General features: G+C 71.3%; 42 protein-coding genes, 3 tRNA genes, 1 pseudogene and 2 CRISPR repeat arrays (1 of these 48 running past the window's edge). Of the genes and pseudogenes, 26 read left to right on the top strand and 20 right to left on the bottom strand.

The features are described 5' to 3' along the window. Positions 1-1,879: a CRISPR direct-repeat array (repeat unit 29 nt; unit sequence CGGTTCACCTCCGCTCGCGCGGAGAGCAC) (it extends 102 nt beyond the left edge of the window). 193 nt (positions 1,880-2,072) lie between these two features. The 8 genes from cas3 to cas2e all read left to right on the top strand — a co-directional run bounded on the left by cas3 (position 2,073) and on the right by cas2e (position 11,673). Then, complete coding sequence (gene cas3 / locus ACZ6AA_RS36560; protein ID WP_468480872.1) at positions 2,073-4,949, top strand: CRISPR-associated helicase Cas3'; 2,877 nt, start codon at positions 2,073-2,075, stop codon at positions 4,947-4,949. A gap of 234 nt (positions 4,950-5,183) precedes the next feature. Continuing rightward, entirely contained in the window at positions 5,184-6,779 is a 1,596-nt protein-coding gene (gene casA, locus ACZ6AA_RS36555) for a type I-E CRISPR-associated protein Cse1/CasA (protein ID WP_468480871.1), read from the top strand. A 41-nt stretch (positions 6,780-6,820) separates the two neighbouring features. Continuing rightward, complete coding sequence (gene casB / locus ACZ6AA_RS36550) at positions 6,821-7,576, top strand: type I-E CRISPR-associated protein Cse2/CasB (protein WP_468480870.1); 756 nt, start codon at positions 6,821-6,823, stop codon at positions 7,574-7,576. Positions 7,577-7,641: 65 nt separating this feature from the next. Next, positions 7,642-8,814, top strand: coding sequence for a type I-E CRISPR-associated protein Cas7/Cse4/CasC (gene cas7e, locus ACZ6AA_RS36545; protein ID WP_471462793.1), 1,173 nt, complete (start codon positions 7,642-7,644; stop codon positions 8,812-8,814). Next, positions 8,811-9,671, top strand: coding sequence for a type I-E CRISPR-associated protein Cas5/CasD (gene cas5e / locus ACZ6AA_RS36540; protein WP_471462792.1), 861 nt, complete (start codon positions 8,811-8,813; stop codon positions 9,669-9,671). Before cas7e ends, cas5e begins: the two co-directional genes overlap by 4 nt. Continuing rightward, positions 9,668-10,342, top strand: coding sequence for a type I-E CRISPR-associated protein Cas6/Cse3/CasE (gene cas6e / locus ACZ6AA_RS36535; RefSeq protein WP_471462791.1), 675 nt, complete (start codon positions 9,668-9,670; stop codon positions 10,340-10,342). Before cas5e ends, cas6e begins: the two co-directional genes overlap by 4 nt. 74 nt (positions 10,343-10,416) lie before the next feature. Next, entirely contained in the window at positions 10,417-11,334 is a 918-nt protein-coding gene (cas1e, locus tag ACZ6AA_RS36530; protein WP_471462789.1) for a type I-E CRISPR-associated endonuclease Cas1e, read from the top strand. 27 nt (positions 11,335-11,361) lie between these two features. Then, positions 11,362-11,673 (top strand): type I-E CRISPR-associated endoribonuclease Cas2e, encoded by a 312-nt coding sequence (cas2e, locus tag ACZ6AA_RS36525; RefSeq protein ID WP_471462788.1) that lies wholly within the window; start codon positions 11,362-11,364, stop codon positions 11,671-11,673. A gap of 18 nt (positions 11,674-11,691) precedes the next feature. After that, positions 11,692-13,727: direct repeats of the CRISPR family, unit length 29 nt; unit sequence GTGCTCTCCGCGCGAGCGGAGGTGGTCCG. 244 nt (positions 13,728-13,971) lie between these two features. Here the strand turns inward: cas2e and ACZ6AA_RS36520 are convergent. The 10 genes from ACZ6AA_RS36520 to ACZ6AA_RS36475 form a co-directional block, all read right to left on the bottom strand. Next, positions 13,972-14,583, bottom strand: coding sequence for a hypothetical protein (locus ACZ6AA_RS36520; RefSeq protein WP_471462787.1), 612 nt, complete (start codon positions 14,581-14,583; stop codon positions 13,972-13,974). Then, positions 14,580-15,842: a DUF6545 domain-containing protein gene (locus ACZ6AA_RS36515; protein ID WP_471462786.1), complete on the bottom strand. Its 1,263-nt coding sequence runs from the start codon at positions 15,840-15,842 to the stop codon at positions 14,580-14,582. Before ACZ6AA_RS36515 ends, ACZ6AA_RS36520 begins: the two co-directional genes overlap by 4 nt. A 35-nt stretch (positions 15,843-15,877) precedes the next feature. Further along, positions 15,878-16,000, bottom strand: coding sequence for a hypothetical protein (locus tag ACZ6AA_RS36510; protein ID WP_471462784.1), 123 nt, complete (start codon positions 15,998-16,000; stop codon positions 15,878-15,880). 249 nt (positions 16,001-16,249) lie between these two features. After that, on the bottom strand, positions 16,250-16,690 hold the full coding sequence (locus tag ACZ6AA_RS36505) for a hypothetical protein (RefSeq protein ID WP_471462782.1): 441 nt from the start codon (positions 16,688-16,690) through the stop codon (positions 16,250-16,252). 146 nt (positions 16,691-16,836) lie between these two features. Beyond that, positions 16,837-17,037 carry a hypothetical protein gene (locus ACZ6AA_RS36500; RefSeq protein WP_471462780.1) on the bottom strand — a complete coding sequence of 67 codons (201 nt, stop codon included), beginning with the start codon at positions 17,035-17,037 and terminating at the stop codon, positions 16,837-16,839. A 314-nt stretch (positions 17,038-17,351) separates the two neighbouring features. Beyond that, positions 17,352-17,621, bottom strand: a complete 270-nt coding sequence (locus ACZ6AA_RS36495; RefSeq protein WP_468449592.1) for a hypothetical protein — start codon at positions 17,619-17,621, stop codon at positions 17,352-17,354. Next, the gene (locus tag ACZ6AA_RS36490; protein ID WP_471462778.1) at positions 17,618-23,026 is read right to left on the bottom strand and encodes a DUF6531 domain-containing protein; all 5,409 of its coding nucleotides are present in this window, start codon (positions 23,024-23,026) and stop codon (positions 17,618-17,620) included. The genes ACZ6AA_RS36495 and ACZ6AA_RS36490 overlap by 4 nt, the downstream gene beginning before the upstream one ends. 443 nt (positions 23,027-23,469) lie before the next feature. Next, a tRNA-Ile gene (locus tag ACZ6AA_RS36485) sits at positions 23,470-23,543 on the bottom strand. 242 nt (positions 23,544-23,785) lie between these two features. Beyond that, positions 23,786-23,858, bottom strand: a tRNA-Asn gene (locus tag ACZ6AA_RS36480). Between the two features lie 5 nt (positions 23,859-23,863). Continuing rightward, a tRNA-Asn gene (locus ACZ6AA_RS36475) sits at positions 23,864-23,936 on the bottom strand. 168 nt (positions 23,937-24,104) lie between these two features. Between ACZ6AA_RS36475 and ACZ6AA_RS36470 the strand changes: the two genes are divergently transcribed. The 4 genes from ACZ6AA_RS36470 to ACZ6AA_RS36455 all read left to right on the top strand — a co-directional run bounded on the left by ACZ6AA_RS36470 (position 24,105) and on the right by ACZ6AA_RS36455 (position 29,999). Beyond that, on the top strand, positions 24,105-24,404 hold the full coding sequence (locus ACZ6AA_RS36470) for a YtxH domain-containing protein (RefSeq protein ID WP_380857274.1): 300 nt from the start codon (positions 24,105-24,107) through the stop codon (positions 24,402-24,404). Positions 24,405-24,515: 111 nt separating this feature from the next. After that, positions 24,516-25,958 carry a xylulokinase gene (locus ACZ6AA_RS36465; protein ID WP_468449594.1) on the top strand — a complete coding sequence of 481 codons (1,443 nt, stop codon included), beginning with the start codon at positions 24,516-24,518 and terminating at the stop codon, positions 25,956-25,958. Between the two features lie 382 nt (positions 25,959-26,340). Beyond that, a complete protein-coding gene (locus ACZ6AA_RS36460) occupies positions 26,341-28,074 on the top strand; it encodes an ABC transporter ATP-binding protein (protein ID WP_468480852.1) in 1,734 nt (577 codons plus the stop codon). A gap of 26 nt (positions 28,075-28,100) precedes the next feature. Further along, entirely contained in the window at positions 28,101-29,999 is a 1,899-nt protein-coding gene (locus tag ACZ6AA_RS36455) for an ABC transporter ATP-binding protein (RefSeq protein ID WP_468449596.1), read from the top strand. Between the two features lie 19 nt (positions 30,000-30,018). Here the strand turns inward: ACZ6AA_RS36455 and ACZ6AA_RS36450 are convergent, their stop codons facing one another. The 5 genes from ACZ6AA_RS36450 to ACZ6AA_RS36430 all read right to left on the bottom strand — a co-directional run bounded on the left by ACZ6AA_RS36450 (position 30,019) and on the right by ACZ6AA_RS36430 (position 37,552). After that, a complete protein-coding gene (locus ACZ6AA_RS36450) occupies positions 30,019-31,305 on the bottom strand; it encodes an RNA polymerase sigma factor (protein ID WP_468449597.1) in 1,287 nt (428 codons plus the stop codon). Positions 31,306-31,558: 253 nt separating this feature from the next. Then, positions 31,559-33,463, bottom strand: coding sequence for a DNA primase (gene dnaG / locus ACZ6AA_RS36445; protein ID WP_468449598.1), 1,905 nt, complete (start codon positions 33,461-33,463; stop codon positions 31,559-31,561). Between the two features lie 167 nt (positions 33,464-33,630). Further along, positions 33,631-34,893 (bottom strand): NAD(P)/FAD-dependent oxidoreductase, encoded by a 1,263-nt coding sequence (locus ACZ6AA_RS36440; RefSeq protein ID WP_468449599.1) that lies wholly within the window; start codon positions 34,891-34,893, stop codon positions 33,631-33,633. 231 nt (positions 34,894-35,124) lie between these two features. Further along, on the bottom strand, positions 35,125-36,450 hold the full coding sequence (locus tag ACZ6AA_RS36435) for a deoxyguanosinetriphosphate triphosphohydrolase (protein WP_471462774.1): 1,326 nt from the start codon (positions 36,448-36,450) through the stop codon (positions 35,125-35,127). Positions 36,451-36,550: 100 nt separating this feature from the next. Next, entirely contained in the window at positions 36,551-37,552 is a 1,002-nt protein-coding gene (locus ACZ6AA_RS36430) for a sirohydrochlorin chelatase (protein WP_471462772.1), read from the bottom strand. A gap of 144 nt (positions 37,553-37,696) precedes the next feature. On the opposite strand from ACZ6AA_RS36430, the gene ACZ6AA_RS36425 reads away from it, so the two are divergent. After that, positions 37,697-37,999 carry a hypothetical protein gene (locus ACZ6AA_RS36425; RefSeq protein ID WP_468449602.1) on the top strand — a complete coding sequence of 101 codons (303 nt, stop codon included), beginning with the start codon at positions 37,697-37,699 and terminating at the stop codon, positions 37,997-37,999. 147 nt (positions 38,000-38,146) lie between these two features. After that, positions 38,147-40,294, top strand: a complete 2,148-nt coding sequence (locus ACZ6AA_RS36420; RefSeq protein WP_471462769.1) for a molybdopterin oxidoreductase family protein — start codon at positions 38,147-38,149, stop codon at positions 40,292-40,294. 51 nt (positions 40,295-40,345) lie between these two features. Here ACZ6AA_RS36420 and ACZ6AA_RS36415 read toward each other — a convergent pair whose 3' ends face one another. Together ACZ6AA_RS36415 and cutA are read right to left on the bottom strand one after the other, a co-directional pair. Beyond that, positions 40,346-40,822: a gamma-glutamylcyclotransferase family protein gene (locus ACZ6AA_RS36415; RefSeq protein WP_468480848.1), complete on the bottom strand. Its 477-nt coding sequence runs from the start codon at positions 40,820-40,822 to the stop codon at positions 40,346-40,348. Further along, on the bottom strand, positions 40,819-41,139 hold the full coding sequence (gene cutA, locus ACZ6AA_RS36410; RefSeq protein WP_468450170.1) for a divalent-cation tolerance protein CutA: 321 nt from the start codon (positions 41,137-41,139) through the stop codon (positions 40,819-40,821). The genes ACZ6AA_RS36415 and cutA overlap by 4 nt, the downstream gene beginning before the upstream one ends. Positions 41,140-41,464: 325 nt before the next feature. Here cutA and ACZ6AA_RS36405 point away from each other — a divergent pair, with 325 nt between their 5' ends. Continuing rightward, positions 41,465-42,157, top strand: a complete 693-nt coding sequence (locus tag ACZ6AA_RS36405) for a hypothetical protein (RefSeq protein ID WP_471462767.1) — start codon at positions 41,465-41,467, stop codon at positions 42,155-42,157. Further along, a complete protein-coding gene (locus ACZ6AA_RS36400) occupies positions 42,154-43,482 on the top strand; it encodes an ATP-binding protein (RefSeq protein ID WP_471462765.1) in 1,329 nt (442 codons plus the stop codon). The genes ACZ6AA_RS36405 and ACZ6AA_RS36400 overlap by 4 nt, the downstream gene beginning before the upstream one ends. Before the next feature lie 104 nt (positions 43,483-43,586). Here ACZ6AA_RS36400 and ACZ6AA_RS36395 read toward each other — a convergent pair whose 3' ends face one another. Further along, entirely contained in the window at positions 43,587-44,264 is a 678-nt protein-coding gene (locus ACZ6AA_RS36395; RefSeq protein WP_468449607.1) for an NADPH-dependent FMN reductase, read from the bottom strand. A 63-nt stretch (positions 44,265-44,327) separates the two neighbouring features. Between ACZ6AA_RS36395 and soxR the strand changes: the two genes are divergently transcribed. The 4 genes from soxR (at position 44,328) to ACZ6AA_RS36375 (ending at position 47,396) form a co-directional block, all read left to right on the top strand. After that, on the top strand, positions 44,328-44,786 hold the full coding sequence (gene soxR, locus ACZ6AA_RS36390; RefSeq protein ID WP_468449608.1) for a redox-sensitive transcriptional activator SoxR: 459 nt from the start codon (positions 44,328-44,330) through the stop codon (positions 44,784-44,786). 136 nt (positions 44,787-44,922) lie between these two features. Further along, positions 44,923-45,810: an aminotransferase class IV gene (locus ACZ6AA_RS36385; RefSeq protein WP_471462762.1), complete on the top strand. Its 888-nt coding sequence runs from the start codon at positions 44,923-44,925 to the stop codon at positions 45,808-45,810. Between the two features lie 229 nt (positions 45,811-46,039). Next, complete coding sequence (locus tag ACZ6AA_RS36380) at positions 46,040-46,591, top strand: hypothetical protein (protein WP_471462760.1); 552 nt, start codon at positions 46,040-46,042, stop codon at positions 46,589-46,591. A 163-nt stretch (positions 46,592-46,754) separates the two neighbouring features. Continuing rightward, positions 46,755-47,396 carry a class F sortase gene (locus tag ACZ6AA_RS36375; protein ID WP_471462758.1) on the top strand — a complete coding sequence of 214 codons (642 nt, stop codon included), beginning with the start codon at positions 46,755-46,757 and terminating at the stop codon, positions 47,394-47,396. A gap of 31 nt (positions 47,397-47,427) precedes the next feature. On the opposite strand, the gene ACZ6AA_RS36370 is transcribed toward ACZ6AA_RS36375, so the two are convergent. After that, on the bottom strand, positions 47,428-48,210 hold the full coding sequence (locus tag ACZ6AA_RS36370) for a sulfite exporter TauE/SafE family protein (protein WP_468449612.1): 783 nt from the start codon (positions 48,208-48,210) through the stop codon (positions 47,428-47,430). A gap of 380 nt (positions 48,211-48,590) precedes the next feature. Here ACZ6AA_RS36370 and ACZ6AA_RS36365 point away from each other — a divergent pair, with 380 nt between their 5' ends. The 5 genes and pseudogenes from ACZ6AA_RS36365 (at position 48,591) to ACZ6AA_RS36345 (ending at position 54,741) form a co-directional block, all read left to right on the top strand. Continuing rightward, positions 48,591-49,820: an NAD(P)/FAD-dependent oxidoreductase gene (locus ACZ6AA_RS36365; protein ID WP_471462757.1), complete on the top strand. Its 1,230-nt coding sequence runs from the start codon at positions 48,591-48,593 to the stop codon at positions 49,818-49,820. Between the two features lie 3 nt (positions 49,821-49,823). After that, positions 49,824-52,403 carry a nitrite reductase large subunit NirB gene (nirB, locus tag ACZ6AA_RS36360; protein ID WP_471462755.1) on the top strand — a complete coding sequence of 860 codons (2,580 nt, stop codon included), beginning with the start codon at positions 49,824-49,826 and terminating at the stop codon, positions 52,401-52,403. Between the two features lie 71 nt (positions 52,404-52,474). Continuing rightward, the gene (nirD, locus tag ACZ6AA_RS36355; protein ID WP_468480913.1) at positions 52,475-52,846 is read left to right on the top strand and encodes a nitrite reductase small subunit NirD; all 372 of its coding nucleotides are present in this window, start codon (positions 52,475-52,477) and stop codon (positions 52,844-52,846) included. A 90-nt stretch (positions 52,847-52,936) separates the two neighbouring features. Then, complete coding sequence (locus ACZ6AA_RS36350) at positions 52,937-53,710, top strand: SDR family NAD(P)-dependent oxidoreductase (RefSeq protein ID WP_471462753.1); 774 nt, start codon at positions 52,937-52,939, stop codon at positions 53,708-53,710. A 78-nt stretch (positions 53,711-53,788) separates the two neighbouring features. Continuing rightward, positions 53,789-54,741 (top strand): annotated as a pseudogene (locus ACZ6AA_RS36345) (oxidoreductase). Between the two features lie 120 nt (positions 54,742-54,861). Here ACZ6AA_RS36345 and ACZ6AA_RS36340 read toward each other — a convergent pair. Continuing rightward, a complete protein-coding gene (locus tag ACZ6AA_RS36340; RefSeq protein WP_471462751.1) occupies positions 54,862-55,434 on the bottom strand; it encodes a hypothetical protein in 573 nt (190 codons plus the stop codon). 231 nt (positions 55,435-55,665) lie between these two features. Here ACZ6AA_RS36340 and ACZ6AA_RS36335 point away from each other — a divergent pair, with 231 nt between their 5' ends. Beyond that, positions 55,666-57,519: an APC family permease gene (locus tag ACZ6AA_RS36335; protein WP_471462750.1), complete on the top strand. Its 1,854-nt coding sequence runs from the start codon at positions 55,666-55,668 to the stop codon at positions 57,517-57,519. Positions 57,520-57,671: the final 152 nt, after the last annotated feature.

Below are 57,671 nucleotides of genomic sequence, written 5' to 3'. Positions count from 1 at the left end.
GACGGCACCGTTCTCCACGACGGTTCACCTCCGCTCGCGCGGAGAGCACTCGACCAGCGGCACGCCGTACCTGACGCTGTACGGTTCACCTCCGCTCGCGCGGAGAACACGTCTGATCCGGCGCGGGAGGGCGAGCCCGCCTCGGTTCACCTCCGCTCGCGCGGAGAGCACGGAGGTCGAGGTCCGGAGGAAGGCAGGTCTCGCGGTTCACCTCCGCTCGCGTGGAGAGCACATCACCGTCGCCCGGGCCGCGGTCTGCGACGACGGTTCACCTCCGCTCGCGCGGAGAGCACTCGACCAGCGGCACGCCGTACCTGACGCTGTACGGTTCACCTCCGCTCGCGCGGAGAGCACCCCGCGGACATCGAGGCCCTGCCCACGCCGGACGGTTCACCTCCGCTCGCGCGGAGAGCACACCGGCCCGATCCGCGTCCGCCGCGAGGGCGTCGGTTCACCTCCACTCGCGCGGAGAGCACTCCTTCTGCCCGTGCCGCTTCAGATACTGCCGCGGTTCACCTCCGCTCGCGCGGAGAGCACGCCTCGGCGGAGTCCGTCGTCCACAGCGTCGACGGTTCACCTCCGCTCGCGCGGAGAGCACCGCCTCCGTCTCCCACTCCACTCCCAGTGGATCGGTTCACCTCCGCTCGCGCGGAGAGCACGGGGTAGTTGGTGTCCGCTCTGCAAGCCGAGATGGTTCACCTCCGCTCGCGCGGAGAGCACCTAACCCTGACAGCATGCCGTGTCAGGCGAACCGGTTCACCTCCGCTCGCGCGGAGAGCACGGCCATCAGCACGATGAAGGCCAGGATCTCGGCGGTTCACCTCCGCTCGCGCGGAGAGCACTCGAGTGCGTCGTGCTGCCGCTCGGTGTTCTGCGGTTCACCTCCGCTCGCGCGGAGAGCACATCTGCGTGCCGCCCGCGACGCCCCGACCCAACGGTTCACCTCCGCTCGCGCGGAGAGCACTGCGACACTGAAGTCGCCAGGCATGTCGGTCACGGTTCACCTCCGCTCGCGCGGAGAGCACGATGACGCTCACGCCGTCGCCCCCGCCCGCATCGGTTCACCTCCGCTCGCGCGGAGAGCACCAGCACACCGTCACCCTGGCTCAGGGCTGACACGGTTCACCTCCGCTCGCGCGGAGAGCACGTTCTTGCACTCCAGCGGGGCGACGACCCGGCCGGTTCACCTCCGCTCGCGCGGAGAGCACATCTCGATCTGCGTCGACTTCTTGTCCGGGATCGGTTCACCTCCGCTCGCGCGGAGAGCACTCGTGGCACATCAGCCCGCGAGACGCCGACCTCGGTTCACCTCCGCTCGCGCGGAGAGCACACCGACGCTCATCGAGCCGTTCGTGGGCGCTGCGGTTCACCTCCGCTCGCGCGGAGAGCACTCGATCTTGTCGCCGGAGTTCGCCTTGTCCGGCGGTTCACCTCCGCTCGCGCGGAGAGCACGAGCCCGTGGACACAGCCGAAGCCCCCTCCCCCGGTTCACCTCCGCTCGCGCGGAGAGCACGCAGCCGCTGAGCAAGGCCCGTCTCGGAACCTCGGTTCACCTCCGCTCGCGCGGAGAGCACATATCTGCGACGGTCATGTCGCCCCAGTGTGGCGGTTCACCTCCGCTCGCGCGGAGAGCACAAATCCGACGCCTTGCCGCTCTTCGCGTACGCCGGTTCACCTCCGCTCGCGCGGAGAGCACGACCGCAACGCGGGCCTGGTCGACGAGCAGGCCGGTTCACCTCCGCTCGCGCGGAGAGCACCGGCGGATGCCTCGCAGCGTCAGGCCGACACGCGGTTCACCTCCGCTCGCGCGGAGAGCACTACCAGACCAGGCGTTTCGCCGCGAAGTCCGGCGGTTCACCTCCGCTCGCGCGGAGAGCACCCTTCCCGACCAGGCCCGTTATGGCGACTTTGCAGTTTCTTGAACCTTGTGACATAGCGCAGCCCACGTGTCGTGTTGAGCCATCCATGGCTGAGGCATAGGGGCAGTCTATGGTCCCAGCCGAAGCAGGTACCGGTCACGAGTTTCGCCTGCTCGGGGCATGTTGTCAGTGACGGCTGCTATCCCTGACGCCATGACGAAGCGAGACGGTCACTCGCGCCAGGGCAGGAACATCGACGCTCGGATGTGGGGTAAGGAATGGGGACTGCCGAGCCCCTATCCCGTGATCTGCCATCTCCTGGACACGGCGGCTGTGTTCGGAGTCCTGTGGGATGTCCTGCTGAGCGATTGCGTGCGTGAGCGAATAGCTCGCGCGCTCGGCCTGCCGGTGAGCGATACCCGTGCGGTGCTCTCGTTCTGGGCGGGATTGCACGACCTGGGCAAGATCACTCCGCCGTTCCAGGCTCAGGTGCCGGACGCCTTTTCATCCGTGCGGGACGATCCCGAGTACGCGTTCGCTCCTGGCGCGCCACACGAGCGGGCGTTCCGCCATGAGATGGCGACGCACTGGGCGGTCACGCGGCTTCTGGAGGAGGCCGGTTACCCAGGTGGCCAGCGGCAGATGCGCCGGGCGGTATGGCAGCAGGTCGCCCAGATGCTGGGTGGGCACCATGGATGCTTCGGCCGAGTGCTGCTGGCCAAGGAACTGGCCGCTGCGAGTGGCTACCAGCCAGGTCTCGGCGAAGAAGGCTGGGCGGCTCAACGCAAGGCGCATTTCGCGGAGTTGCGGCGCATCACGTATGCCGATGCCGTGCCGGCGCAGGGGCTGCCAGCCGAGCTGAGCGTGGTTGTCTCCGGTCTGGTAGTTGTCGCGGACTGGCTGGCCAGCCAGAAGGACGCCATCATTCCGAGGCTGCCTCCTGAGGGTTGGCGGGCGACTCCTAAAGAACTGGATGCCCACTGGGACCACGCCCGTAAGGCCGCGCCGGAATGGGTGTCCCGAGCCCAACTGGGCCGAGCTCGGTTCGACGCCGAGTACTTCGGTGAGATGTTTCCCTTTCCCCCGAACGCCCTCCAAGCCGATCTTGCAGCTCGGCTACCGGAGCTCACGGCGATCAGGGGTACGGGGCTGCTGCTCGTCACGGCTCCGACAGGCGATGGCAAGACGGAGGCCGCTCTGTACGCGGCGTCGGTGCTGGGGCGGGCAGCCGGAGCGCGGGGGCTCTATTTCGCGCTGCCCACGATGGCCACCGCGGACGCGATGTTCCCTCGCGTGAGGAAGTTCGCGCAGGCCGCCATGGGCGGAGAGCGGGCCTTGACGCTGCTGCATTCCATGGCCTGGCTCAGCCCGCTGTACGCCGGGGCAGACGCGCCCGGTGAGGGCGAGGAAGTGCCGGACGGCGAGATCAGTGCGGACAAGGAGACCGCGACGGCGGCGGGCGCGTGGCTGCGCGGTCACAAGCGTGGGCTGCTCGCCCCGCTCGGCGCGGGCACTATCGATCAGGTGCTCAGCGGCGTTCTCCCTCTCAAGTACAACGCCCTGCGACTGTTCGGTCTGTCCGACAAGGTCCTGGTTGTCGACGAGGCCCACGCCTACGGCCCGTGGATGCACCAGTTGCTCGTCCGTCTGCTGGAGTGGCTGGGCGCGTTCCGCGCGCCGGTGGTTCTGCTGTCGGCCACGCTGACGGGGCGTACGGCGTCGTCATTGGTGGACGCCTATCGGCGGGGCGCCGGCTTCCCGGAGCCCTCTGCCGTCGAGCCGTACTATCCGGGCTGGCTGTTCACGGATGCCTCGACCGGTTCCGTCTCGCCTCCGCGAGCGGTGAGGAGCGAGCGGGCCCGCCGTATTGACCTCGATATCCGGCCGGTCATGTGGGACACGGAGGCGGACCTGGCGTGGGATCCGCGTCCAGGTGGCCGCCGTGAGGCGCTGCGGGAGGTGCTGCGCCCCGTGGCATCGGACGGGGGTACCGCGCTGGTGTGCTGCACGACGGTTGCCGAGGCCCAGCAGACGTACCGGGACCTGCGCAACGCGTTTCCCGAACTCGCTGAGCGGAAGGGCGGGTTGCGTCTGCTGCATTCACGCTATCCGGCTGGCGTGCGGCAGAGCATCACCGCCGCGTGTGAGACCGCATTCGGCAAGCCGCGCGGTGCGGAGGACATCGCCCGGCCCCGTCCGGCGTCCATCCTCGTCGCCACCCAGGTCGTCGAGCAGTCGCTTGATTTCGACTTCGATCTGATCGTCAGCGATCTCGCCCCGCTGGCCCAGATCCTCCAGCGTGCTGGACGGGGCCGTCGTCACGAACGCGGCGAGACCGGTCGCCCGCTCTGGGCGATCCCGGAAGAGTCGCCACGTCTGACCGTCTTGGCACCCGTCGACTCCCAAGGGGCCATTGCCGTGCCTCGGAGCTGGGGATTGGTCTATGACGCCGGGCTGTTGCGCCGTACCGCCCTCGTCCTGGGCGAGGCGGAAGCGGCAGGCATCGACGTCCCCGGCGATGTCCAGAACCTGATCGACACCGTGTACGCGGAGGACTTCGTGGACCGGCTGGCTGAGACCTCAGAGCAGGAGCAGCTGCGCATCCTGGATGCCGAGCGTCAGGCCGAGGAGATGGCCCAGACACATCTGGCCACCATGGTGGGCATCTGCGCCCCGGCGGACGTCGCCGGTGATCTCCACCGGCTCAGTGAACGGAAGGCAGGCGTCACGGAAGAGCTGCTGACATCACGTCTAGGAGCAGACACTGGACGGGTGTTGTGCCTGTTCGAGCAGGGCAATGGCTCGCTGACGCTCGACAAGGCGGGGATCCATTCGCTGCCTGACGGCATCCGTGGACTCCCCCGCAGCCGACTGGCGCAGATCATTTCCCTTACCGCCCCGGTGCCAGGCAAGTGGCTAAGAGGCGAAGGGGGTTGCGAGGCGCCCAAGGGCTGGGACGAGCAGCCGCTGCTCCGCGATGTCGTACTGCTACGGATGCGGCCAGAACCCGATACGCAAGGCATCGCATGGTCCTGCCGCCACGGAGGCCGCACGATCCGGACATCGGATGTCGGCTTGGAGGTCGTGTAACCGCGATTTCGAGCCTCCTCCGCAGAAGTGTGCTCCGCACGCAGCACACTTCCACTAACGTCTTCAACAGCCGCCCTGGCGCGTGGTGTTGCTCTCCGGTTGACCGGCGCCAGGGCGGCGCCGCCCGCCTGCGCGGGCCAAGGGAATGACACGTGATCGCTCCTCACGCGGCACACGGTCCACCTCCGCGCACGCGGAGATCCCTCTCCATAGTGTCTCTTCACCTGGAGCCCTATGCCACCGCCTGCCTGCAACCTTCTCAACGAGCCGTGGATCCCCATCCGCTGGTCACCGAGCGCCCCTCCCCCTTCAGCTGGCGAACCTCCTGATCGCCTCGGACTACACGAACTGCTCCTGCGCAGCCACGACATCGCGGGCCTGGCCGTCACGTCCCCTCCGGCACACTCCGCCCTCCTGCGGATCCTGTACGCCCTCACGGCCCGCGTCACCGGCCTGGATGAGGCCGGCACCCGAGACTGGGGCACGCGTCTCCAAGACGTGTGGGACGAGGGAGAGTTGCCGCGGGATGGCCTTGCCGCGTACTTCTCCAGGTACGAGAGCCGATTCTTCCTTTTCGACCCGGAGGGCGGGCGCCCGTGGATGCAGGACGCGCGTCTGGCTGAGCAGTGCGACGCGGACAAGACCGCCGGCGTGAACAAGCTGATCGTCACGCGCGCCTCAGGCAACAACCACGCCTGGTTCCGTCCTGACAGGGACGCCCGCCCCACGCTGCCCACCGCATCGGAAGCAGTGCTGAATCTTCTGGTGTGGCACTACTACGGCCCATCCGGCCGCTGCTCGGCCCGAGAAGTCAACGGCACGAAGAGCGCCAGCATGACAGCCGGTCCACTGCGCACCGCGCTCTCGTACCACCCTGAGGGAGAGACCCTCTTCGAGACGCTGCTGGCCGGACTGGTCAGGCCAGAATCCACCGTGAGGGCGGCGCGGGATCAGTGCCCCTGGGAGCGGGACGAGTTGCCGGACCCCGGCAAAGCACCCCCCGCACCAACCGGGCCCTGCTCCCGTCTCACCGCGTGCTCCCAGCACGCGCTCCTTCTCGTACCGGAAGGCCAGGACGGGCAGTTGGTGCGGGACGCCTACATCACCTGGGCCTATCGCTCCGGCCGGATCCCTCGGAGTGATCCCTTCTTGATCTGGCAGGTGAGCCAGCAGGGCAATCCCTACCCGCGTCCGGCCGACTCCCGGCGGGCCCTGTGGCGGGACCTGGATGCCCTGCTGCTCAAGGAGCCTCCCGGGACCGCCCAGCCGAAGCGGCCCGAAGTCTTCGAGTACGCCTTCGAGGTCTCGGAGGACCTGCGGGTGCGGGCCCTCGGCTTCGAGCAGGAAGCACAGGCCAAGGACATCCAGTTCGTGTCCGGCACGACACCGCCGGTGCTGGGTTTCGCCGAGCGGGACACTCCGCGGACCGCCTTGCCGGTGGCGCGGCTTCGGCAGTTCGGCGAACTGTACGGGCGGCGCCTGGACAGAGCGGTGAAGCAGGCCTGGTCCGCCTACGTTCGCGACCCGAAGGCCAAGGGTGACACCTGGGCCGCCGAGGCCGGCGCACGTTACTGGCCCCGCGCCGAAAACGAGTTCTGGGACCGCTTCCGCCGCCTGGACCGCTCGGGCACGGCGCTGGACGCAGGCTTCGACCGGGCCGGATCACGGGCTGCGTTCCTGGCCTTGGCCGTGGAGGCGTACGACACCGTGACCGCCTCCGTCACCCGCACACAACGCGGCGCCAAGGCCGTCTCCGACGCCCGGATCGGGCTGTACGGCGGGACCCGCAAGAAGACCAACGGAGCCGTGAAGGCGCCGCAGGGCGCGTGAGCGCACAGCGTGGACGAGAACTAGAGGGGGCGAGGAACAGAATGACCACTCAGGCCGCTACCACCGACCCGGCCTCGGCACGGCGTCAGCGCCTGCTGGCCTACACCCAGTGGACGGAGCAGCTCTGCCGACAGGACCCCGGAGCCCGAAGTGCGCTGCGCGGCGGACTGCGGCGCGGGATCAACGACCGTCTGACGCAACGCATGCACCGGTTCATCGCGCCCTGGCTGCCAGAGAACAGCCTCAGTTCGGACGCCGATCAGCGGGCCTACTACGCGGTGGCCGCGATGATCGCGGCGCAGCCCCGAAGTGGATCTGCCGCCACGGATCTGCCCGCCGAGCTGGAGGAGAGCGAGGGCGGAGGTGCCGCCGATGCCGGACCCGCAGTCGAGAAGGCCGCTGAGGCAGCGGCGGTGCTGACAGGGCGGCAGCGCTACGGCACGAGCCTGGGCGCCGCCTTCGCCGCCGCCGTCACCGACAGTCCCGGCCGGGACAAGGCGATGCGGGAGTCGGGGGCTGAAGCGCGACTGAACCTTCTCACACGTCAGAGCATTGACGGCCTGCACCGTCATCTGCCCGCAGCTGTCGGCTACTTGCGGGGCCTGGGCGTGCCGGTTGACTGGGCGCGGCTGTTGAGCGATCTGCTCGCCTGGCCCGACCACTCCGGGCGGATCTCCCGTCGTTGGCTGCAGGACTACTACCGGCAACGCTCCGCGGATGCCGCCGATCGGGCCAATCGCGCCGACGCCGAAGAGACTCTCAGTGACGAGTCCGACCAGCCTGCGGACGGGGATTGACCGGCGCCGCTCACCCATCCGCTCCTGCCCACAACCTCTGCGCCAAGCCTCTCAGGGAGACCTCCGTGTCCGTTGCCGCCCGTTTCATCGACATCCACATCCTGCAGTCGGTCCCGTTCTCCAACTTGAACCGGGACGACACGAATTCCGTGAAGACCGTCCAGTACGGCAACACGCTGCGCACCCGCGTCAGCAGCCAGTCCTGGAAGCGCGCCATCCGCGCCGTCTTCGAGGACAAGGTCGGCCAGGCCGCACTGCGCACCCGCCGTATCGGTGAGCGCGTCACCCAGGAGCTGCTGACCCGCGGCTGGGCCGAGGCCGATGCTCAGCGCGCGGGCGCCCACATCGCGGCCGCCAGCAGCATCAAGTTCGAGCTCGCCAAGGACCCGGCCGACCCCAAGCAGATCGTGCCCAACAAGGTGCTCACCAACGCGATGGTGTACGTGCCCGAGGTGGCGGTCACCGAGCTGGCCGACCTCGCCCAGGCCCATCGCGACGCGGTGGAGAAGGCCAAGGACATCAAGAAGCCCGCCGACAAGAGCGTGCTGCCCAAGGACGACGTCGAGGCGATCCTGCGCTCACGCAACGGCGTCATCAACCTCTTCGGCCGGATGCTCGCCGAAGTCGACAACGCCGGGGTGGACGGCGCCGTCCAGGTCGCCCACGCGCTGACCACCCACCAGACCGACGTGGAGCTGGACTACTTCTCCGCCGTCGACGACATCACCGCGGCCTGGGGCGACGCCACGGGCAGCGGGCACATGGGCCACGCCGAGTTCAGTGCCGGAACCTTCTACCGCTACGCCACGGTCGACCTGCGCGACCTCGCCGCCAACATCGGCGATGAACCGCAGGCTGTCCGCGAGTTGACCAGCGCGTTCCTCGGTGCGTTCATCGAGTCGCTCCCCCAGGCCAAAAAGAACTCCACTGCCCCGCACACCATCCCCGACCTGGTCCACCTCTCCGTGCGCACGGACCGTCCGCTGTCGTACGCGGCCGCCTTCGAAGAGCCGGTGCAGGCCCGGAACGGTTTCGCGCAGGACTCGCGCACACGACTGGCTGAGTACGCTCAGGCGGCGAACAAGCTGCTCGGCACCGGCCGCGTCCTCACGTCGGGCTGGGCCGGTCTGGACGCCAAGGACCTGGCCGGCCTCGGCCGACGGCACGACACCTTCGACGACCTGATCACCATGGCCCTCGACGCCGCTCTCATCGAGGCCAACGGCGAGGCCGCGTGAACTCCCCCCGCACCCCGGATCCTCAAGCGGAGACAGGCCTGCTCCTCCGGCTGACCGGCCCCCTGCAGTCCTGGGGCGAGCGCAGCCCCTTCAACGAGCGGGACACCGCCCTGTTCCCGACCCGCTCCGGCGTCATCGGGCTGCTGGCGTCCGCGCTCGGCCGAAGCCAGGACCAGCCGCCGGACGACCTCGCCCGGCTGTCCCTGACGATTCGCGTCGACCGGCCCGGCGTGCTCCTCCGCGACCTGCACACCGTCGGCGGCGGCCTGCCGGCCAAGGCCACCGTCACCACCGCCGAGGGCAAGAAGCGGTCCGGCGACACCGGCACCCTTCTCACCCACCGCATGTACCTCGCCGACGCGGCCTTCACCCTCGCCGTCACCGGCGGCCCGGACGACACAGAACTACTCAGCCAAGCCGAAGTTGCTCTCCTCGCACCGCGATGGCCGCTCTTTCTGGGGCGTCGCTCCTGCCCGCCCGAGGGCCCGCTCCTCCTGGGCGCCACCACCGATCCGTTGCACCACCTCGTGCACCTGCCGCTCGCCGCACCCCGCCCACGCAACGGCTTCCAAGCCATCGACTTCTTCGCCGACCGGCCCTTGAACCGGCTCCTGACGTCCGAGGATCCAGGCACACACGACGGGCAGGACGGGGCACAGCCCACGAGCGAAATCAACGACCAGCCGCTCTCCTTCCGCCCCGGTCACCGCGCCCACCACACCCGTGACCTCTATCAACGCAGCCTCCGCCTTCCGGCCGACCAACACACCGGGCTCGGCATCAGCCACCTGACCGCTCTCGCCGCGTACGCCCACGAACACCTCGACCGCCCAGCCCTGGAAGGACACCGTCGTTGACCACCTGGCTGACCCGCATCGTCCCCGACCAGCGCTCCCGCGACGCCCGCCGCGACCTCAACGGCACTGAAACGGCCGTCGGTCTGCACCAGCGCCTCATGACCCTGTTCCCCTCGCACGCGGGCCCCGACCCACGCGCCCGCTTCGGCGTCCTCTTCCGTATCGAGGACACCCCCACCGGAGCACAGATCCTCCTCCAGAGCAGCCACGAACCCGACCTCAGCCAACTCCCCCCCGGCTACGGAAAGGGGGACACTCGCTCACTCGACGCACTCCTGAACGCCCTGCGCCCCGGCCTCACGGTGCACTACCGCTGTGTGGCCAGCGCCGTACGCAAACCCGGCGCCACCACCCGACGCCTCTACAAGCTGCCCGCCGTCGTGCCCCTGCACGGCGCCGACGCCGACGAATGGTGGCTCCGCCAAGCAGCCACCGCCGGGCTCAAACCGCTCACCCACCAGCCCCACCCCCTCGAGGCCGCCCGCGGCCCGCACGGCCCCCGCAACTCCCCCCAGCAGCGGCACATCCATCACGCCCGCACACGCTTCGACGGCACCGCGGCCATCACTGATCCCGAACCCCTCCGCAAGAAGATCATCGACGGCATCGGCCGCGGCAAGGCCTACGGCTGCGGCCTGCTCAGCATCGCCCCCGCCCGGGACACCTCATGACCAAGGCGGCCGCACCTCGCTCTGCCCGCTCCCCTGCCGACTCCCGGCGCCAACTCGCCGCTCCCACCGTCGCAATGCTGCCGCGCATCGCCGACTCCCTGTCGTTCCTGTACCTGGACATCGTCCGCATCCACCAGGACGACACCGGCGTCTGCGCCGAAGTGACCAGCGACCGCCGGGGCACCGAGACCGTCTACCTCCCCACCGCCGCCCTCAGCTGCGTCCTCCTCGGCCCCGGCACCTCGATCACCGCCCGCGCCCTGGCCACACTCGCCCGCCACGGCACCACCGTCCTGATCACCGGCTCAGGCGGCGTCCGCTGCTACGCCGCCACGCTCCCCGACTCCCTCACCACCACCTGGCTCGAACGCCAGACCCGCGCCTGGGCCGACGACACACAACGCCTCGCCATTGCCACCGCCATGTACAACAAACGCTTCGGCCACGGCACCGCCCCGGCCGACCCCACCCTCGACCAACTCCGAGGCCTCGAAGGCCGACGCGTCAAAGCCCACTACCGGCTGCTCGCACAGCAGTACAAGATCGGCCGCTTCCGCCGCTCCTACGACCCCGCCTCATGGGACACGCAGGACCCCGTCAACCTGGCGCTCTCCTCAGCCAACACCTGCCTGTACGGCATCGTCCACGCCGCCATCCTCGCCCTGGGCTGCTCACCGGCCCTCGGCTTCGTCCACAACGGCAACCAGCAGGCGTTCGTCTACGACATCGCCGACCTCTACAAGGCCGAGCTCACCATCCCCCTCGCCTTCTCCCTCCACTCCGCCACCAACCCGGAAGCCTCAGCCCGCCGTTCATTCCGCGACGGCCTGCGCCTCTTCAAGCTTCTCCCCCGCATCGTCACCGACATCCAGCAACTCCTCGACCCCGACACCCCCTCTGACGCCCCCGACCCCGAAGAACACCTCGTCGACCTCTGGGACCCCATCAGCGGCACCATCCCCGGCGGAAAGAACCACGGAGCCGACACCTGACACTCCAGCCAAAGGACCACGCCACACATGGCCTCGATGATCGTGCTCTCCGTCACCGCCATCCCCGACCACCTCCGCGGCGCCCTCACCCGCTGGCTCCTCGAAGTCACCCCCCACCTGTACGTGGGAACCGTCTCCGCCCGCGTGCGTGACGAACTCTGGACCGCCGTCTCCGCCTGCACCGGCGACGGCATATCCGTCCTCGCTTACCCCAGCGACAACGAACAAGGCTTCGCCCTGCGCACCGCAGGCACCCGACGACGCCACCCAATCGACTTCGACGGCCTCACCCTCGTGGCCTTTCAACACGAGGGTAAAGAAACTGCAAACCCATCGTAGGCCTGCAGGTCGGGAAGGGTGCTCTCCGCGCGAGCGGAGGTGGTCCGGCCTGGCCGCCGTACCGGCCGGGGACGTGGTGGTGCTCTCCGCGCGAGCGGAGGTGGTCCGTCGCCGGGGTGTGGGAGCACGTAGGCGATTGGGTGCTCTCCGCGCGAGCGGAGGTGGTCCGTTGACGCGACCCGGCCGGGCCCCCGTCCCCCAGTGCTCTCCGCGCGAGCGGAGGTGGTCCGATCGTGCTCCTGCTGTCCAGGAGCGCGGAGCGGTGCTCTCCGCGCGAGCGGAGGTGGTCCGCCCCCCAGCAGCCACCGGCCCCAGCCCCGGGCGTGCTCTCCGCGCGAGCGGAGGTGGTCCGGTTGCGCAGGGCCTCGGTGGCGTCGACCAGGTGTGCTCTCCGCGCGAGCGGAGGTGGTCCGCATCTCGGCTGTCCTCGGAGTGACCGGCGAAAGTGCTCTCCGCGCGAGCGGAGGTGGTCCGCGGGGCGGAGCTACATCTCCCGGTGCTCCGTCGTGCTCTCCGCGCGAGCGGAGGTGGTCCGCAGTGGAAGCCGCCCCCGAACAGGCGCCGGTGGTGCTCTCCGCGCGAGCGGAGGTGGTCCGCTTTTCCTCACCGACGGCAGCGTGGTCACGCTGTGCTCTCCGCGCGAGCGGAGGTGGTCCGTACACCCAGCGGGACATGCAGTTCGCCGAACTGTGCTCTCCGCGCGAGCGGAGGTGGTCCGTTCTGCCAGCTCAGGGTTAACACGTCGGCGACGTGCTCTCCGCGCGAGCGGAGGTGGTCCGCAGCCTGAGGAGGCACTGTGGCTACACCGACCGTGCTCTCCGCGCGAGCGGAGGTGGTCCGCGGCTGGGCAGTGAGCTGCAGGCGTCGCGGGAGTGCTCTCCGCGCGAGCGGAGGTGGTCCGAATTGACGCTCACAACAGACGGGGGCACCGTCGTGCTCTCCGCGCGAGCGGAGGTGGTCCGCGGCAGCGCCGAGCGCCATCCGGTCTCGTGTTGTGCTCTCCGTGCGAGCGGAGGTGGTCCGCACAGCCGAAGCCGTCGGCCGGCACAGTGCTCTCCGCGCGAGCGGAGGTGGTCCGGTCGCGGCGTAGACGTCGGCCTTGTTCGACGTGTGCTCTCCGCGCGAGCGGAGGTGGTCCGCCGCGGGAGGCGCCGCCGGGGCCGCCGCCGCCGTGCTCTCCGCGCGAGCGGAGGTGGTCCGGCGCGGGTGATCGCGACGGTCGCCCCGAGCTGGTGCTCTCCGCGCGAGCGGAGGTGGTCCGGAGCAGACCGGAATCGCACGGCAGCTCTCGGAGTGCTCTCCGCGCGAGCGGAGGTGGTCCGGGCTTCTTCGTCACGGTCGTCTCCCGGTTGAGGTGCTCTCCGCGCCAGCGGAGGTGGTCCGGTCGTTGTGGGTGCAGTGTGGGCAGGTGGTCAGTGCTCTCCGCGCGAGCGGAGGTGGTCCGCCGTCGCAGGTCCCGGCCCGCGACCGGGGCGTGTGCTCTCCGCGCGAGCGGAGGTGGTCCGTCGACATGAGCGAGAGTACGGGCCCCACCCCAGTGCTCTCCGCGCGAGCGGAGGTGGTCCGCCACACGCCGAGGTCGTCCAGGTCCGCGACCGGTGCTCTCCGCGCGAGCGGAGGTGGTCCGCGTACGGGGAACAGCGGCCGGTCTTCCCAGGCGTGCTCTCCGCGCGAGCGGAGGTGGTCCGCCACATGGTCATGCCGACGCCGGCCATCTCGTGTGCTCTCCGCGCGAGCGGAGGTGGTCCGGCGGCAGCACCACCGGCAGCACGGTCACGGGCGTGCTCTCCGCGCGAGCGGAGGTGGTCCGGGGCTGGGCATCGTCATGGTCGCCTGCGTCGTGTGCTCTCCGCGTGAGCGGAGGTGGTCCGAACCCTCCAGGACCGTCGAGGTACACCGCGTAGTGCTCTCCGCGCGAGCGGAGGTGGTCCGTGGCGTCTGGGCGGCTCCCGTTCGGCTCCTCAGTGCTCTCCGCGCGAGCGGAGGTGGTCCGTCCTGCAGGATCCGGAGTTGACGGTGGATGTGGTGCTCTCCGCGCGAGCGGAGGTGGTCCCTTTGGCACCAGGAAGGCAGAAGCTGTCTCGGTGCTCAGAGTGCGACCCTGTATAAGGGCGTGGTGGACTGCGGACGCGCCTTAGCGGCACCCTTCCTCAGCGGTGGCGTCGTGGCCTTGGCTCAGCGGCAGTCGCCGACCGCGATGAACGCTATATGCCCGCCGCATCGCGCTGTAGAGGAGCAGCTGAGAATCAACTCATGGTCGTCACGGGCACGAGACATACGGCCGGAGCGGTCTTCCCGTCATCCGCTGACCGCGGCGAAGACAGGGCCGGCCACCACGCCCCCGACGACGGCTCCGGCAACGGTCTGCGCCACCGTGTGGTCGCGCAGAACGATCCGGGACCAGGCGATCACAGCGACGACCGGAGCGGCAGTCCAAAGGAGCGGACTGTACGCGTCGGCGAGCATCGCGAGAGCCCCGGCGGCCACGCTGGTGTGCACGCTGATCTTCCAGAACGCCGTGATGGGCAGCAGCACAGCGAGGGTGGCCAGCATCGCGGCGACCAGAGCCAGCATCTGGCGAGGGGCCTGGAGCCAGAGCATGCCTCCGATGCCCGCGGCGACGGACGCCATGATGACGGGTATGAGGAGCATGCGGCGCTGCCGCTGACCTACGTGACGGTCGGCCCACATGCCGCGGCGCATGCCGTGCTTGATGTAGGCCACGGGGATCACCGCGGCGAACAGGATGGCTTCGAGCCCCCACGCGAGGCCTGTGAGCGGGTTGTCCTGGGCCAGGCCGACGCCGAGGCTCACCAGGACGATGACGTTGCGTGGCTCCGTGCCGTCGGTGATGAGCCGTGCGGCGCGGCTCTCCTCCTGGTGCGGCGCGGTGGCAGCGGTGTCGGTCATGCGGCGAAAGCCTCCTGGGGAGTTGCGATGCGCCCGTCGAGGGTGCTGGCGATCTCGGCGATGCGGGGAGAGGTGTAGTGGCGGGTGACGCGGGCGAGCCAGTTCGCGTTCGCCAGGAGGTCGTGGCGCAGTGTCAGCAACGTGCTGGCAGGGCGGACGACGAAGCTCTCGCCCTGAACAGCTTTGAGGCGGGCCACGCGCAGGCAGATGGCCTCACGTGCGGCGCGGGCCTCCGCTCCGTGCAGGCCTACACCGCGCGCGGCGACAAGAGCTTCGCGGCGGAGGTCCTCGCTGACCCACGGCAGCAGCTCGAACACAGCGTCCGAGATATCCACGACCCGCTCGTCGAGGCGCCCATACAAGTCGCCCAGCCGCAGCCGGTCGGCCTGTGGGGAACTCCCCTTCTTGAGGTGGCGCAGGATGGCTTCCGGCGGGAGAACCGACACAAGCTCTATCCACAGCGGGCGCAGGGCTATCAGCCCGCGGCGCTGCCGGATCCCTCGGACCACCAGGTCGACGGCGCGTACCGAGCTGCCGATCAGAACGAACGTGATGGTGACGAACTGGAAGAGGGAGCCCCCGAGGTGGAAGGCGGGCTCGCTGAGCGGGTACGTCCAGGAGGCGAATCCGTACGCCAGGTACGAGATCCGGTAGGCGGGGTAGAGGCATCCCGCGAGGGCGCCGAGCCCTAGGAAGCGCATGCACAGCCGCAGGAGCCGATCGTTCGTCCGGCGGGCGACCGTGAAGTACAGGAACGCGGACGGCGCCAGGGCTGCCGCCATGCTCAGCAGGTAGCAGGCCAGGTGGACGGTGCCCGCGACGTCGCCGTACTGGGCGGAGGAGAAGTCCTTGGAGCCGTCGGCCGCGGTGATGGCGGGTGCTGCGTAGGGGAACGCTGCCGTGGCGACGATGCTGAACACGGCGAGCACCGCCACGCGTGGCCTGAAGGCAACCCAACGGCGCCAGGTGGGGTCGCTCTCGCCCCTTGGAACAACGGAGTCCACCCAGCCCAGGAGGATGGTGCAAGCCACCATGATGGCCAAGTGCTTGGGCAGCACCGCCGCGTCCTGGAGGCCAGTCAGGTCGGCGAACAGGTCCTCGACGGCGGACAGCCGCAGGGTGGCACCGATGGCCAGGACGACCATCGTGGCGAGGAAGGCTCTTTGTCCCGACGTGGACGGTCTCTTGTAGACGCGGACTGCGACGACCACCCACAGCGGGATGGTGGTGGACAGGTCTATGAGGTCATCGGTGGGCACAGTGGCGCTCTTCCAGCGGTGAAGGTCTGAACGGTTTAGAGGCTGTGGTGCACGCGGTCGACGAGAGGATCACCGCGGTGCCGGGTCTCGCGGGCCTGCCGGGCGGCGACGCGACGCAGGTGGAAGGCGAACTCCTCGGCCTGCTCCTCGATCTGCACATACGCAGGATCCAGCGGCATCGCCTGCGAACGGGCGCGGAGCGTTCGGTCTGCGGTCAGGGTGTTCGTTCTGCCGTTCCGTCTGCTCCGCCTCTTCGAGCTTGCTCGCGAACGAGGCAGGGCGGGCCTGCCCCTGCGGGGAACGGCGCTGCTCGTCCAGGCAGCGAGCCCTGTGCCGACTGCCGGCCTGGAAGGTCTCCTTAGGCGAGGGCGAGCACCGCAGACGCGGGCAGCAGGAGTGGGATTCCGTCAGCGGAGGTCGTACGAGAGGTTTTCGCGTGCCGCCCGCCGCACGCTATTGAGCCTGGCGTCCTCTTCCGGGAAGAGTTCAAGCATCTCGTAGGCGTAGGACGCCGCCTCGATGGAACGGCCTGAGCAAATTTCCTCGTAGAGGATCCAGGAACCGCCGCGGACCAGGTCGAGGCATGCCTCGGCGGTGTCGTCCTGCTCGCCGTGGACCAAGGTGTGCAGGACCGACATCAGCTGGTGGCGATGCTCGTGCGGGGCGCCCGCGGCGAGCGCCGCCATCACCATGGACGCCGTGGCCACGGCGGGCTGCATGAGGTTCGACTGCACGAAGGCGTGGTCGTCCGCCCAGCCCTCCCCCGTGTCCTCCGGGGGCGGTCCGCCCAGGGAGCGGAGGAAGTCCCGGGGAATGTGTTCGGCCGATCCGAGGCACCCGCACGTCATACCCGCCCAATTGTGCCGGGAGATTTCCGTCTGCAAGAGGTCAAAGAAATTCACTTACATCACCGGACGCCGAGTGGAAGCTGAGGCGACGTGGACCGCACAAGAGAGATGCCGTACAGGAACAGACTCACCACGATTCGCACGGACTATTCGTCGACCACTGGAACACCTGAGTCCAGCATCCTCTGAACGACCTGTTGATGAACGGTCTCATCGTCAATCAGCTCCACCATCTGGTTCACCTGATGGACGATGAGCAGAACCTCGTCTCCGCCCACTTCAAGTCGCTCAAGAACATAGGTTCCTGGCGGGGCGGCCCATAGATAGGAGAACTGGTCGACACTCATCGGACGAAGGTACCATCCTGCATCCAACGACCTCCGAAGCGGATTGTGGTTCCGTCCGGCAGGACGACCTGGCTGGACCTCTGAGGCGATCCGCTCCGGCCGTACTTCAGCATCAGTGCCATGTCGGGCCTACTGGCGTAAGCCGTCCAACCTGGGTGAGTGTGGTAAATGAGCCGGAAGTTGGACCCCACTGGCTGGCCTTTCGGCAGTGGTTCGCTGTCCTGGCTGATTGAGGCCAGTGGTGGCGTGGATCTCGTCTACGGGCCATAAGCAGTGACTCGCCATGATCGCGAACTACGGCTGGAGTACTAGCCTCAGTCGACCCTCAGTTTGATCTGCCGATTGCGCTCGACATGGTCGACAACCACCCCTTCGATGGCAACGCCAACCTCGGGCCACCGAGTCGAATCGCAGACCTCACCATCAGGGACATAAGAGATGGCATCAATTACGGCTCTAGCTGCGGGGAATTCGGGTATGTGTACGAGCATCCCAAACTGATAGTGCCGCTCCACAACACATCGAACGCGCACACCATAAGGCAGGCCATCCTTAACTCTTCGCCATTCCTGCTCATCACTCATTTGTGCCATATCCTCGGATACCCGTTCAGCTTCTCAATGTCATAATTAGGAATCGCGACCTCATATTGCGGACCCCCCTGATATTTCCGCCGATAACCCCTAAAGTATCGCTCGTAATCAACCGCCGGTATCTTGATTTCAACTATTCCATCACCGTACGAATTGGCATATGTCTGCGCCAAAGATCGATCCTCTGCGAAGTAGGCATGCCCATCAGGCAAAGCATACGGGTCATTCGGATTGCCGGGGAAGTCGTCAGCCCGGTAGCCGTTGGTGTGCTGATTTTGACCTGCGCCTCTCTGCGGGGCCTTGAACAAACTCACTGTGTCGTCCCCAGACGAAGCCCCACCGAACGCCGGATCGTCAGCGTGCGCTGCTCCAGGGCCAAAACGCCTTGGCGCCACCGCCCCGCCCGGCTTGTTCACGAGTTTCTTGCCCCATGTCCAAGCGGGTCCTACAAGACTGCCGAGCGCCCCACCCGCAGCCCCGAACAACAAATCCGTGGGGCTAGTCGGCTGGCACTGCACCGAGTTGACGGCGTACGTATAGGCCGCCCCGATGGCGGCGTCCGTGACCACCGCCGTCGCCAGGGCCCGTCCCCCGGAGAGGCCGAGCGAGGTGGCGAAGCCCATCCCCGCGGGGGCGAGGTAGCCGGCGCCCGCGCCGATCACGGTGCCCTTGGCCGTGGCTCCGGCGAAGTCTCCCCAGTCGAAGTCGTCCTGGTGTGTCAGGGCATAGACCCCGCCGCCCACGACGCCGCCGATGACGCCGCCGATGCACCAGGGGCACGCCCCGGACGGGTCGGCGAGGTTCGACGGGTCGTTGTTGACGTACGCGTACGAGGACTTGCTGGAGTTGTCGAGGGCGGCCGGGACCGGGTCCTGGCTGGTGAAGCGGCGCTGGTCGATGTCGTAGGAGCGGGCGCGCAGCAGGAGGCGGTCCGGCAGGTACTGGTCCTTGTACTGGCCGGTGTAGCCGAAGATGCTGGTCTGGCCGCCGCTGATGGTGGCCTTGCCGGTGGACTTGCCCCAGGGCCCGTAGGTGTAGCGGTAGTTGTCCTTGCCCGCCGCGTCGAAGACCGTGCTGACGGAGTTCTGCCGGTCCTGGGTGAAGTGGAACGTGCCCTTCGTGCGGTCCATGGACCGCGCCGTGCCGTCGGGGTCGTAGCGGTAGTCCGCCATCAGGTCACCGGCGCCGTCGGTGTCGGTGGCCAGCTGCGGCAGCGGGTTGTTGATGTCCCAGCGGGAGGTGCGGGCGAGCTTGGTGTTCTTGTCGCTGACGGTGCGGTTGCCGTCCGCGTCGTACTGGAACGCGTAGGCGTCCGAGCCGATCGTGGCCGACTTGACCCGGCCCAGCGGGTCGTACGCGTAGGTGTCCGCGCCGTCCTTGGTCTGGTTGCCGTCCGCGTCGTAGTCGAACTCGGTGGTCGTCGACCCCTTCGTCGCGGAGTCGAGCCGGTCGGCCTCGTCGTGCGCGTACGTCGTCGTGGTGCCCGACGCCTTCGCCGTCTTGAGGTTGCCGACCTTGTCGTACGTGTACGTCTCGCCGTCGGTGCCGGGCAGGCAGGACGCGGTGCCGGTGTCGGTGCACGCCCGCTTCATCCGGCCCGCGCCGTCGTACGCGTACCGCGTGGGCTTGCCGCCCTTGGGCGTGTCCGTGATGATCCGGCCCGCGTCGTCGTACGCGAAGGAGTTGCTGCCCGACGGGGTCGTCAGGGAGGCGAGGCGGCCCGCCTCGTCGTAGCTGCGGCTCTCGGTGCGTGCCGTGGTCGTCGGCAGCGTCACCGAGGTGAGGTTGCCCGCCTCGTCGTACGCGTAGCCGGTGGCCTTGCTGTCGGTCGTCTGGGTCTTGACCCGGCCGGTGTCGTCGTAGGCGTACGAGGTGGCCCGGCCGTCGGGATAGGTGCGGGACTTGAGGGTGCCGTCCGTGTTCCACCGGTAGATGAACGGCTTGTCCGCGCCCGGCGACGTGATCGTCTCGATCTTGTCGTCGTTGTCGTACGTCAGTGTCCGCGTGCCGGTGGCGTCCTTGACCGTGATGACGCGGCCCGCGTCGTCACGCGTGTACGTCTGCGACGGCGATCCGTCCGAGTACGTGACCTTGGTCGGCAGGCCGCGGGAGTCGATCGTCGTGGTGATGGTCTGGCGGCGCGCGTTGGTGACCTTGGTGCGGTTGCCTTCGGCGTCGTAGGTGTGGTCGACGGTCTCGCCCAGGGGGTTCTTGACCGAGGTCATCCGGCCCTCGGCGTCGTATCCATAGGTGGTGACCCGGGCGTTGGCGTCCTTGCTGGTGTCCAGGAACCCGGCCTTGGTGTAGGTCGGGTCCGTGGTGCCGCCGTCGGGTCCGGTGATCAGGTCGACGCGGTTGAGCGCGTCGTAGGCGTACGCCGTCGGCTTGTTGCCGGGCTCCGCCACCGAGGTGACGTTGCCGACCTGGTCGTAGCCCGTCGTCCGCTTGTGCTTGAGCGGGTCGGTGACCGAGGTGGGGCGACCCGCCGAGTCGTAGCCGATCGACCAGGTGTACTTGGCGGGGTCGGCGCCGGTGGCGTGGCCACGCGGGTCGACCATGGTCGTGCGGCGACCGTCACCGTCGTAGCCGTAGGTGGTGCGTTCCTTCTCCGGGGAGACCTCGGCTGTCAGGTTGTTGTCGTCGTCGTACTCGTACCGGGTCAGGTGGCCCGACCAGGTCTTCGAGGACTCCAGGCGGCCCTCGTCGTCGTAGGCGAGCGTCGTGCCGTGGCCGAGGCCGTCGGACGTGGCGGTGACCGAGCCGTTGTCGTCGTAGGTGACGGAGCGGGTGTGGCCCAGGGGGTCGGTCGTCGACAGCGGGCGGTCGTCGGCGTCCCAGGCGAACCCGCTGGTCCTGCCCTGCGGGTCGGTGACCGACTTCCGGTTGCCGACCTTGTCGTAGCCGAACTTCCAGGTGTAGTCGGACTTCTTGGCGCCCTCGACGTTGCCGCGCGCGGTCACCAGCTGCGACTGGCGGCCCGCCTTGTCGTACACGTACGAGGTGGTGCCACCGGTGCGGTCGGTGAACGACGCGGCCCTGCCGACCTTGTCGTAGCCGGTGACCTGCTTCTTCCCGGCAGGGTCGGTGACCGTCGTCGGGCGGCCGGCGTCGTCGTAGCCGTAGCTCGTCACCTGCTTCTTCGCGTCAGTGACGGTGAACAGGCGCCCGGCCGGGTCGTAGTCGTACGCCGTGACGTTGCCGCGGGCGTCCTCGACCGTCTTGAGGCGGTCAGCGGCGTCGTAGGAGTAGCCGGTGGTGTACTTCGCGGGGTCCGCGCCGGGCTCGTTGCCGCGCGGGTCGACGGCCGTCTTCAACCGGCCGGAGTCGTCGTACGTGTAAGTGCGCCTGCCGCCCTCGGGCAGGGTGACGGACTTCAGATTGCCGTCTGCGTCGTGGCCGTAGCGCGTGACCTTCCCGCGTGCGGACGTGGCCGTCTCGATGAGGCCCGTCGTGGCGTCGTACCCGTACGTCACCGGCTTGGTCAGCGGCCCGTCGACCGAGGTCAGCTGGTTCTGTGCGTTGTATCCGAAGAGGGTCTTGTTCGACTCGCCGTCCGTGTGGGTGGCGACGTTGCCGGCGCTGTCGTAGGTCCACGACTCGTCGGAGGCACGGGACGAGCGCCGCTTCATCCGGCCCGACGTGTCGAAGTCCCACTGCGTTTCGCGGATCTCCGCGTCCACCGCGCTGGTGCGGTTGAAGTGCTGGTCGTAGCGGTAGTAGCTCTTGTTGCCGAGCGGGTCGAGCTGGGTGAACAGGACGTTCTTGTAGTAGATGTCCGTCCAGACGCCGCCGTCCGGCGCCGTCACGTCGACCTGGTCGAACGCGCCGTTCTTCGTGTACGCGAAGCGCGTCTCTTCCTTGACCCCGTCGGTCTGGGACGTCACCCGCCCCTTGTCGTCGTACACGTTCTTCGTGGCGACCTTGCCGTCGGCCTTGGTCACCTCGTCCAGGAAACCGGCCGGGCTGTAGCCGTACTTCTCGATGCTGCCGTCCAGCGCCTTCACGCCGGTCAACCGATCGCCGGTGTAGTCGTAGTCGACGAGACGGCCGTCGGCCAGCTTCAGCTGGTCGAGACGGTCACCGGTGTAGGACAGTGCGGCTGTCCGCCCGGCGGCATCTGTGATCTTCGTGGGCCTGGCGCCGGTGTACTCCAGCGTCAGGCCCCGACCGGTCCGGTCCTTGAGCGACGACAGCCGTCCCTCGGAGGTGAAGGAGTAGACCCGGTGGTCGGCCGTCGTCAGCCTGTAGCCGCTGCCGTCGGCGGACAGCGTGGAACGGGCCTGTCCCGGGGCCGCGTACGCTCCCCCGCTCTTCTTCGCGTAGGTATGCCGCGCGCCGCCCTCGCCGATGAGCGTGACATCACCGTCGGCCTGCACGGCGAGCCGCGTCTCCCACGGCAACTGCCAGCCCTTGCCGAGTGCACCGGAACTCGTGTTGTCCGAGGAGTACACGCGCCGCACGCTCAGCGGTACGCCCGGGGCTGCCACGTGAGCGTCGGTGAAGGGTTCCGTGAAGGCGCCGGTCGCGGTGTTCACCGGGTCGGCGCGCATCACCGTCGTCCCCACCGCGCCGCTCGCGTCGCCGCACAGCGCGGCACACGCGGCCCCGTCCGGGAGGGCAGGGACCATGTAGAAGAGGTTGTACGACCCGCAGGTCTCCTTGTCCGTGGGGTCGTCGGCCACGGTCGTGCAGACGTAGACGAAATACGAGGGGTCGGGCTTCTCGCACACGGTCGTCGGCAGCGTGATGGAGGCGCTCACCACGGGGAACGTCTTGTCCGTGTTGAGCGTCGGCGCCTGCACCGTCTGCCCGAAGTCCAGGACCTTGTCCGGCGTACCCGCGCAGTAGTCCTTCACCTGCCAGCGCACCTTCACCGGGTGCACCTCGTCGTCCGCTCCCCCGGTCTGCCAGATCGCCGCCGACACCTGCAGCGGCTCCCCCGGCACTGCGGCACCGATGTGGTTGCCCAGCGCCATCAGCCAGCCGCCCTGCTGAGCGGCCGTGTTCCCGAAGGGGTCGACCGTGTACTGGTAGAGCGCACCGCTGGAGTAGGAGGGGGCCGCTGCCTTGGGGGCGGCTGCCTTGGGCCGGTCGGCCGCCTTCAGCTGACGCTGGTTGCGCTTGAGCAACTCGATCTGTGCGGCGCTCGCGGGCCGGCTCTTCGTGGTCGGCAGCGCGCGGGCCTTCGACGCCTTGGCCCGATCCTTGGTCTGCTCGCGCCGATCCTTGAGCGAAACCGGCTTCTGCTCGGGGGCGGGCACGGGCATGCGATCCGAGCTGCCGCGGCTCGAACCGCCGCGTCCAGGAGCCGCACCGGCTTCGCCCGCCGACACCCCCACCAGCCAGCCGCCGCCCGCGACAACGGCCAGCACCAGCATCACGACCAGCACGCGCATGCGTATCAACGCAGCCGTCACCACAGCCCCCCACCCTCACGATGCACACACATTCGTAATGAGTTGTGTGCAGGTCGTGACGAACTTTGATGCAGGTGACATCAAGAAGGCAAGGGGCAGGAAGTTAAGCTATGCCCCTTTTGTGAGTGTCCATTCGGAAAGCTTTACCGAGGCGTGATTCCGCAAGGCACCCCAGAGCGGCCTAGGACGCACTTGCGAGCGCAGGTGGGGAACACTTCTTCGGAGGGGTACTCGGACCCGTCCGGCTCGACGCCCCCTCCCCCTTGATCCAACCCGGCGGCCACTGCCGTCCATGACGGTTCACCAGGTCGCGGGAGCGTTGCGCCACAGCAAGGAGGCCGCGTGCGGCGGGGGCGTGGCGAGAGATCTCTGCGGAAACGCCACGCCGTGACGTTTCCGCAGGTCAGATCGATTCTGCTGAGTGGGGCGGGTGGGACTCGAACCCACGGCCGACGGATTATGAGTCCGCTGCTCTAACCGGCTGAGCTACCGCCCCTAACGGCGCGTCGCGCACATTTGTGCGCGCCGTCTGCCGCAGCATAGCCGCTCATACGATCTCCTGCTCCGGCTGGTCGGCTATGCACGACCATGAGGACCCCACTGCGGCCCGCACGGTTCCACCGGGGGCGAAACAAGCACGTACGAGGGATCGTTGGGGGCGGTTCCCGGAGGGGTCCGGGCATGCGGGAGGGCCCCCGCTGCGCCGCGAACGAACGCTTCAGGGGCCCTCTCGAACAGCTCTCCCGACTGGACTCGAACCAGTAACCTGCCGGTTAACAGCCGGCTGCTCTGCCAATTGAGCTACAGGAGACCGCGCTCCCCCGACTGGACTCGAACCAGTAACCTGCCGGTTAACAGCCGGCTGCTCTGCCAATTGAGCTACAGGGGAATGACTCGTGGTGACGGAGTCACTGCAACAATGTCACCTACCTGGGGATTCCCGGGCGGCGTGCGCTCGCTGCGACACATACATTAGCGCAAGCAGGGGGGTGCTCCGCCAATCGGTATCCCCCGCGACCGACGTCGGGACAGTCGAGGCAAGGGAAGGGTGGCCGTCATGCGCTACCGGCTCACATTCGTGGCAGGTCTGGCACTCGGGTACGTGCTCGGGACCCGGGCCGGACGCGAGCGTTACGAGCAGCTGAAGAAATCGGTTCGCGAGATCTCCCAGAACCCCGCCGTCCGCAACACCGTGGAGTCCGCGGCCCAGCAGGGCCGGGACGTCGCGGGCAAGGCCTTCCACTCGGTGTCGGAGAAGGTCGGCGACCGGATGCCGGACTCCGTGGCCGACCGGGTGCGGTCGCTGCGTGAGCGCGGGCAGGGCGCGGAGGACGACTGGGGCACCAGCAATACGTAGCCGGTGCGCCGCGGGCGCCGGGCGCGCCGCCGCCGCGCGGTCACCTGCGACGACGAGCCCCGTACGGACAGCCGTGCGGGGCATCGTCCGTTGTGCGGCAGAATCCTCGGCATGGGGATAGTCGCGGGGTTGGACAGTTCGCCCGAATTCACACGCATCGTGGTCTGTGACGCCGACACGGGTGCCGTACTCAGGCAGGGCTATGCCCCGCATCCGGTGGAGGCCCCGGAGGGCGGCGGGAAACCGACGGACGTCGACCCGCAGGCCTGGCTGCTCTCCCTCGGCGAGGCGGCGGGCGGCGGACTGCTCGAAGGCGTACAAGCGATCGGCGTCTGCGCACAGCAGCACGCGCTGGTTCCGCTCGACTCGCAGGGCAACACGGTCCGGCCCGCCCTCGTCGGCAACCACCCGCGCGCCCAGGTCGCCGCCGCCGACCTCGTCGACGGGCTCGGCGGCCGCCAGGCGTGGGCCCAGGCGGTGGGCTGCGTACCGCAGGCCCCGATGCCCGTGACGAAGCTGCGCTGGCTGGCCCGGCACGAGCCGGAGGCGGCGCTGCGCACCCAGTTGCTCATGCAGGCCCACGACTGGCTGGTGTGGCAGTTGCTCGGGCGGCCCGCGCGGCGCACCACCGACCGGGGCGGGGCCTCGGGCACGGGGTACTGGTCGGCGGCGACCGGCTCCTACCGTCCCGACCTGGTGGAGCTCGCGCTCGGGCACCAGTCGATGCTGCCGGAGGTCATCGGTCCGGCGGATGCCGCGGGTACGACGCCGGAGGGGCTGCTGATCTCCGCCGGTACCGGCGAGACCATGGCCGCCGCCTTCGGGCTCGGCGTGCAGCAGGGCGACGCCGTCGTCTCCCTCGGCGCCTCCGGTTCCGTGATGGCCGTGCACCACGAGGCGCTGGTCGACCCGAGCGGGACGATCACCTCGCTGGCCGACGCCACCGGCATGCATCTGCCGGTCGTGCACACCCTCAACGCCGTACGGGCGCTGCGCGGAACCGCCGAGATGCTGGGCCTGCCCGACCTCGAAGCGCTCTCCGACCTGGCCCTGAAGTCGACGCCGGGCGCCCACGGGCTCGTCCTGCTGCCTTATCTGGAGGGCGAGAAGACGCCGAGCCTGCCGCATGCGGCGGGCACCCTGACGGGGCTGCGGCGCGAGTCGATGAAGCCCGAGCACCTGGCGCGGGCCGCGTTCGAGGGCATGCTGTGCGGGCTCGGCGACGCCCTCGACGTGCTGCGCGGGCGGGGCGTCGAGGTGCGGCGCGTGTTCCTGCTCGGCCCCGCCGCCGATCTGCCCGCGGTGCGGGCGATGGCGCCGATGCTGTTCGGCACGCAGGTCGTGGTCGTACAGCCCGCGGACTACGCGGCGATCGGCGCGGCGCGGCAGGCCGCCTGGGCGCTGACCGGGCAGCTGCCGCTGTGGCAGGGCGCGGTCTCGCAGGTCTTCGAGCCCGGCGAGGAGCTGGCCGTCGGGCAGGCGGTGCGGCAGCAGTACGTGACGGTGCGGGAGCAGGCGCACCCGGGGGCGTTCTCGGGGACGCCGGTCGCCTGAGCCGCCGCCTCGCCCTGGCTCGCTCCGGGCCCCCGGCTGTCCGAGCCGCCTCGCCGCGGATCACCACGGACCCGTTCGCCCGAGTCGCCTCCCCACGGACCCGGTCGCCCAAGTCGCCTCACCACAGACCCGGTCGCCCGAGTCGCCTCACCGCGGCCCGGGCGGCCGGGTCGGTCGTTTTGCTGCGGAATTGGGTATTCCACAGCGCTGCGTGAGGGAACCAAAGCGTTCAGTGTGCCCAGTTCTTGACCGAGGCTGATTTTTGACCGAGTCATGGGTTAATCGGTTGCACGCGGGTGGGTGCGGTGGCGCAGGATGGTGGGCGACTTCGACGACGCCTCCCCCCGCCTCCCCCCATCCATGACTCAGCCGAGAGACGAGCGTGCTCATACGACTCCTGCGGACCCATCTGGGTCCGTACAAGAAGCCCATCGCCTTGCTGGTGCTCCTGCAGTTCCTGCAGACCTGCGCCTCGCTCTATCTCCCCACCCTGAACGCCGACATCATCGACAACGGTGTCATCAAGGGGGACACCGGTTACATCCTGTCGTTCGGCGCCCTGATGCTGGCCGTCACCGTGGGCCAGATGGTGTGCAACATCGGCGCCGTCCTGTACGGCGCCCGCACCGCCGCCGCCGTCGGCCGTGACGTCCGGGGCGCCGTGTTCGACCGGGTGCAGTCCTTCTCCGCGCGGGAGCTCGGCCAGTTCGGCGCGCCCACGCTGATCACGCGGACGACCAATGACGTCCAGCAGGTGCAGATGCTCGTCCTGATGGCGTTCACGCTGATGGTGTCGGCGCCGATCATGTGCGTCGGCGGCATCATCATGGCGCTCGGCCTGGACGTGCCGCTGTCGGCGGTGCTGCTCGCCGTGGTGCCGGTGCTCGGCATCAGCGTCAGCCTGATCGTGCGCCGCCTGCGACCGCTGTTCCGCACCATGCAGGAGCGCCTGGACACGGTGAACCGGGTCCTGCGCGAGCAGATCACCGGCAACCGCGTCATCCGCGCCTTCGTCCGCGACTCCTACGAGAAGGAGCGCTTCCGGGGCGCCAACGCCGAGCTGACCGACGTCTCGGTGAGCTCCGGCAAGCTGCTCGCGCTGATGTTCCCGATCGTCATGACGGTGGTGAACCTGTCGTCGATCGCCGTCGTCTGGTTCGGCGCGCACCGCATCGACGACGGCGACATGCAGATCGGCGCGCTCACCGCGTTCCTCGCCTATCTGATGCAGATCGTCATGTCCGTCATGATGGCCACCTTCATGTTCATGATGATCCCGCGGGCCGAGGTGTGCGCCGAGCGCATCCAGGAGGTCCTGGACACCGACACCAGCGTGGTGCCCCCGGCGGAGCCGGTGCGGGAGCTGCGCGGCCACGGCCACCTGGAGCTGCGCGGCGCCGGATTCCGCTACCCCGGCGCCGAGGAGCCGGTCCTGAAGGCCATCGACCTGGTCGCGCGCCCCGGCGAGACCACCGCCGTGATCGGGTCGACGGGCAGCGGCAAGTCGACGCTGCTCGGCCTGGTGCCACGGCTGATGGACGCCACCGAGGGCGAGGTCCTGGTGGGCGGCGTCGACGTGGCCACCGTCGAGCCCGCGCTGCTCGCCCGCACCGTCGGACTCGTACCGCAGAAGCCGTATCTGTTCGCCGGGACCGTGGCGAGCAATCTGCGGTACGGCAATCCGGACGCGACGGACGAGGAGCTGTGGCACGCGCTTGAGGTGGCGCAGGCCAAGGAGTTCGTGGCGGGACTCGCGGAGGGGCTGGACGCGCCGATCGCGCAGGGCGGCTCCAATGTGTCCGGCGGGCAGCGCCAGCGCCTGTCCATCGCGCGGACGCTGGTGCAGCGGCCGGAGATCTACCTCTTCGACGACTCCTTCTCCGCGCTCGACTACGCCACCGACGCGGCACTGCGGGCCGCGCTCACCCAGGAGACCCGCGAGGCGACCGTCGTGATCGTCGCCCAGCGCGTGTCCACCATCCGTGACGCCGACCGCATCGTGGTCCTCGACGAGGGCCGGGTCGTCGGCACGGGCCGCCATCACGAGCTGATGGACGACAACGAGACGTACCGGGAGATCGTCCTCTCCCAGCTGACGGAAGCGGAGGCCGCGTAATGCCCCCTGGTGGCATCGGTGGACCGATGATGGGGCCCGACTCGCGGTCCATGGACTTCAAGGGCTCCGGGAAGCGGCTGCTCGCGCAGTTCCGGCCGGAGCGGGTCACGATGTACGGGATGCTCGCGGCCGTCGTCATCAGCGTCGCGCTGTCCGTGCTCGGCCCGAAGATCCTCGGCCACGCGACCGACCTGGTCTTCGCGGGCATCGTCGGCAGGAACATGCCCGAGGGCGAGTCGAAGGCCGCGGCCATCGAGCGGCTGCGCGAGCACGGCGACGGCGGCATGGCCGACATGCTCTCCGGGCTCGACTTCACGCCCGGCGAGGGCATCGACTTCGGCGCGGTCGGCGCGGTGCTGCTGCTCGCGACGGGCGCGTTCCTCGCGGCGGGCCTGATGATGCTGGTGGCCACGCGGCTCTCCAACCGGGCCATCAACCGGACCGTGTTCCGGCTGCGCGGCGACGTCCAGGCGAAGCTGTCGCGGCTGCCCCTGTCGTACTTCGACAAGCGGCAGCGCGGCGAGGTCCTGAGCCGGGCCACGAACGACATCGACAACATCAACCAGACGCTCCAGCAGTCGATGGGCCAGCTCATCAACTCGCTGCTGACCATCATCGGCGTGCTCGCCATGATGTTCTGGATCTCGCCGCTGCTCGCCCTGGTGGCACTGGTGACCGTGCCGCTGTCGTTCGTCGTGGCGACAAAGGTCGGCAAGCGCTCGCAGCCGCAGTTCGTGCAGCAGTGGAAGTCCACGGGCGCGATGAACGCACACGTCGAGGAGATGTACACCGGGCACACCCTGGTGAAGGTCTTCGGCCGCCAGGAGGAGTCCGCGAAGGCCTTCGCGGAGCACAACGACGCGCTGTACGAGGCGTCGTTCAAGGCGCAGTTCAACAGCGGCGTCATGCAGCCGCTGATGTTCTTCATGTCGAACCTGAACTACGTCCTCGTGGCCGTCGTCGGCGGTCTGCGCGTCGCCTCGGGGTCGCTGTCCATCGGTGACGTGCAGGCCTTCATCCAGTACTCCCGGCAGTTCTCGATGCCGCTGACGCAGGTCGCCTCCATGGCGAACCTGGTGCAGTCCGGCGTCGCCTCCGCCGAGCGGATCTTCGAACTCCTCGACGCCGACGAGCAGGAGGCCGACCCGGTGCCGGGCGAGCGCCCCGTGGATCCGCGCGGGCGCGTGGAGATGCAGCATGTGTCGTTCCGGTACGAGAAGGACAAGCCGCTGATCGAGGACCTGTCGTTGGTGGTGGAGCCGGGGCACACCGTCGCCATCGTCGGGCCGACGGGCGCGGGCAAGACGACCCTGGTGAATCTGCTCATGCGGTTCTACGAGGTCACCGGCGGGCGCATCACCCTCGACGGGGTCGACGTGGCCCGGATGTCCCGCGACGAACTGCGCGGCGGCATCGGCATGGTGCTCCAGGACACCTGGCTGTTCGGCGGCACCATCGCCGAGAACATCGCGTACGGCGCGGCCAAGGACGTCTCGCGCGAGCAGGTCGAGGAGGCCGCGCGGGCCGCGCACGCCGACCGGTTCGTCCGGACGCTGCCCGACGGGTACGACACCGTCATCGACGACGAGGGCACGGGGGTCAGCGCGGGCGAGAAGCAGCTCATCACCATCGCGCGGGCGTTCCTGTCCGACCCGGTGATCCTTGTCCTCGACGAGGCGACGAGTTCCGTGGACACCCGTACCGAGGTGCTCATCCAGAAGGCCATGGCCCGGCTCGCCCACGGGCGGACCTCGTTCGTCATCGCGCACCGTCTGTCGACGATTCGCGACGCCGACACCATTCTGGTGATGGAGGACGGGGCGATCGTGGAACAGGGCACGCACGACGCGCTGTTGGCGGCGGAAGGCGCCTACGCGCGGTTGTACGCGGCTCAGTTCGCGCAGGCCGTGGCGGAGGTCGACTAGCGCCGTCGGGGGCGGGCCCTCAGTCCAGGTAACCCCTGAGCTGGTCCGCGAAGGCGTGGTCCCGCAGCTTGTTGAGGGTCTTCGACTCGATCTGGCGGATGCGTTCGCGCGTGACGCCGAAGATCCTGCCGATCTCCTCCAGGGTGCGGGGCCTGCCGTCCGCGAGGCCGTAGCGGAGCTGGACGACCTTGCGTTCGCGTTCGCCGAGCGTGGAGAGCACCGCCTCCAGGTGTTCGCGCAGGAGCAGGAACGCCGCCGACTCCACGGGGCTCGTCGCGTCGCCGTCCTCGATGAGGTCGCCGAGCGCGACGTCGTCCTCCTCGCCCACGGGCGCGTGCAGCGACACGGGCTCCTGGGCGAGGCGCAGGACCTCGCTGACGCGCTCGTGCGGCAGGTCAAGGTGGGCGCCGACCTCTTCGGGCGTCGGTTCGTAGCCGCGCTCCTGGAGCATGCGGCGCTGCACGCGCACGACGCGGTTGATGAGTTCGACGACGTGCACGGGCACGCGGATGGTGCGGGCCTGGTCGGCGAGGGCGCGGGACATGGCCTGGCGGATCCACCAGGTGGCGTACGTCGAGAACTTGTAGCCGCGGGCGTAGTCGAACTTCTCCACCGCCCTGATCAGGCCGAGGTTGCCCTCCTGGACCAGGTCGAGCATGGTCAGGCCGCGGCCCACGTACCGCTTGGCGACGGAGACGACCAGGCGCAGGTTGGCCTCGATGAGGCGGCGCTTGGCCATCCGGCCCATCACGACCAGCTTGTCCAGGTCGAGGGCGAGCTGGGAGTCCGGGTCGGGGGTGCCCGCCAGTTTCTCCTCGGCGAACAGGCCCGCCTCGACGGCGCGCGCCAGCTCGACCTCCTCGGCGGCGGTGAGCAGGGGTATGCGGCCGATCTCGCGCAGGTACTGGCGGAACAGGTCGGAGGAGGGGCCGCCGGTGTCGGCGCGGCTGCGGGGGCTCGGCACCTCGACGACCTCGACGACCTCCTCGGGCGGCTGCTCGGGGGCCGGCTCGGCGGCCTCCGGCAGTTCCGGATGGAGCGGTGCGTGGCCCTGCGGCGGCACCGCCGCGATGATGTCGGCGTCCACCGCCGCGTCCACGGGCGCGGCGGTGTCGGTCTGGGTGAGGGTCTGGGTCTGCACGGGGGCGACCTCCAGGGTGATCGCTGCCGCGGGGGACGGCAGCGGTACAGCGGGACCGGCGTCGACGGCCTCGCCGCTGTCCGTCCCGAACACGATGTGTGGAACCGCGGGAATGTCGGACCCGCTGTCTGCTGCGGGCCGGCCGCGCTCCGAGGACTCAGGCACCGCACCCCAGTGTGGAGTACGACACACGGCCGCCACGAGGGGCGTGCGGTGACTTTTTGAGTCCGGTGCGTGACCGGACGGTTACCCCTCGCGGGGCGCCCCAGTCCCGCCCCTTTCCCCAAACCGGGGGCTGCCGCCCCCTGGACCCCCGCTGTCGGCGCTCCGCGCCTCGTCCTCAAACGCCGGACGGGCTGGTACTCACCGGCACATTTTCCAGCCCCTCCGGCGTTTGAGGAGCGGCTCCCCGCGAAGGTCAGAGCGCTGCGGCGCCCCGCTCGCGCAGAGCGCGGCCGTACTGCTGCAGGACCCACAACTCGTTCTGCACGGCGGAGAGTTGCTCCGGGTCGCCGTGGCTGCCCGCGAGTCGGGCGAAGGTGCCCTGGACGTCCCGGACCCGGCGGTCCACCGCGCGCAGCCGCACGGTGACCAGCTGCTCCCCCGCGTACGCCGCGTCGACGGTCCGGCGCATGATCGCCTCGACGGCCAGCTCCGTGACCATGGCGCGGACCCCGTCGTCGGGGGCGGCGTCGCGGACCCGGACCAGATAGTCCTGCGGATCCTGCGTGCCGTACTCCGCGCCGCCCGCGTCGAGGATCGCCTGGCGCACGGCGGCGTAGGGCGCGGCGGTGAACTCGTCGACGCCGTACGCGTCGAAGGCCGGGGAGACCAGGCCGGGGTGCTGGAGGGCGAGCTTCAGGAGCTCGCGCTCCGTGGCGTACACCGGATTGCGCAGGTTCAGGGCCGGGCCCGCGTGGCCCTGCCGGGCGGCGGGGGCGGGGCCCTGCGGGGCGGCGCCGCGCTGCGGGGCCGGGCCCTTGCCGCCGCGCTCACGGGCCCAGCGGGCGAGCTGCGCCACGCGCTTGACGACGAACTGGGTGTCGAGGATGCCGAGCATGCCCGCGAGCTGCACGGCGACCTCGTGCTGCGCGCCGGTGTTCTTGATGCGGGCGACGACGGGCGCGGCCTCGTCGAGGGCGGCGGCGCGGCCCGCGGGGGTCTCCAGGTCGTACCGGGCGACGATCTGGCGGAGGGCGAACTCGAACAGCGGGGTGCGGGGTTGGACGAGGTCGGCGACCGCCGCGTCGCCCTTGGCGAGCCGCAGGTCGCAGGGGTCCATGCCGTCGGGCGCGATGGCGATGTACGTCTCGGCGGCGAACTTCTGGTCGTCCTCGAAGGCGCGCAGGGCCGCCTTCTGGCCGGCCGCGTCGCCGTCGAAGGTGAAGATCACCCGGGCGGAGCCGTTGTCCATGAGCAGGCGCCGCAGGATCTTGATGTGGTCGGTGCCGAAGGCCGTGCCGCAGGTCGCGATGGCCGTGGTGACGCCCGCGAGGTGGCAGGCCATGACGTCGGTGTAGCCCTCGACGACGACGGCCCGGCTGGCCTTGGCGATGTCCTTCTTGGCGAGGTCGATGCCGTACAGGACCTGGGACTTCTTGTAGACCGGGGTCTCGGGCGTGTTCAGGTACTTCGGGCCGTTGTCGTCGTCGCGGAGCTTGCGGGCGCCGAAGCCGACGACCTCGCCGCCGATGTCGCGGATCGGCCACATCAGGCGGCCGCGGAAGCGGTCGATGGGGCCGCGGCGGCCGTCCTGGGAGAGCCCGGAGAGGATCAGCTCCTTGTCCGTGAAGCCCTTGCCGCGCAGGAAGCGGGTGAGGTGGTCCCAGCCCGCCGGGCTGTAGCCCACGCCGAAGTGCGCGGCCGCCGCCTGGTCGAAGCCGCGCTCGGCGAGGAACTTGCGGCCGATCTCGGCCTCGGCGCTCTCCAGCTGGGCGATGTAGAAGTCGGTGGCCGCCTTGTGCGCCTCGATCAGGCGGATGCGTTCGCCGCGCTGGTGGGAGGGGTTGTACCCACCCTCCTCGTAACGCAGCGTGATGCCCGCCTTGCCCGCGAGGCGCTCGACCGCCTCGGAGAAGGTGAGGTGGTCGACCTTCATCACGAAGGTGAGGGTGTCGCCGCCCTCCTGGCAGCCGAAGCAGTGGAACAGGCCCTTGCTGGGGCTGACCTGGAACGACGGCGACTTCTCGTCGTGGAAGGGGCAGAGGCCCTTGAGGTTTCCGCCGCCCGCGTTGCGCAGCTGGAGGTACTCGGAGACGACGGCGTCGATCGGGACCGCGTCCCGAACCGCCTTCACATCCTCGTCATTGATCCGTCCAGCCACCCTGGGATTCTACGGCTCGGCACCGACACTCCTGTCCTCGCGGGGCGCCCCGGTCCCGCCCCTTCTCCGAAACCGGGGGCTGCCGCCCCCGGACCCCCGCTGTCGGCGCTCCGCGCCTCGTCCTCGAACGCCGGACAGGCTGAAATCAGCCCCTCCGGCCAGGGCCGTCAGCCGAGCAGGGACGTCAGCGGGCGGTTCGGGTCGGCGAGGGCGTCGGGATCGGGGTGGGCGGCCGTGCGGATGAGCTTCTGGATGGCATCCGTGACGTCCCACACATTCACGTTCATCCCGGCGAGGACCTGCCCCTCGCGCAGCCAGAACGCGATGAACTCGCGCTTGGCCGCGTCGCCGCGGATCACCACCTGGTCGTACGAGCCCGGGGGCGCCCAGCCCGAGTACTCAAGGCCCACGTCGTACTGGTCGGAGAAGAAGTACGGCACCCGGTCGTACGTGACGTCCTTGCCGAGCATGGCGCGGGCGGCGGCCGGGCCGCCGTTGAGGGCGTTGGCCCAGTGCTCCACGCGCAGCCGGGTGTCGAAGAGGGCGTGGTGGACGGCGGCCACGTCACCGGCGGCGTAGATGTCCGGGTCGGAGGTGCGCAGGGAGGAGTCGACGGCGATGCCGCCGCCGTCCGCGCGGTCCACCAGGTCGAGGCCCGCGGACTCGGCGAGCGCGGTGCGCGGGGCGGCTCCGATCGCGGCGAGCACGTCGTGCGCCGGGTGCTCCTCGCCGTCGTCGGTACGGGCGGCGAGGACCATGCCGTCCTGGCCGGTGATCTCGGTGAGGCGGGCGCCGAAGTGGAAGCGGACGCCGTGCTCGGCGTGCAGGTCGGCGAACATCTGGCCGATCTCGGGGCCGAGGACGGCGTGCAGCGGCGACGGCTCGGGCTCGACGACGGTGACCTCCGCGCCGTACTCCCGGGCGGCCGCGGCGACTTCGAGGCCGATCCAGCCAGCGCCCGCGATCACCAGATGGCCGTTGTCGCGGCCGAGGGCGGCGAGCACGTGCCGCAGCCGGTCGGCGTGGGCGAGGCGGCGCAGGTGGTGCACGCCCGCGAGGCCGGTGCCGGGGACGTCCAGGCGGCGGGGCTCGGCGCCGGTGGCGAGGAGCAGCTTGTCGTAGCGGATGACGGTGGCGTCGCCGAGGCGGACCGTGTGCGCGGCGCGGTCTATGGCGACGACGGTCTGGCCCAGGTGCAGTTCGACGTCCGCCTGCGCGTACCACCCGGGCTCGTGCACGAAGACGCTGTCGCGGTCCTCCTTGCCCAGCAGATAGCCCTTGGACAGGGGCGGGCGTTCATAGGGGTGGTCGCGCTCGTCGCCGATGAGGATCACCCGGCCGGTGAAGCCCTCGGCCCGGAGCGTCTCGGCCGCTTTCGCGCCCGCGAGGCCCCCTCCGACGATGACGAACGTCTGATCCGCGTCGACCACTTGATGCCTCCTCGAAACCTTCAGCTCATGGGAGCGTCCCGCACGGAGCGTGAGGACGGAAGGGGTTGCGCGGCTCCGTGGCCACTTTCCGTCACGTCCCCGCGCGCCCGATCCGACGCCGCTCCCGCAGACCTGACGACTGGCTGCCCCGGCTCCTCGATCTCCTGGATCTCCTGTTTGCTCAATTTTGCTCAGTCTTCTGCTTCCTCAACAATTTATGGGTTGCCCCTGTCATCTCCTAGGACGACCGCCCGTGAGGCGTCGGTGCAGGGACCGGGCGGCGGCGTCCGTGAGGGACGCGATCTGGTCGATGACGACGCGCTGGGCGGTGTGCTCGTCGGTCGCCGCGTCGTACAGCGCCCGGAACTGCGGGTCGAGGCCCTCGGGGGCGCGGGCGGTGAGCGCGGCGGCCAGCTCCGCGACGACGACGCGCTGGTCCGCGCGGAGCCGCTCCTGCGCGGGGCGCTGCATCACGTAACGGTCCGCGACGGCCTTGAGGACCGCGCACTCCAGGCGCGCCGCGCGGGGCACGACGAGTTCGGCGGCGTACCGGGTGAGCGGCCCCGTCCCGTACCGCTCCCGGGTGGCGGTCTCCGCCGCCAGACAGAAGCGGCCGATGAGCTGGCTGGTGGCGTCCTTGAGCCGGGCCTGGGCGACGGCCGACCCGTCGTACCCGTGCGGCCACCACTCCTGCGCCTGAAGCCGGTCGAGGGCCGCGGCCAGCTCCTCGGGATCGGTGTCTGCCGCCACGTACCGTCCGATGGCAACGGCAAAGACATCCTGCCGCTCGGGCTCGGCGTGCAGCAGATTCGGGTCGATGTGCCCGGCGTGCAGACCGTCCTCGACGTCGTGCACCGAGTACGCGACGTCGTCCGACCAGTCCATGATCTGCGCCTCGAAGCAGGTGCGGTGCCCGGAGCCCGGGTGGGCCGGGGCCTCCTTGCGCACCCAGTCGAAGACCGGCCGGTCGTCGTCGTACACACCGAACTTCACCGACGACGGATCGGTCGGATGGGAACCGCGCGGCCACGGGTACTTGGTGGCGGCGTCGAGCGCGGCCCGCGTGAGGTTCAGCCCCACGCTGACGAGCTCGCCGTCCTTCCCTCCGCGCGTGAACCGCTTCGGCTCGATCCGCGTCAGCAACCGCAACGACTGGGCGTTGCCCTCGAACCCACCGCACCCCTGCGCGACTTCGTTGAGCGCCTGCTCGCCGTTGTGCCCGAACGGCGGATGGCCGAGGTCGTGCGACAGGCACGCCGTCTCCACCAGATCCGGGTCACACCCCAGCGCCGCGCCCAGCTCCCGGCCGACCTGAGCGCACTCCAGCGAATGCGTCAGCCGCGTCCGCGCACTCGCGTCCCACTCCTGGCTCTTCGTCCCCGGCGTCACCACCTGCGTCTTCCCCGCGAGCCGCCGCAGCGCCGCCGAATGCAGCACCCGAGCCCGATCCCGCTGAAAATCCGTACGCCCCGGCCGTTTGTCGGGCTCGGGCGCCCATCGCTCAACAGCTGCCTCGTCGTAGAAAACGGTGTGCGGGTGCGGTGCGGTGCCTTCCATGGATCGACAGTAGACGGGGTGGGGGGTGGGGTGCGCGGGGGGTGTGGGCCGGGGGCGGGGCGGGGGCGGCCGGCCCTGCCTGGTCGAGGGGGGCCGGAGGTCAGGCCGACGTCAGCTGTCGGTGGGACACGGGAGTGGCTGACCTTGCCTGGTCGTAGCGGTGCAGCAGCAGGGCTGCGAGGGCCGGGTGGGCGCCGAGTGGGGCCGCGGCCAGCCACGGCGCGGCGTCGGCGACCTGGGTGGCGAAGCGGCCGGGTGCGGTGAAGTACGACGCCACGGCGGCGTGGCGGACCCCGCGGGCGGCCAGCGCGCGCAGGGCCGCGGGCATCGTCGTCGGGGTGTGCTCGGTCGGCGCGGCGTACGCGGGTACGACGGGGACGCCGAGGCGGCGGGCCAGGAGGCCGGCGGTGCGGCGGGTGTCGACGGCGGAGTCCGGGTCGCGGGAGCCCGCGGCGGCGAGGACCACGCCGTGCCCTTCCGCCGCGGGCCCGGCGGGCCAGCCCGCTTCGGTGAGGCGGCTGTGCAGGGCCTCTATGAGGAGGGGGTGGGGGCCCAGGGGGGCGGCCAGGCGGAGGGGGCCGCGGGGGCGGGCTTCGCCCGGGTGGGCGGGGGCCGCGGCGGCCGCTGCGGCGGGGATGTCGTGCTTGACGTGGTAGCCGCGGCTGAGGAGGAGCGGTACGAGGACGGCGCCGGGGCCGCCGTCGGCGGGCAGGCCGCACAGCGTCTCGTCGAGGCCGGGCTCATTCAGCTCGATGTGCCCGAGCCGCACGTCCAGGCCGGGGCGCAGGGCACGGACGAGGTCGAGCAGCGCGGTCACGGTGAGGCGGGCGCGGGGGTCGCGGCTGCCGTGGGCCACGAGGAGGAGGGTGGGGGCAGGAGCGGGGAGGGTGGGGACGGGGGTGCGGGTGGGGGTGGGGGCCGTTCCGCGGGACCCCTTAAGGGTGACGCGTCCGAGGCAGGTGCCCAGCTCGCCGGTGATACGGGTCATGAGTTGAGCGGTGGTGTCCAGGGCGGCGGTGGGGTCCGGCGGGGCCACGGCGCCGGGGAAGGCCGTGGGGTCCGGCAGGGCCGGGGGGTCCGGGTGCAGGTTCGACGGCGTCATGGACCGAGGATGGCCGGGGCAGATTGCGGTCCCGTTGCGTCGCCGTGACGAGTGTTTTCGAAGGGCTCACGGGCGGGGTGGGGGGACTGTAAGTCGGTAGGCTCCCGGCCTGATTCGCCCAGGCACCAGACAAGGACCCACTCCATGCCCCGCGCTTCCGCACTGATGTATGCCGCCGCCACCGCCGTGGCCCTGACGCTGCCGTTCGCGGCGCCCGTCGCCGCCGCCGGGCCCGGCGGTTCCCTGACGATCAACGGCACCACGTACAACGACCCGCGCCCCGGCTGCTACCCCAGCAACGCGCCCAACGCCCTGGTCGTCAACAACACCGCAAGCGACGCCTACGTGTACGCCGACCCGCACTGCCGGGACCTGAAGGAACTCCAGGTCGTCCGTCCCGGGGCCACCGGTTACGTGTCGGGCGGGCAGGGCGTCCACATCATCTGAGGTCCGCTGAAGGGGGCGCGGCGCCGGGCAAGACCCCGGCGCCGGTCCCGGGCCTCACAGCCGGGCCCGCCTCGGCCGGAGGTCGCCGTACCGCCCGCGTAACCCGCCGGCCCGTGGCGTGAAACAACCGCATCCGAGGGTGGGGGCATGCACCCCACGGCCGCACCCGAACGGACCCCGACCGCACCCGGTCCCGCCACGCCCACCCACTGCCCCTACTGCGCCCTCCAGTGCGGCATGGGCCTCGTCCGGGGAGCGGCCGGGGTGGAGGTCGTCGAGCGGCCCGCGTTTCCCGTCAACGGGGGCGCGTTGTGCGGGAAGGGGCGCACGGCGCCCGCCGTGCTGTCTTCGCGGGTGCGGTTGACCGGGCCGTTGGTGCGGTCCGGTGTGAGCGGGGAGCTCGAGCCCGCCGGGTGGGACGAGGCGTTGGATCGGGTGGCTGAGGGGCTGGCGCGGGTTCGGGGGGAGCACGGGGCGGATGCCTGTGGGGTGTTCGGCGGGGGTGGGCTGACCAACGAGAAGGCTTATGCGTTGGGGAAGTTCGCTCGGGTCGTGCTGGGGACTTCGCAGATCGACTACAACGGGCGGTTCTGCATGTCGTCCGCCGCTGCCGCCGGGACGCGGGCCTTCGGGGTCGACCGCGGGTTGCCGTTCCCGCTCGCCGACGTCGCCCGTAGCGGGTGCGTGATCCTCGTCGGGTCCAATCTCGCCGAGACCATGCCGCCCGCCCTGCGGTACTTGACCGAGCTGAAGGAGAACGGGGGCACGCTGATCGTCGTCGATCCGCGGCGCACCCGTACCGCCGAGCACGCCGATCTCCACCTCTCCCCCCGTCCCGGCACCGACCTCGCCCTCGCCCTCGGCCTGTTGCATCTCGTGGTTGCCGAGGGGCGCGTCGACGAGGTGTACGTCCGGGAGCGCACGACCGGGTGGGAGGAGGCACGGGCCGCCGCCATGGCGCACTGGCCCGAGTACGTGGAGCGGGTGACGGGGGTGCCCGTCCCGCAGTTGCGGGAGGTCGTACGGATCTTCTGTGACGCCGAGAACGCCATGGTGCTCACCGCGCGCGGGCCCGAGCAGCAGGCCAAGGGGACGGACACCGTCGGCGCGTGGATCAACCTGTGTCTGGCCACCGGGCGGGCCGGGCGGCCGCTCTCCGGGTACGGGTGTCTCACCGGGCAGGGGAACGGGCAGGGCGGGCGTGAACACGGGCAGAAGGCCGATCAGTTGCCCGGGTACCGGAAGCTGACCGATCCCGCGGCGCGGGCCCATGTCGCCGGGGTGTGGGGGGTCGATCCCGAGTCCTTGCCCGGGCCCGGTCGGTCCGCCTACGAGCTTCTTGACGCGCTCGGGCGGGATGTGAAGTCGCTGCTGCTCATGGGGTCCAACCCTGTTGTCTCCGCCCCTCGTGCCGCCCATGTGGAGGAGCGCATACGGTCGTTGGACTTTCTGGTCGTCGCCGACGTGGTGCTCTCCGAGACCGCGCGGCTCGCCGACGTCGTGCTGCCGGTCACCCAGTGGGCCGAGGAGACCGGGACCGTCACCAACCTGGAAGGGCGGGTGCTGCTGCGGCGGCGCGCCGTCGATCCGCCGGACGGCGTGCGCAGCGACCTCGAGGTGCTGCACGGGCTCGCCGCGCGGCTCGGGCACGGGGAGAGGTTTCCGGTCGAGGCCGAGGAGGTCTTCGAGGAGTTGCGGCGGGCCAGCGCGGGTGGGGTCGCGGACTACTCGGGGATCTCGTACGGGCGGCTGCGGGAAAGGGACGGCGAGGGCGTGTTCTGGCCCTGCCCGCGGGAGGTGGAGGGCGAGGACGCGCACGGGGGTACGCCTCGGCTGTTCCTCGACCGGTTCGCCACCGAGGACGGGCGGGCCCGGTTCGTGGCCGTCGTGCATCGGGACTCCGCCGAGGAGACCGACTCCGAGTATCCCGTCGTGCTCACCACGGGACGGGTGCTCTCGCAGTACCAGTCCGGCGCCCAGACTCGGCGCGTGGAGGAACTGAACGCTGCCGCGCCGGGGGCGTTCGTCGAGGTGCATCCTCGGCTCGCCGCCCGGTTGCGGGTTGCCGACGGGGAGGCCGTGGCCGTGGTCTCGCGGCGGGGGCGGGTTGTCGTGCCGGCGCGGGTCACCGCCGGGATTCGGCCCGACACCGTGTTCATGCCGTTCCACTGGCCGGGGGAAGGGCGGGCCAATACGCTCACCCATCCCGCGTTGGATCCGGTTTCGGGGATGCCGGAGTTCAAGGTGTGCGCGGTGCGGGTGGAGCGGGTGCCCTTGGACGCCGGAGGTGGGTGACCCCTTCGGGTGGGACGGGGGAGCCGCCGATCGGCGCTGCGCGCCTCGTCCTCAACCGCCGGACGGGCTGGAAACACCGCCCCCGGACAAGCCGGCACTCGGCGGCCACCTGCCCTCCGGCAACACCACCCCCCGCGCCCGCAACCCCGCCGCCAACCGCGCCCCCGCCACGTACACCCAGGCCCTCCTCCCCGCTCCGTCCGCACCCCGCACCTCACGCGCCACCCGCTCGTACAGGTTGTACGGGTCCCCGGGGTCGTAGTCCTCCAGGCGGTCCAGCGCCGTGCGCACCGCCTCGTACGCCGCCGGGACCGGGGTGATCAGGTCGCCGTGGACGGGGCCCGCCCCGGGGGTCTCCACCGCGTAGGGGTAGCCGGGGCCGTCGTACAGGACCGCGTCCGGCAGGTGGGCCGGGGTGTGGGTCAGGACGCGGCCGGACAGGTGCGCCGCGTGGTTGCGTTCGCCGGGGCGGAGGGTGCCGTAGACGAAGAACGGCAGGTGTTCGGCGTGCGTGTCGGGAGGGGTCACTCAGGGGCTCCCCCGGATGTCTCCTCCGCCACCCAGGACAAGTAGTCCGCGCTGCCCCTGGTCACGGGGGTCGCGATGATCTCCGGCGTGTCGTAGTCGTGCGCCGCCAGGAGCCAGGACTCCAGGGCGGGGTAGCGGGACTCGGTCGTCTTCAGGAGCACCTGCCACTCCCGGGCCGTCTCGACCGCACCCTCCCAGCGGTACACCGACGTCACCGGGCCGCTGATCTGCGCGCAGGCCGCCACCCGCGCCTCCACGGCACCGCGCGCCAGCGCGTCCGCCTTGTCCGGGGTGTCGGTCGTCGTCAGGACGGTCAGGACGGCGGAGGCGGTGGGGGTGGGGGTGGTGGGAGCGGTGCGCGTGGTGGGAGGTGCGGGGGTGGTCGGGTCCGTCACGGCGGGGGCTTCCTCTCCTCGGGGCTCAAGTACGGGGAGGCTACCGGCCAGGCCTAAGGTCCCGATATCCGATGTTCAGGAACATTGGGCGCTGTTGTTACACAACCTCCCGGTTTCCGTGATGCGTCCTTCGTACCGTCGACAGCGGTGGCCGGTCACCGCCCGTCACCCCGTCTCTCTCCCTCGCTCCCCCACTCCCCCACTCCTCGGCCCTCACATGAATCCGCGCTTCCGCATCCTGCCCGGCGTGCCCCTGGCCGCCCTGGCCGTCGCCGTGCTGTCCGCCTGCGGCGCCGGCAGCGGCATCGGCGACAGCGAAGCCGCGCCGCCGGTGTCGGTGCAGCCGCGCCCCGAGCCGCTGTGGTCCGCCTGGTCGGGGTCGTCGCCGTCGGCGCCCGGCGAGGATCCGACGGCGCAGCAGCCGCCGCCCGAGCCGCTGGACGGGCTCGACCCGCTCGGGCCCGGCGGGCTCGCCAAGGCCGACGTGCGGGAGCTGCTGCGCGCGGACACCCGCCTTCGTACCCTCGCCGACCGGCCGGTCGTGAAGAAGCCGGGGCGGCCGGGCATCCGGCCGCCGGTGCTCACCGACCTCACCGGGGACGGCAGGCCCGAGATGGTGGTCGCCGTGGACGTGGAGAGCGGGCGGAGCGTGCTCGTCGTCTATTACGAGAAGCGCGGCAAGGTCTATCCGATCCTGTTCACCGCTGGGCGGCGCCTCGCCGTCGAGACGCTCGGCAGCGATCTGCTGGTACGCAGCCCCTGCGCGGAGGGCGGCGAGCAGGCCGTGCGCTTCCACTGGGACGGCACCCGGATGTCCACCGTCAGTGACGTCAAGAGTTACGGCCGGGGTGACAAAGACGGTGAGGGGCACGGGGGCAGCGAGGGCTCGCCCGCCGCGCCTCCGGACCGGACCCCCCGCTCCCCCGGAGCCCGCCCATGAGGCTCCGCCTCCCCCGCGCCCGCCTCGTGCGCGCACCCCTGCGCGCCCTCGCCGCCCTCGGCCCCCGCTGGCACGCCCTCGGACTGCGGTGGAAGATCGCCGCGCTGCTCGCGGGCGGGTGCGCGGTCGTCGCCGTCGCCATCGGGCTGCTCATCCACAACGCGCGCCTGGACCAGGTGTGCGAGGGCGCGCGGTCGGCGGCCACGGCGCAGCTCGTGCGCGTACGTCAGGTGTACGAGCTGACCGGGCAGGTCCCGCGGGACGACACCGACGCGGCGATCGACGCGCGCGGGCTGCCGGATTCGCTGCGGGCCGCCGCGCTCGACGGGCAGCGCAGTACGTATCTGGACATGGACGCGGACGAGCCGTCGGTGTGGGCGGCGCGGCCGGTCGGCGACCACGTCCTGTCCGTACGGCTTCCGCTGCGCGAACAGGCCGACGAGATGGCCGAGTTCGACCAGCAGCTGATCGTGTCCGGTGCCGTCGTCGTGGCCCTGGCCGCGCTCGGCGGCGCCGGGCTCGCCAGCAGGCTCAGCCGCGACCTGCGCATCGCCGCGGCGACCGCGCGCCGCATCAGCCAGGGCGAGCTGGACGCCCGCATCGGGCATCCGCTGCCGCCGGGCTTCCGGCACGGCAGGAACGAGGTCGCCGACCTCGCCACCGCCGTCGACACCATGGCGGCGACGCTGCAGCGGCGTCTGGAGGCCGAGCAGCGGTTCACCGCGGACGTCGCCCACGAACTGCGTACGCCGCTGACCGGGCTGCACACCGCCGCCGAACTCCTGCCGCCGAGCCGCCCCACCGAGCTGGTGCGCGACCGCGTCGGCGCGCTGCGCACCCTCACCGAGGACCTGCTCGAAGTCGCCCGGCTCGACGCCGACGTGGAGCGGCCCGAGCTGGACGTGCACCCGCTCGGCACCCTCGTTCAGGGCATGGTCCAACGAGCGGGCTGCGCCGAGCAGTTCAGGGGGTGCGGGGTGCGGCTGAGCACCGCCGACGAGCGTCTCGTACGCACCGACGCGCGCCGCCTGGAGCGGATCCTGACCAACCTCGTCGGCAACGCCTACCGGCACGGCCGCGGCCCCGTCGACCTGTGCGTCGACGGAGCCTCGGTGACGGTGCGCGACCACGGCCTCGGCTTCCCGCCGCACCTGCTGCGCGAGGGCCCGCAACGGTTCCAGACGGGCGCCCGCGAGCGCGGCCAGGGCACCGGGCTCGGCCTGACCATCGCCCTCGGCCAGGCCGCCGTCATCGGCGCGCGGGTGGAGCTGGGCAACGCGGACGACGGGGGCGCGGTGGCCGTGGTGCGGCTGCCGGAGGCGTAGGCACTCCGGGCCGCCCAGCTCCGGGCCACCCAACTTCGGGCCGCCCAGCTCCGGGCCGCCCAACTTCGGGCCGCCCGACCCAGCGCCCCTCAACTCCGGGCCGCTCAACTCCCGTACGACCGAACCTCCTTGGCCGACCGCAGCGCCCAGGCCCACCAGTGCAGCTGGTCCAGCATCCCCTTCGCCGCGGCCTCCGCAGCCGACGGGTCCCGGTGCGCGCCCTCGTCGTCGAACAGCGCGCCCGCGTTGTGGAAGGAGACGGTGTCGCGGACGGTGACCATGTGCAGCTCGGCGAAGACCTGGCGCAGGTGCTCGACGGCGCGCAGGCCGCCGGAGATGCCGCCGTAGGAGACCAGGGCGACGGGCTTGGCCTCCCATTCCTCGCGGTGCCAGTCGATGACGTTCTTCAGCGACGCGGGGTAGGAGTGGTTGTACTCGGGCGTGAGGACGATGAACGCGTCGGCCTCCGCCAACTTCGGGGTCACCTTGGCGAGTTCGGCCAGGACCTCGGCGGAAGGGCGGAAGGACAGGGACGTGGGCAGGTCGACCTCGGCCAGGTCGACGAGGTCCGCCTCGAATCCCTCGTGGCCGCGCACCCGGGCGAGCAGCCACTCGGCGACGACCGGGCCGAAGCGGCCCTCACGGTTGCTGCCGACGATCACGGCGACCTTCACCGGCGTACCGGTCGAGGACGCGAAAGCGGTGTCGGGGGACGGGGAGACGGACGAGGAAGAGGAGGTGGTAACGGGCTGCGAAGCGGGCTGGGCCGTGGTGGTGTTCATGCGGAGAGCTTCTTAGTTAAACCTTGGTTCAAGTCAAGCGGCGACCGCGATTAATCTGGCGGCATGACGACGCATCTCGCACCGGACGCCAAGGAAGCCACCGTCGGCGAACTCGCCGAGCGCAGCGGAGTCGCGCCCTCCGCCTTGCGTTTCTACGAGCGCGAAGGGCTCATCTCCAGCCGCCGCACCACCGGCAACCAGCGCCGCTACAGCCGGGACACGCTGCGCCGCGTCGCCTTCATCCGCACCTCGCAGCGGATCGGCATCCCGCTGGCCACCATCCGCGACGTGCTGAAGCTGCTCCCGGAGGACCGCACGCCCACCCGCGAGGACTGGGCCCGGATCTCCGAGTGCTGGCGCGCGGACCTGGACGAGCGCATCCGCACCCTGCAGCGCCTTCGCGACAACCTGAGCGACTGCATCGGCTGCGGCTGCCTCTCCCTGGACCGCTGCGCCCTGTCGAACCCGTGGGACGAACTGGCCGCGCACGGCCCGGGCCCGCGCCGCCTGCTGGAGGACTGACCCGAGAGGACTGACCCGAGAGGGCTGAGCCGAGAGGGCTGAGCCGAGGGGACTGAGCCGAGGGGACTGAGCCGAGCGGGCCGTCCGGGCCGTCCGGGCCGTCCGGGCCGGTGAACTCCGAACGTACGGTGGGCCCATGACCACACCAGCACCCCTCACCCCCGCATCCACCACTACCCCCGCCCCCACTACCCTCGCCACCACTTCCGCCTCCGACGTCACCCGACTCGAGATCGACGGCGCCCCCGCCACCGTCGACACGCTCCGGGCCCGCGCCCTCGACAGCTTCGGGCACTTCACCGCCATGCAGGTCAGGGACGGCAAGGTGCGCGGCCTCGGGCCGCACCTGGAGCGTCTGGACGCCGGGACGCGGGAACTCTTCGACCAGGAGCTCGACGGGGAGCGGGTCCGCGAGCTGATCCGGCACGCGCTCGCCGGGGACGGCGGCGCGGACGGCGCGACCGGCGTCATCGCCGACGCCTCCGTGCGCGTGTACGTGCACGCGCCCGGCGGCTCCCCCTCCCTGATGGTCACCGTGCGGCCGGCCGCCGAGCTGCCCGCCGTGATGGCCGAGCGGGCGCAGGCCCTGATGTCCGTCCCGTACGTACGTCCGGTCGCGCACATCAAGCACCTCGGCGGCTTCGGGCAGGCCTACCACGGCCGGGAGGCGCGCCGCGCGGGCTACGACGAGGCGCTGCTCACCGGCCCCGACGGCCTGATCAGCGAGGGTGCCATCACCAATGTGGCCTTCTTCGACGGGCGCGATCTCGTGTGGCCGGACGCCCCGCACCTGACCGGGATCACCATGCGGCTCCTGCTCGCGCGGCTCGCGGACGCGGGCCTGCCCACGCGCCTGGGTCCGGTACGGCTGCGGGACCTGCCCTCGTACCGGGCGGCCCTCGTCACGAACTCCTGGGGCATCAGCCCGGTGCGCCGCGTCGACGACCTGGACCTGCCCGTGGACGAGAAGCTGATGGCGGCCGTATCCGAGGTGTACGAGGCCGCGCCCTGGGACGTGATCTGAGCCGGGCTCAGCTGTCGGCCCGGCCCCGGGTCACCCATTCACAGGCGCCGCGCCAGGGCTTCGGATCCTTTCCGCGACACGCGTGGTGACCTGCTGGAACGTTCCCGTCGATGCGTCAGGGGCCGGGTCCGCGCAGGGTTTCTGACGGGGCTTCAGCAGGCGTACGCGGCCGAGTGCCACTTACCTCGGAGGTGCGTCCCGCACGTAGGCCTCGACAGGAGCAAGCCCCATGCGCACAGCCCGCCAGCTGACGACCGCCGCCGCACTCGCCGTCACCTCGGCGGGCCTGTGCGCCGCCCCCGCGTCCGCCGGGCCCGCGGGCGGGCTCCAGGTGTCACCGGCCACCGTCACGCCCGGCACCACCGTCACGGTGAACACCACGGCGTGCGGCGCGGACGGCACCGCGACGGGCGACGCGAGCGCGGTCGGCGCGGGCACCTTCGCGCTGGCCCCGCGGGCGCGGGCCGAAGCGGCGTCCGGGCGGTTCAAGGTGCCGCCGTCGGCGCAGCCCGGGACGTACGAGATCGTGGCGCGCTGCGCCGGCTCCGGCGACCGCGAGGTGGCGGGCGACCTGTCGGTGACGCTCACGTCCACGGCGTCCGCCCGCGCGGAGCAGCCGGTGCCGGTGCCGGTGCATCCGAAGGGGCACGTGAAGACGGGGGTCGGTGGCGCGCTCGGCCCCGACCCCGTGAAGACCGCGGCGGGCGTGGCGGTACTCGCCCTCGCCGCCGCGGGCGGTACCTGGCTCCTGCATCGCCGGGCGAGAGGCGACAGGATCTGACGGGCCCCCTCCGCGGTCCGCGGGTACCGCCGCTCCCCCTCCCCCCGCCGGGCGCACGTCCCTCGTGACCGGCAGGGGGAGGCGGGAACGCACCGTGCAAGTGAAGCCACCCCCTCCCCACCTCTCCCCACCCTTCTTCCCACCCTTCCCGAGGGGGCGAGCCATGCGGCGGACACAGCGGCGAGGCAGGTTCGGCACCTGGGTCATAGCGGTGGCCACCGCGCTCGCGCTGTGCGGCGGCGCCTGGCTGGTGCGCGAGGGCACCGCCGGGCATCCGCCCCCGCAGCCGTCCGCCGCGCAGGCGGCGGTGCCGGGCACCACCCGGGCGGGACCGGCCGTGGCCCCGCTCCCCCCGTCACCGCCCGACCGGATCCGGATCCCGGCGATCGACGTGGACGCCCCCCTCATGGGCCTCGGCCTGACCCGCCAGGGCAGCCTCGACGTACCGCCGTCCCGGCACAGGAACCTCGCGGGCTGGTACGAGGCGGGCACCACGCCGGGCGAACGCGGCACGGCGGTGGTGGCGGGGCACGTCGACAACGCGGAGGGCCCGGCGGTCTTCTACCGCCTGGGCAGCCTGGCGAAGGGGCGGGTCGTCGAGGTGGAGCGGCGCGACGGCGGGGTGGCGCTGTTCACGGTGTACGCGGTGGAGGTGTACGACGCGAAGGGCTTCCCCGACGAGAAGGTGTACGGGGCGGCGGCGCGGCCGGAGCTGCGGGTGATCACGTGTGGCGGGGCGTACTCGAAGAAGACGGGCTACCAGGGGAACGTGGTGGTCTTCGCACACCTGACGGGCACGCGCTGAGGTCCCTGGCCCCCGGCCGCCGCCGTACGCCTCAGGCCACCCACTGCTCGTACGCCATCTTGGCCACCAGGGCGACGACGGTCGTCAGGAGCACGATCCGCACGAACCCGCTGCCCTTCTTCAGGGCGGTGCGGGCGCCGAGGGTGCCGCCCGCGAGGTTGAACAGGGCGAGGACGGCGGCGAGCTGCCAGAGGACGGCGCCCTGCCAGGCGAACATGGCGAGGGCGCCCGCGTTGGTGCAGCAGTTGACGATCTTCGCGTTGGCGGAGGCGGTGACCAGGTCGAACCGGAGCACGGCGGTCAGGGCGAGGACGAGGAAGGTGCCGGTGCCGGGGCCGATGAGGCCGTCGTAGAAGCCGATGCCGACGCCCGCGATGCCGATGGCGGCGAGGATGCGGCGCGGGGGCAGCGGGCCGGTCGCGGGGGCCGTGCCGAAGTCGGGGCGGAAGATGACGAAGGCGCCGACGCCGACGAGGACGGCCATGATCACGGGCTTGAGCACCTCGGTGCTCATCCCGGCGGCGAAGAAGGCTCCGCCCATGGAGCCGGTGAGTGCGGCGAGGCCGATCTTCACGGCGGTGCCGACGTCGATGGGCGCCTTGCGGACGTACGTCACGGCGGCGCCCGTGGTCCCCACGATGGCCACCGCCTTGTTCGTGCCGAGCGCGGTCGCCGCCGGGGTGGACCCCGGCAGCCCGAGCAGCAGCGCGGGCAGCAGCAGGAGTCCGCCGCCGCCCACCACGGCGTCGATCCACCCGGCCGCGAACGCGGCGAGGCACAGGACGACGACGGCGGTCGTCGGTATGTCGGGCATGATCGCGACCCTATGGACGGGGTAGGTGGCGTGTCCACGGAAATCTGGGCGGCTTGAGGGACTTCAGAGGTTGCCGCCTCGGGCGCCGTGAGCAGGCCTGCAACCGTTCTCCGCCGCTGCGCGGCGAAGCCCGTCCCACCCGCCCACCCGCGCTGTGGCCCCAGCGTGACCGCAACGACGCCCCCGGGGGCCCACCCCGCGTCCCACAGCAAACGGGTGGGCGGGTGGGAGAAAACCCGCCGCGGTAGCGGTGGGCACCCCCACGGGCCCGAGGCCGGACTCGTCCTCACAAACGGTCGGCGCCCCCGCTGAGCCCACCGTTCCCCCACCGAAACGCCCCGGCCCCCGCCGGGAAACCCCCGCCCAGCAGGCTGCGAACCATGACCACCAGCGCACCGCAGCCACGCATCGTCGTCCTGGGCGCCGGGCTCGCCGGAGCCCGGCTCGCCGCCAGGCTCGGCAGCGACGCGCTGCTGATCGGCGAGGAGCCGTACCCGCCGTACAACCGGGTGCTGCTCACCGAGGTGCTGGCGGGCCGGTACGGGCCGGAGGTGATCGCGCTGCCGGAGCCCGCCCCGGAGCGGTATCTGCGGGCGCGGGCGGTGCGGATCGACCGGGCGGAGCGGGTGGTGCTGTGCGAGGACGGCTCCCGGGTGGCGTACGGGAGTCTGGTGCTCGCCACCGGCGCGAACCCGGTGCTGCCGCCGCTGCGCGGCCTGTTCGCGCCGGGGGCCCGCGAACTGCCGGGCGGGGTGCACGCGTTCCGGACGATGGCGGACTGCCTGGCGCTGTCGGACGCGGCCCGGCCGGGCGCGCGGGCGGTCGTCGTCGGGGGCGGGCTGCTCGGGGTGTGCGCGGCGCGGGCCCTCGCGGACCGGGGGGTGCGGGTGGTCCTGGCCCAGCAGGGCGACCGGCTGATGGAGCGGCAGCTCGACCCGGACGCATCGGAGCTGGTGCGCCGCCATCTCACCGGCCTCGGCGTGGAGGTGCACACCGAGTGCCGGGTGCGGGGCGTACGGCAGGTGGACGGCGCCGTGCGGTCGGTGGAGCTGGCCGACGGCTATGTCCTCGGCACCGATCTGACGGTCCTCGCCTGCGGCGTCCGCCCCCGCACCGGCCTGGCCGCGGCGGCGGGCCTGGACGTGCGGCGCGGCATCGTCGTCGACGACGGGCTGCGTACCGGCGACCCGCACGTGTACGCCATCGGCGACTGCGCCGAGCACGCGGGCGCAGCCCCCTGCCTGGCGGCGCCCGCCCTCGACCAGGCCGACGCCCTCGCCGCCGCCCTGACCGCCCCGGAGTCGGCCCGCCCGTACACCGGCACCCGCTCCCTGACCCGACTGACCCTGCCGCACCGCGAACACCCTCTGGACATCGCGGCGTTCGGCGACCCGGAGACCCGCCCGGACGACGACGTGGTGCGTCTGACGGACGCCACCCGGGGCACGTACCGCAAGGTCGTCGTGCGCGGCGACCGACTCGTCGGGGGCGTGCTCCTCGGCGAGCTGACGGCCGTGGGCGCGCTCGCCCGGGCCTGGGAGGCCGACGAGGCCCTGCCCGACGACGGCAGCCCGCTGCTGCATCTGCTCACTCACGACGGAGGCCACTGACCCATGGACGCGACCTCGACCCCGCATCCGGCACCGCATCCGGCACCGAAGAAGAACCTTGTCCTGGTCGGGCACGGCATGGTCGGCCAGCGCTTCCTCGAAGCCCTCGCCGAGCGCGGCCTGACAGAGACGCACCATGTCGTCGTCCTGTGCGAGGAGCCGCGCCCGGCCTACGACCGCGTCCAGCTCACCTCGTACTTCTCGGGCACCACACCGGACGAACTCTCCGTCACCGAGGGCGGGTTCATGGAGCGGCACGGCATCGAGCTGCGCCTCGGCGACCCGGCCGAGCACGTCGACCGCGCGGCGCGGACCGTCACCGCGCGCTCGGGGCGCGTCTTCGGCTACGACACCCTGGTCCTCGCCACCGGATCGGTGCCGTTCGTGCCGCCGGTGCCGGGCAGGGACGCGGACGGCTGCTTCGTCTACCGCACCATCGAGGACGTCCTCGCCATCGAGGCGTACGCGAAGGCGGGCGCCACGACGGGCGCGGTGGTCGGCGGCGGGCTGCTCGGCCTGGAGGCGGCGGGCGCCCTGCAGGGGCTCGGACTCGCCACGCACATCGTGGAGTTCGCCCCGCGCCTGATGCCCGCGCAGGTCGACGACGGCGGCGGCGCGGCGCTGCTGCGCACGCTGACGGGCCGGGGGCTCTCCGTGCACACGGGCACGGGCACGCAGGAGATCGTGACGGACGAGGCGGGCGCGGTGCGCGGGATGCGCCTGTCGGACGGCTCCGCACTGGACGTCGGCCTGGTGGTGTTCTCGGCGGGCGTGCGCCCCCGCGACCAGCTGGCCCGCGACTCTGGCCTCGCGGTCGGCGAGCGCGGCGGTGTCACCGTCGACGAGCGGTGCCGTACGAGCGACCCGCACGTGTACGCCATCGGCGAGTGCGCGCAGGCCGTGGACGGCAGGGTGTACGGCCTGGTCGCGCCCGGCTACGAGATGGCGCAGACGGCCGCCGCCGCCCTCGCGTCCGACGCCGCGGACGCCTCGTTCACCGGCGCCGACATGTCCACCAAGCTGAAGCTGCTCGGCGTGGACGTGGCGTCGTTCGGCGACGCGCACGGCACGGCGGACGGCTGCCTCGACGTCGCGTACGCCGACTCGCGTGCGGGCACGTACAAGAAGCTCGTCGTCGGCGCGGACGGCACGCTCCTCGGCGGCGTCCTGGTCGGCGACACGGAGTCGTACGGGACGCTGCGGGCGCTGACCGGGTCGGTGCCGCCGGTGCCCGCCGAGCAGTTGGTGCTGCCCGCGGGCGCGGGCGCCGCCCCGGCGCTCGGCCCGGAGGCGCTGCCGGACGACGCCGTGGTGTGCAACTGCCACAACGTCACGAAGGCCGCCGTGCGGGCGTGCGCGACGCTGCCCGAGGTCAAGAAGTGCACCAAGGCCGGTACGGGCTGCGGGAGTTGCGTCAAGCTCATCGGCCAGCTCCTGCCGCAGTCCGGCGATCAGGGCCTGTGCGGCTGCTTCGCGCAGACCCGCCAGGAGCTGTACGAGATCGTCCGCACCCTGCGCGTCACCTCCTTCCGGGACCTGCTCGACCGACACGGACGGGAGTCGGCGCGCGGCGGCGAGGGCTGCGAGACCTGCAAGCCCGCCGTCGCCTCCGTCATCGCCTCGCTCGCCCCCGCGATCGGCGCCGACGGCTACGTCCTCGACGGCGAGCAGGCCGCCCTCCAGGACACCAACGACCACTTCCTCGCCAACCTCCAGAAGAACGGCTCCTATTCGGTGGTGCCGCGCATCCCGGGCGGCGAGATCACCCCGGACAAGCTCATCGTGATCGGCGAGGTGGCCCGGGAGTTCGGCCTCTACACGAAGATCACCGGGGGTCAGCGCATCGACCTGTTCGGCGCGCGGGTCGAGCAGCTGCCGGTGATCTGGGCGCGCCTGGTCGACGCGGGCTTCGAGTCGGGGCACGCGTACGGCAAGGCGCTGCGCACGGTGAAGTCGTGCGTCGGGCAGACCTGGTGCCGCTACGGCGTGCAGGACTCGGTGCGCATGGCGATCGACCTGGAGCTGCGCTACCGGGGCCTGCGCGCGCCGCACAAGCTGAAGTCGGCGGTGTCGGGGTGCGCCCGCGAGTGCGCGGAGGCCCGCTCCAAGGACTTCGGCGTGATCGCCACGGCGAGCGGCTGGAACCTGTACGTCGGCGGCAACGGCGGCGCGACCCCGCGCCACGCGGACCTGCTCGCCCAGGACCTGGACGACGCCGAACTGGTGCGGCTCGTCGACCGGTTCCTGATGTTCTACATCCGCACCGCCGACCGCCTGGAGCGCACGTCGGCGTGGCTGGAGCGGATCGACGGCGGCCTGGACCACGTACGGGACGTGGTGGTGGACGACTCGCTCGGCATCTGCGCCGAGCTGGAGGCCCTGATGGCGGACCACGTCACGCACTACCGCGACGAGTGGGCGCAGACGCTGGCCGACCCGGACCGCCTGGCCCGCTTCGTGTCGTTCGTGAACGCGCCCGAGGCTCCGGACCCGCTGGTGGCGTTCGTCCCCGAGCGCGACCAGATCAAGCCCGATCTGCCGCTGCTGACCCTGCGGCCCCTGGAAGGAAGCTCCGCGCGATGACGACGATGACGCCCATGACTCCGACGACTCCGACGACTCCGGCGAAGCCGATGACTTCGACGACGACGGCGATGACCGGGGCGCCCCCCGCCGCACGCGTCACCCCTGCCGACGCCAGTGTCCAACTGCACCTCGACGGCGCCTGGTTGACCGTGTGCGCCGCGGGCCGGCTGACCCCGGGCCGGGGCGTGGCCGTACTGCTCCCCGACGGGCGGCGGCAGGCCGCACTGTTCCTGGACCGGGCCGGACGCCTGTACGCCATCGACAACCGCGACCCGTTCACCGGCGCGGCCGTGCTCTCGCGGGGCCTGGTCGGCTCGGCGGAAGGACGCCCGTTCGTGGCGTCGCCGCTCCTGAAACAGCGTTTCGACCTGGGGACGGGGCGCTGCCTGGACGACGACGGGGTGGGGGTCGGGGTGTACGAGGTGCGGGTCTCCGCCTAGTATTGGATTGTTCAGTCCAATACTGTCGGGCCGAACGCTCTCCTCCGTGGACCGAGCGCTCTCCCGCATCGAGTCCACCGAGGAGTCCCCATGCCCGCCGCCCGCACCCGCTTCACCGGCCGCACCGCCCTCGTCACCGGCGGCGGCTCCGGCCTCGGCCGCGCCATCGCGCTCGCCCTGGCCGCCGAGGGCGCGAACGTCGTCGTCACGGGCCGCTCCGAGGCCCCGCTGAAGGAGACCGTGACGCTCATCGAGGAGGCGGGCGGCACGGCCCTCGCGCACACCGCCGACGTGACGCGCGCCGCCGACGTCGAGGCCGCGGTGCGCGCCGCCGTCGACCGCTTCGGCTCCCTCGACGTGGCCGTGAACAACGCGGGTGTCTTCCGCGGCGGCGCCCCGGTCGCCGACCTCCCCGAGGCGGACTGGCACATCCTGTTCGACACCAACGTCACCGGCGTCTTCCTCGCCCTGCAGGCCGAGGTGCGGCAGATGCGCACGCAGGACGGCGGCGGCGCGATCGTGAACATCGCCTCCAACCTGGGCGCCCACAAGCGCCGCCCGGGCATCGCCGGCTACGTGGCCGCGAAGGCCGCCGTCTCCGCCCTCACCCGCGCCGCCGCCCTCGACCACATCCAGGACAGCATCCGTATCAACGCGGTCAGCCCCGGCCCGTCGGCCACCACGATGTCCCTGCGCCCCGGCGAATCCGACGCCGCCCGCACCACCCGGATGCGGGCCGAGTCCCCCCTCGGCCGCGTGTCGGACACCACGGAGATCGCGGCAGCCGTCCTCTACCTGGCGTCGGACGACGCGGCGTCGGTGGTGGGCACGGACCTGGTGGTGGACGGGGGCGCGGCGGCCTGACCGGGCCCCGGACTCCCTCACCACCCCCGCACAGTCACCCCCCTGACCGTCCGCACATACGGGCGTACGCTCAGCCGCATGACGGGCAGTGGGCGTACGAGGAGTTGGGCCGCGCGTGACATTCCCGGCCAACAGGGGCGCGTCGCCGTGGTCACCGGGGCCAACAGCGGGATCGGGTTCGTCACGGCGCGGGAGCTGGCCCGGCGGGGCGCTCGGGTGGTGCTCGGCTGTCGCAGCGCCGAGCGCGGGGGTGAGGCCGTGCGGCGGCTCACCGCCGAAGTGCCGGACGCGGACGTCGAGTTCCGGCGGCTCGACCTCGGGGACCTGGGCTCGGTGCGGGAGTTCGCCGAGGGGGTCGAACGGGGGTTCGGGGGGCGGCTCGATCTGCTCGTCAACAACGCGGGCGTGATGGCGTTGCCGTACCGGCGCACCGTGGACGGGTTCGAGACGCAGTTCGGCGTGAACCACCTCGGGCACTTCGCGCTGACCGGGCTGCTCCTGCCGCAGCTGCTCGCCACGCCCGGCGCCCGCGTCGTCACGGTCGCGAGCATGGCGCACCTGTTCGCCAATATCGACATCGGCGACCTCAACAGCGAGCTGCGCTACCGCCGTTGGCCCGCCTACGCCCGGTCCAAGTCGGCCAATCTGCTGTTCGTCCACGAGCTGGCACGGCGCCTCGCCGAGTCGGGCGCCGACGTGGTCGCGGCGGCGGCACACCCCGGCTACGCCGCGACGAACCTCCAGTCGGCCGGGCCCCGCATGGCGGGCCGCCGGGCCACGGAGGTCTTCATGGCGGTGGGCAACCGCCTCGTCGGCCAGTCCGCGGAGACCGGCGCCCTCCCACGCTGTACGCGGCCACCGCACCGGGAGTACGACCGAACTCCTTCACGGGCCCCCGCTTCCTGGCCTGGCGCGGCGCCCCCGCCCCCTCCCCCCGAGCCCCCTGGACCCGAAACGACGTGGCGGGCGAACGCCTTTGGGCGGCGTCGGAGGTGCTGACGGGGGTGACGTATGCGGCGCTGAAGGGCTGAGGCAGCGCGACACAGAGCCCCGCAAGGGGCGCACGGCACAGGGCCCCGTAAGGGGCGCGGGGAACTGCGCGACCAGCCCCCACCCACCCGCAGGAGAGCAACCGCCCCGCAGGCGCAGCGCTACCGCAGGCCCGAAGCCGCGAACACCGCCTTCGCCTCCCGCCCGTCCAGCCGCGCCAACAGCCGCGAAAGCTCCACCGACCCGGTCCGCAGCAGCCCCGCCTCCCGCGCGGCCCGAGCGCCCGCGTCCAGGCGGTGCAGCAACAGCGGATTCTCGGCAAGGATCTTCGGGTCGAACTCCACACGGTTGCCGAGCGAGTCGCACAGGACGAGCCGCGCGGCAACGGTCTCGCTGACCCGGACGCTGGTGAGCAGCCCGACGCACACGTGCCGACGGCGCAGCGGCCCCCGCACGGCGAGCCAGCCGGGCCCCGCACTGACCCGCGCCGGATGCAGGATCACGTACAGGAGCGCACCGAGCCCCGCCCACAGCCCGGCACGCACGGCGCTCAGCGTGCCGGCCGCGAGGTCGACCAGCATGATCAGGGCGAACAGGGCGAGCGAGCAGAAGACGGCGGCCCGCAGGTCGGACGCCCAGCGCCGGTCGGTCACCACGGCGTCCGCGTCCGGTGCGCGGGTCGCGTCCAGTGCGTGCGCCGTGTGCCTGCCCCGAGTCGTCCAGTCATGTCCCATGTGCCGCACGGTAGGACGGGGCCCCGGTCCTGGCTGCGGCGTTGACGCGGCGCATACACGTGCATGGCGCACCTTGATGCGACGCTGACGCCCCCCTTAACAAGTCGTCAAGAGGCGCCCCGCCCCCGTCAAGGAGCCGCCAAGGAGTGCGGGCGCCCACCGCACACGCGTTGACGCTGGGCCTACGCGCCGGTTTGACCACACCGGCCGACCTGCACGAAAGGCACCCCCATGACGACCGTTTCCGAGCGCCCCGGCGCCCCGGCCATCGCGGAACCTCCCGATACCGGCGCGGCGGACCCGGGCGACCGTCACCGCCTGACGGCCCTCCAGGGCCTGGCCGCGCTGTCCCTGGACGCCATGGCCTCGGTCGCGTACGGGCCGGAGGCGATCGTGCTCGTCCTGGCCGCGGCCGGCGGCTACGGGCTCGGCTTCACGCTGCCGGTGACCCTCGCCATCGCCGCGCTGCTCGCCGTCCTCGTCGCCTCCTACCGCCAGGTCATCGCCGCCTTCCCCGACGGCGGCGGCAGCTACGCCGCCGCGAAGACGCACCTGGGCCGCCGCTCCGGCCTGGTCGCCGCCGCGTCCCTCGTCCTCGACTACGTCCTGAACGTCGCCGTCGCCGTGACGGCGGGCGTCGCGGCCCTCACCTCCGCCTTCCCCGAGCTGTACGGCGACCGCGTCGCCCTGTGCCTCGGCGTCCTCGTCGTGATCACGGCCGTCAACCTGCGCGGCATCGTCGACTCGGCTCGCGTGTTCATCGTCCCGACCGCGGTGTTCGTCGGCGCGATCCTCACGATGGTCGCCGTCGGCCTGTTCCGGGACGGCCCGGTCTCCACCGAGGCCGCCCAGGGCCATGCCTCGGTGCTGTCGGACAACGCCACGACGGTCGGCGCCCTGCTTCTGCTGAAAGCTTTCGCCTCGGGCTGTTCCGCGCTCACCGGCGTCGAGGCCATCGCCAACGCCGTGCCGTCGTTCCGCGCCCCGCGCGTCAAGCGCGCCCAGCACGCGGAGATGGCGCTCGGCGCGCTGCTCGGCGTGATGCTGATCGGCCTGTCCGTCCTCATCTCCCGCTTCGGCCTCCAGCCGGTCGAGGGCGTCACCGTCCTCGCCCAGCTCACGGACGCGTCCCTCGGCCACAACTGGGCCTTCTACGTCGTGCAGTTCGCGACGATGATCCTCCTCGCCCTGTCCGCCAACACGTCCTTCGGCGGCCTGCCCGTCCTGATGAGCCTGCTGGCCCGGGACAACTACCTGCCGCACGTCTTCGCCCTCAAGGCCGACCGGCAGGTCCACCGGCACGGCGTCATCGCGCTCGCCGTCGCGGGCGCGGGGCTGCTCGTGTTCTCCGGCGGCGACACCAACACCCTCGTACCGCTGTTCGCGATCGGTGTCTTCATCGGCTTCACGCTCTGCCAGACCGGCATGGTCATCCACTGGCGCAAGGCGGGCAAGCCCGCGAAGGCGCTGCTCAACGGCTTCGGCGCGGTCCTCACCGGTGTGTCCGCCGTCGTCGTGACGGCCACGAAGTTCACCGAGGGCGCCTGGCTGATCGTGCTCGCGCTGCCCGCGATCGTCGCCGTCTTCGAGGTCGTCCACCGGGCGTACGGCCGCATCGGCGCGGACCTCGGCCTCGGCCGCGTCCCCGAGCCGCCGCACCGCGACCACTCCCTGGTGATCGTCCCCGTGTCCGGCCTGTCCCGGCTGACCTGCGAGGCCCTGAACGCGGCGGTGTCGCTCGGCGACGAGGTGCGGGCCGTGACGGTCACGTACGACGACGTCGAGGACCGGGCCGCCGCGCGGTCCCTGCGCCGGGACTGGGAGCTGTGGGGGCCCGGCGTGGACCTGGTCGAGCTGCCCTCCACGGCTCGGACGGTCGGGCGGCCGGTCGCCGAGTACGTACGGAAGGTGTACCAGTACCACCCGGGGACGCGGGTCACCGTGCTGATACCCGAGGTGGAGCCCGCGCATCTGTGGCAGCGGTTGCTCCAGAACCAGCGGGGGGCCGTGCTTGCGCACGCGGTGCGGCGGGACACGGACGCGGTGATCTGTCGGTTGCGGTTCCGCCTCGCGGCGCGGCGCTGATAGGTCCCACCTCTGGGGCTGCGCCCCTCTCCCCCCCCCTTTCGGCCCTTCGGGGCTGGGGGGGGGGGGGGGGGGGGGGGGGGGGGGGGAGGGGGGGGGGGGGGGGGGGGGGGGGGGGGGGGGGGGGGGGGGGGGGGGGGGGGGGGGGGGGG

It is taken from the genome of Streptomyces sp. NPDC040610 (genome assembly GCF_055594065.1).
This window is presented reverse-complemented; position numbering and strand designations above follow the sequence as displayed.

Bases quoted from the DNA above. Each gene is read 5' to 3' on its own strand.
- cas3 (WP_468480872.1), top strand. From the start codon at position 2,073: ATGACGAAGCGAGACGGTCACTCGCGCCAGGGCAGGAACATCGACGCT.
- casA (WP_468480871.1), top strand. From the start codon at position 5,184: ATGCCACCGCCTGCCTGCAACCTTCTCAACGAGCCGTGGATCCCCATC.
- casB (WP_468480870.1), top strand. From the start codon at position 6,821: ATGACCACTCAGGCCGCTACCACCGACCCGGCCTCGGCACGGCGTCAG.
- cas1e (WP_471462789.1), top strand. From the start codon at position 10,417: ATGCTGCCGCGCATCGCCGACTCCCTGTCGTTCCTGTACCTGGACATC.
- cas2e (WP_471462788.1), top strand. From the start codon at position 11,362: ATGGCCTCGATGATCGTGCTCTCCGTCACCGCCATCCCCGACCACCTC.
- ACZ6AA_RS36520 (WP_471462787.1), bottom strand. From the start codon at position 14,583: ATGACCGACACCGCTGCCACCGCGCCGCACCAGGAGGAGAGCCGCGCC.
- ACZ6AA_RS36505 (WP_471462782.1), bottom strand. From the start codon at position 16,690: ATGACGTGCGGGTGCCTCGGATCGGCCGAACACATTCCCCGGGACTTC.
- ACZ6AA_RS36500 (WP_471462780.1), bottom strand. From the start codon at position 17,037: ATGAGTGTCGACCAGTTCTCCTATCTATGGGCCGCCCCGCCAGGAACC.
- ACZ6AA_RS36495 (WP_468449592.1), bottom strand. From the start codon at position 17,621: ATGAGTGATGAGCAGGAATGGCGAAGAGTTAAGGATGGCCTGCCTTAT.
- ACZ6AA_RS36490 (WP_471462778.1), bottom strand. From the start codon at position 23,026: ATGCGCGTGCTGGTCGTGATGCTGGTGCTGGCCGTTGTCGCGGGCGGC.
- ACZ6AA_RS36470 (WP_380857274.1), top strand. From the start codon at position 24,105: ATGCGCTACCGGCTCACATTCGTGGCAGGTCTGGCACTCGGGTACGTG.
- ACZ6AA_RS36465 (WP_468449594.1), top strand. From the start codon at position 24,516: ATGGGGATAGTCGCGGGGTTGGACAGTTCGCCCGAATTCACACGCATC.
- ACZ6AA_RS36455 (WP_468449596.1), top strand. From the start codon at position 28,101: ATGATGGGGCCCGACTCGCGGTCCATGGACTTCAAGGGCTCCGGGAAG.
- ACZ6AA_RS36435 (WP_471462774.1), bottom strand. From the start codon at position 36,450: ATGGAAGGCACCGCACCGCACCCGCACACCGTTTTCTACGACGAGGCA.
- ACZ6AA_RS36430 (WP_471462772.1), bottom strand. From the start codon at position 37,552: ATGACGCCGTCGAACCTGCACCCGGACCCCCCGGCCCTGCCGGACCCC.
- ACZ6AA_RS36425 (WP_468449602.1), top strand. From the start codon at position 37,697: ATGCCCCGCGCTTCCGCACTGATGTATGCCGCCGCCACCGCCGTGGCC.
- ACZ6AA_RS36420 (WP_471462769.1), top strand. From the start codon at position 38,147: ATGCACCCCACGGCCGCACCCGAACGGACCCCGACCGCACCCGGTCCC.
- ACZ6AA_RS36400 (WP_471462765.1), top strand. From the start codon at position 42,154: ATGAGGCTCCGCCTCCCCCGCGCCCGCCTCGTGCGCGCACCCCTGCGC.
- ACZ6AA_RS36395 (WP_468449607.1), bottom strand. From the start codon at position 44,264: ATGAACACCACCACGGCCCAGCCCGCTTCGCAGCCCGTTACCACCTCC.
- soxR (WP_468449608.1), top strand. From the start codon at position 44,328: ATGACGACGCATCTCGCACCGGACGCCAAGGAAGCCACCGTCGGCGAA.
- ACZ6AA_RS36385 (WP_471462762.1), top strand. From the start codon at position 44,923: ATGACCACACCAGCACCCCTCACCCCCGCATCCACCACTACCCCCGCC.
- ACZ6AA_RS36380 (WP_471462760.1), top strand. From the start codon at position 46,040: ATGCGCACAGCCCGCCAGCTGACGACCGCCGCCGCACTCGCCGTCACC.
- ACZ6AA_RS36375 (WP_471462758.1), top strand. From the start codon at position 46,755: ATGCGGCGGACACAGCGGCGAGGCAGGTTCGGCACCTGGGTCATAGCG.
- ACZ6AA_RS36370 (WP_468449612.1), bottom strand. From the start codon at position 48,210: ATGCCCGACATACCGACGACCGCCGTCGTCGTCCTGTGCCTCGCCGCG.
- ACZ6AA_RS36365 (WP_471462757.1), top strand. From the start codon at position 48,591: ATGACCACCAGCGCACCGCAGCCACGCATCGTCGTCCTGGGCGCCGGG.
- nirB (WP_471462755.1), top strand. From the start codon at position 49,824: ATGGACGCGACCTCGACCCCGCATCCGGCACCGCATCCGGCACCGAAG.
- nirD (WP_468480913.1), top strand. From the start codon at position 52,475: ATGACCGGGGCGCCCCCCGCCGCACGCGTCACCCCTGCCGACGCCAGT.
- ACZ6AA_RS36350 (WP_471462753.1), top strand. From the start codon at position 52,937: ATGCCCGCCGCCCGCACCCGCTTCACCGGCCGCACCGCCCTCGTCACC.
- ACZ6AA_RS36340 (WP_471462751.1), bottom strand. From the start codon at position 55,434: ATGGGACATGACTGGACGACTCGGGGCAGGCACACGGCGCACGCACTG.
- ACZ6AA_RS36335 (WP_471462750.1), top strand. From the start codon at position 55,666: ATGACGACCGTTTCCGAGCGCCCCGGCGCCCCGGCCATCGCGGAACCT.